This window comes from Jejuia spongiicola (assembly GCF_023502325.1).
Lineage (GTDB): Bacteria > Bacteroidota > Bacteroidia > Flavobacteriales > Flavobacteriaceae > Wocania_A > Wocania_A spongiicola.
Map to the genome: position 1 here is coordinate 1 of NZ_JAMFLZ010000011.1, position 57,671 is coordinate 57,671.

Consider the following 57,671-nt stretch of genomic DNA (forward strand, 5'->3'; position numbering starts at 1 on the left):
GTTTAAAGGGCTAGCAGACCCATTGTAGTTAGCAAAAATATAGGTTGCTGGTGTAGCAGTAGTAAGTCCTGTAATATCATTTAAAAGAGAAATACCAAAGGGGTTATTAACCGTACTGCTTGTTTTACTAGCTATAGGGGAGCACCAATAGTTGAATTCATGAACACCAACATTACCGTTTTGATAAACACTCAATTCGCCTATACCAGAATTTTTTGTAGCCGCTGTTTCTGTACCAGTTCCTTGTATTAGTTGTCCTTGGTTACGTAAATATATGGTGCTGGCAGCTTCGTTAAGATTCACATCGTTTTCAACAAAAACGATTTCATCATTTACAAATACATAAGCACTGTTTCTTACTGAAAGTTGGGCGTAAGATAGACTAGTTATTAATAATAAGGTAAAAGTAAATTTGGGGAACATAATAAATATATTAATATATCTAACTAGTAACAAATATATGTTTTTTCATTCAAATATTAATTAAATCGATTAAAAATGTAATTCAACGACTTCAAGTAATGTTAACTAATAAAGAGATTTTTACCTAAGGCTTTAATTTTTTTTAGCTTAATTTGTTAGATAATTTTAAGTAATTTTTTAAATGAAATATTTTAATTATATATTGATAGTTATAGGAGCTATTGTTGCATTATATTCTAAAGCAGGTACCGAGCAAAATCAATATGTTTTAATAGGAGGTATTGTTGTGTTAATGATTGGTATTTATAGAATTTCTAGAAATATTCCTAGTAAAAATGACGAAGATAACACGCAAGACACTAGTGAAGAAGAGTAATTATGGTTTTTAAGTTGGGAGATGCAGTATTAGTTTTGGACGAAGATTTATCTGGTACCGTTAAAAAGATAAATGGAAATTTAGTTTCAATTGAAACTGAAGATGGTTTTTTGCTAGATTTTAGAACGGATGAATTAATTAAAAGCAAATCTGATAAAACGATTAAGAATGAATTGTTTACTAATTTGAGTGTTAATAGTGTTATTTCTGAAAAAGAGCAGCCTAAAAAAAGAACAGCAAAGAAAACAAAATCAAAAGAACGTTATGAACCTACTTTAGAGGTTGATTTACACATCAATCAATTAGTGAAATCCTCAAAGGGGATGACAAACCACGATATGCTTACATTACAACTTGATACAGCTAGAAGGCAATTAGATTTTGCAATCAAAAAACGAATTCAAAAAATTGTTTTTATTCACGGTGTTGGAGAAGGTATTTTGAAAATGGAGCTAGATTATCTTTTTGGGCGCTATAATAATGTAAAATTCTATGATGCCAATTATCAAAAATACGGGCTAGGGGCAACCGAAGTTTATATTTATCAAAATGTAACTCCTATTAATTAAATGCTGGGGTTACAGTTCTTGTACCTGTAGTTTTACTATCAGAAAGTTTTCCAAAGTCAAGTATATCTTGCGATAAAATTTCTATATCAATTCCCGTAAGAGTTAAAGTAACTAGGTAAGTTTTGCTTATTGTATGTGCTCGATATGCTGTAGCGGTAACCGAAGTAGCGACATCTTTATTTAAGTAATCAGGGCCAACATCACTATTTGTAATATCGTTTGTTGGGTTTTGGTCCTGAGAATCGTTTTCTTCATCTCTCGTATCTATACCATCTCCATCATCATCCTTTTCTAAATAGTCTGGAGTTCCATTACCATCAGTATCTTGAGCATCACTTAAGTTGCCATCACCATTTGGGTCTGGGTTTTCATCTTTAGTTAAAACATTGTCACCATCATCATCTGCATCTAAATAATCAGGCAAACCATCTCCGTCAGTATCTGTTGGATTGGTAGCAGGATTGTTATCGCCATCCAAATTTTTATCTTCTAATTCAACAGGAATACCATCATTATCATCTTCGGTTAAAGTTGTACTAATTTCTGCTTGGCAACTACTACTATAGTCATTTATAATGTTTATATCTGAAGGCGGAATATCATTACAAAATAAATTTGAAGGTAATTGTGAATTACTATAAGTTCTATAATTTAATGTTCCAGATTTTGTTACAGAAAATGTATTATCATCTCCTACTGCTAAAAACTCATCAATGGTATAATTACTGATAATTACAGAGAGTGATTCAGAAGGATCATTTTTAGTATTATATAGCACTAAGTCTTGAACTCCTTCACAAGCACTAAATTCATTATCAAAGTCTAATTCAACATTTATAATATCACCATCACTACAAGAAATAAGGAAAGTAAAACTAAAAGTTAATAAACAAAAAAATAATTTACGCATGTGTTTGGGTTTTAAGGCAAAAATATAGAATTGTTATTTATAACGTATCATATTGATAATAATTTTATTTCAAGTATTTTTGAAGCTTCAAACTGCATATTTAAGCTATTAGTTAATAAATTTGGATTTTATGAAGACTGTCTATTTCGATAATGCTGCAACTACACAAATTCGTAGTGAAGTAATTAATAAAATGACTGAAGTCATGAGAAACGATTATGGAAATGCTTCATCTTCACATAGTTTTGGAAGATCATCTAAATCATTAATTGAAAATTCAAGAAAAGCAATTGCAAGTTATTTGAATGTATCTGCTGGAGAGATTGTGTTTACTTCTGGAGGAACAGAAGCCGATAATTTAGTTTTGCAAAGTGTAGTAAGAGATTTAAAAGTTAAACATATTATTACTTCTAAAATAGAGCACCATGCTATTTTGCATACTATTGAACAACTTGAAAAAGAGTATGATTTAGCTATTAGTTATGTAAATGTTGATAAAACTGGAACTATAGATTATGCACATTTAGAAGAATTACTTGATATCTCAAAAAAAACACTGGTTAGTTTAATGCATATTAATAATGAAATTGGAAATATTTTAGATATTAAAAGAGTAGCTGGTTTGTGTAAAGATAAAGACGCATTATTTCATAGTGACACAGTACAATCTGTAGGGCATTATGCATTGGATTTACAGGAAGTTCAATTAGATTTTTTGGCAGTTGCTGCACATAAATTCCATGGGCCAAAAGGTGTAGGTTTTGCTTTCATTAGGAAAAACTCTGGTCTTAAGCCTTTAATATTTGGAGGAGAGCAGGAAAGGGGCCTTAGAGCAGGAACCGAAAGTGTGCATAATATAGTTGGGATTGAAGAAGCTTTAAAACACGCCTATGATAATTTAGATAAGGAGTCTGCATATGTAAGGTCGCTAAAGCAATATTTTATTGAACAGTTAAAATTAAAAATTCCATTGATAAAGTTTAATGGTAACTCTGGAGATATGGATAAAGGAACTTATACTTTGGTAAATGTATGTTTGCCAGTATCTCCAGAAAAAGCAAGTATGTTGTTATTTCAATTAGATTTAAAAGGAATTGCCTGCTCTAAAGGTAGTGCTTGCCAAAGTGGAAGCTCAAAAGGGTCTCATGTTTTAGCCGAAATTTTAAGTGATGAAGACTTAAGCAAGCCATCCATTCGCTTTTCATTTAGTATCTATAATACAAAAGACGAAGTAGATTATGTTATTAATGTTTTAAATGAATTAATTACCTCTTCTTTAAATTAAATAATAGTTTTACTAAAAAAATAACTAAACAAATAAATTAAGAAGGAAAATACTGTGTTTTTTATCGGAAAAATTTGTTTTTTATTGAGTTTTTATTAAATTTGATAATAATAAAAGTCTCTCACAATAAAACCCAAATTATTATGAGATATATAAAAACCTCCTCCTTTTTTTATTTAAAAGCCACTTTTTTATTTGTATTAATATTTGTTTTACCAGCTAACGTTTTTTCACAGGTTGGCATTGGTACAACATCTCCTAATGCATCATCAATTTTAGATATATCATCTACAACACAAGGGCTTTTAGCTCCAAGAATGACTACTACGCAGCGTTTAGCAATTTCAACTCCAGCCGAAGGACTATTGGTTTTCGATATAAATTTAGATGCGTTCTATTACTATGATGTTGATAGTGTTGAATGGAAAAAAATGATTACAAGCACTAATTATAGAGATAATTATGTATTAGTAAAAAGTGAAGCAGATTTTCCTGCTGCATCTGGTGGTATTATAACTTTAGATGAAAATGTATTATACGAGATTAACGGTAATATTACAATGACTAACTCTATTGATCTTAATAATGCTACTATTATTGGTCATGATATTGGTGAGGACATACTTACTATGGCTACTGGAACATTATTTGTCGGCAATAAAGGTGGAGAATTAAAAAACATAACATTAACAGCTTCTGGTGGTTCTGTTTTTAATTTAGATAATTCAGCTCAAGATCAAGAATTAATTGTTATTACTATTAATATTTCTAATTCGGCAAACTTAGGAACAATTAAAGGATATCATTTAGTGTCTTTCTCAAATTGTGAATATAAAGGTAATGTTACAGGAATTACTTTTGATAGTATTAAGGACTTGGTACTGCTTAATCAAGAATGGTTGAACAGTAATAGTGGCATTTATGAAACCTTTACAGGAACATTTGACATTGTAGAAAAAGAAAGCGGTTTTTCTGATGTTGCAATTGGTGTAACAGCTATAGATGTTAGCTCAAACCCAATTCTAAATAGAGGAGAAATGTTAGGTGTTGTTTTTTCAGGTTCTGGTACATATGTTAACAAATATACAACTGTAGCCAGTCCATTTAGTTTTAGTAATGAATGGGAGATAGACTGTGCTGCGATACCAGTTGAGTCTGATATTGTTGCAGCTGGTTATTACCATATGACAGGAAATGCTACGGTTACACCGTTGACAACAAGTAATGTTCCTGTTAAAATTTTAGGGACTACTATAGCGGATAATTTGTTTAGGACAACATCGACAAGCAATAATTTAACATATGTTGGACACAAAGTTAGAGAGTTTGAAATTATATGTACAGGAACCTTAAATCATACAGTCAATAATGCAAGAAAATATGAATTTCATGTGTTTAAAAACGGTGTCGTAGTTCCTGCAATTTCTGCCGAACGAAGATTTTCTAAAAATGATTTAGGAAACTTTGCTATAGCTGGTGTTTTAACTTTAGAACCTAACGATTATATAGAAGTATGCGTATCTATTAACAATGTTTCTGGGGTTTCAGACTGTTTAGTAGAGCGTTTAAGTGTTCTTTTAAAATAATGATTTTAGTTAATAGGAAAATATTAATTATTTATGGGCTTTACCAAGCAGATAAAAAAGTACTTTTAATGTATTAAATTTTTATATATGTTACAAAGTAATAGTTCTATTGTTAATTAATCAGCAGTCAATTTACTTTGCCACCAGTCAGTATTTGGTTCAAAATCTTTGGATAAATATTTTAGTCTGTTTTGTTCCAGTTTAGGCATAAACTCATTCTTTAGATAATTTTGTCGTTGTTTTGCTAATGCTTCATCATAATCCAAATCTTTCGATGGCATATTAGCACCAACTTTTAGTAGCCAAGAATTGAGTTTGTTGCTAAGTTGTTCTGTTAATTTTAAATGCTCTGAAGCAACATTAACTTGCTCATTAATGTCTAGAGATAGATTATACAATTCATTTCTACCGTCCTCCCAATAATGTATTAGTTTCCAGCCGTCTTCTTGAATAATAGACGAAGGTTCACCGCCTTGATTACCGTAATGCGGGTAATGCCAAAATAAAGCTCGCTTTGCTAGAGTTTTTCCCTCTAAAAGTGGTTTTAAGCTAACCCCGTCGATATGTTGATTTGGTAGATTATCTACATCAATTAAGTCTAGTATAGTTGGGTAAAAATCAGTGCCAACTACCGGATAATCTGTACTAGTGCCATTAGATTTATACCATGGAACATTAATAAAAAATGGCTCTCTAATACCACCTTCCCATTGATACCCCTTGCCTCCTCTTAATGGTAAATTGGATGTAGAGTAATTATCGCCAGATGCAACACCACCATTATCGGATGTAAATATTACTATCGTATTTTTATCTAAGCCTAATTCTTTTAATGTATTTAAAACATGTCCAACTGCATCGTCCATAGCTTCAACTAAACCACCGTAAATGGGATTGTCTTGCACTTGTCTTATTGGTAAAACACGTTCCATTTTATAGCCTTTGCCTTTAATACCTTGTTTTTCTGCTTTTATTCTATATTTCTCCCATTTGTTCTGAGTTGTTTGAATAGGACCATGAACCGCATAAAATGACATGAATGCAAAAAAGCTTGTATCCTTATGCTTTTTTATAAACTTAGAAGTCTCTTTGGCAAGGCGCATAGATAAGTTTTCGCCTTGTGTTGTGTTTTCTAAAGAAGGATTTTTCCAAGGTGAAAAATATCCACCAATAGGACTGCCTTTATCCCAGCCTCCTTTATTAATATCAAAGCCATGATCTTCAGGGTATGATCCCTGCTTCCCTAAATGCCATTTTCCAGCAAAAAAAGTTTTGTATCCAGATGCTTTCATAGCCTCGGCAATAGTAATATCGTTCTTTGGTAAACTGTGTACATAATCGGCTGGAAGTAATTTGTCGTGCCTATTATGATCACGCCATGCTTTGCCTTGTTTTGCACCAATCCAATCTGTTATGCCGTGTCTAGCTGTAAATTTGCCAGTCATAATACTTGCTCGCGAAGGGCTACAAACACGACTAGCAGCATAACCTTTATTAAAAATCATACCTTCATTAGCAATTTTATCAATGTTTGGAGTTTCATAAAAAGTACTTCCTGTACAGCTTAAATCTTTATAACCTAAATCATCAACTAAAATGAAAAGAACATTGGGTTTCTTTTCCTTTTTTACATTGATGTTTTCATTCTTACATGAGTTTAGAATTAGAATAATAAGTAATGATGTAAATATTCTTTCCATGATTACTTGTTTTTAATCTCATTTAGTAAATCTCTAATTTCTTCAAGTAAGACATTAGTCTTTTCACTTGAAGAAGTAATTTGCGAGTTATTTTTTGGATTAGACTGAATAATTTCGCGTTGTTTTAAAACTAATTCTTTAAACTCTGAAGAGTTAAGAATACCCACAAGCTTCATGTCACTTCCTTTAGGATTACTTTGACCAGCAGTCTCAATTTTAAGAATACGTAAATCAAGAGCTTTAAGTAAAGGGTTTTCAATAAATGTTAGGTCTTGAATGTTTTCTAGGGGAATAGTTTTTTCAACTTTAAATAGTACCCCTTTTTTAAATTCTAAATGCTTGTTTGTTAATTGGCATTTTAAGTTTTCGTAAAACCTTTTGCTTATATATTGGCCTAAGCCTAAAAACCAAATTATTAAAATAGGAATACCAACTATAGAAATTAATAAGAAAAAGGAAACTACTAAAAGGATATAAGTTTTAATTTTAGGGTTAAACTCAGCCTTTTTAATAATGTTTGAATCTGTTGTCATTTTAATAGAATTAAAATTTCATAGTAGTTCGAACGTTAAATACTCGTGGTGTTAAATAGTTAGGAATTGCATATTGACGCTTGCTATATACATCTCTAACCCAAGTGTTAGTTATTGAGTTTTGAACATCAAACATATTGAAAATTTCAATGCCAAACGAGAGTTCTTTAAATGGTTTTTTCCAACCACTATTAAATTGTTTTTTTTCATCAACCAATACAAATTGAAAACCAACATCAGCTCTTTTGTACGATGGTAATCTGTTTTGATATTCGTACGGATCAGCATAACTAGGAGAGCCACCAGGTAACCCTGTGTTAAATACCAAATTCAAATACATTTTCATACTTGGTATATTAGGTACATAATCTTGAAACAATGCAGCAAATTTTAAGCGTTGGTCTGTTGGTCGCGCAATATAGCCTCTATTATTTATGTTTTCTTCAGTTTTTAAATACCCAAAACTAAACCAAGATTCGGTCCCAGGAACAAACTCACCATTTAATCGCATGTCTAATCCATAAGCATAGGCTTTTGCACTATTATTGGCACGATAACGAATGCGAACATTCTCTAATGTGTATGGATTTACATCACTTAAGCTTTTATAATATGCTTCGGTTGTTAGTTTAAAAGGTCTGTCCCACATTTTAAAACTATAATCGTTACCTAACACAATATGAAGCGATTTTTGTGCTTTTACGTTTGGTTGAACTACTCCATTGGCATCTCGCAACTCTCTATAAAAAGGAGGCTGATAATATAATCCTCCAGCTATTCTAAACAACATATCTTTTTCCCAATAGGGTTTTATAGCAAATTGTGCTCTCGGACTAAATACGGTTTGATTTGAAGACGAAATACCATCGCCATTAACTGACCAATTATGCGCTCTCACACCTGCATTGTACCAAACATCGCTTGTTCCTATGGTAGAGCGTTTACTCCATTGTGCATAGGCTTGTAATCTGTTTATTTGTGTGTTATTTGTGGAGCGAACGTTTTGAAATGCTTCAATAGGGCCTTGAAATGGAGTGTATGGTTGCTCGTTAAATGCATCAATATGTGGTGGTCTTATAGAAAACCCAGCAGAATCAATCACTTCCCATTCTATCAAACGGTCGCGTATATCTTCGTTAGTATACTTTACAGACCATTCTATGCGGTTGTCATCAATTCTTAAATCACCTTTAAGTTCTATGGTAGTTATTAGTGCATCTAAATCATTTCTCCCATGATTTAATTGACTCCCAATTCCTTCACTAAATTCAACCTCACCTAGGTTTTCATCACCAATGTTAGTATTTACCTCGCCTAATCTGTACTGCGCTAAAATATCGAAATACTCCTCTTCAGTAGTATGATAAGTAGAAGCTATGGCATGAAGTGTTAAATTATCATTAGCAAAATATGTGCCTTTAAAAGCACCAAATAGCGTTTGATATTGGTCTTTCTCTTGTCCTTCATAAAATACTAGTAATGCTAAAGGGTCAGCAAGTGTTCCAAAGTTGGTTTGCCGTGTTTGAGGTTCGTAATTATACTTATTTAGTGAAGCATTCCCTAAGAAACTTAATTGAAACTTATCTGTAAACTTATACATTAAGTATGCTTGTGCATCAGCAAAAGCTGCATCATAATTAGTTTCTGTTTCTTTGGCATTAACTAATAAACCATTATCGCGATAACGGAGACCAACTATACTAGAGAATTTAGAATCTTTACTAATGTTTTCAACAGAAAGACTACCACCAAGTAAACTTAAATCTGCATTAATTTCGAACTGGTATGGATTCTTATAAGTAATATCTAAAACAGATGATAGCTTATCACCATATTTAGCTTGAAAACCACCCGATGAAAAATCGACGTTCTGAACCAAATCTGTATTTACAAAACTTAAGCCTTCTTGTTGGCCAGAACGAATTAAAAACGGACGATACACTTCTATGCCATTTACATATACTAAGTTTTCGTCGTAATTTCCGCCACGAACGGAATACTGCGTACTTAGTTCATTATTATTACTAACACCGGGAAGCGTTAATAATAAGTTTTCAACACCAGAATTAGCCCCTGGTATTTTTCTAATGGTTTCGGGATTTATGGTTGTAACACCTTCAACATCTTTTCTTCGTTTTCCAGAAACTACTACAGTGGCAATTTGCTCAATTGTAGTATTCATTACCGGATTAAATTCATGAGTTTCACCATTTTTAAGATTAAAAGTGATGGTGATTTTTTTGTATACAAGATGTGAAAACTCTATGGTGATATCCTGATTTGCGGGAATTTTCAAGGTGTAAAAACCGTTTTCATTGGTTTCTGTCCCAATTAAATCAGCTTTTACGTTAACTTTAGAAACAGGTGTATTTTCGTTATTTAAGATAACCCCTTTGATTGTCGCTGATTGCGAATACCCTAAAGAAATAAGTAGTAAAAATAGAATTACTGTAAGTGAAAATTTTAAATTCAAAAGCGAGAAAATTTATTTCCTATAAAACATAGTTTCAAAAGTAGAATTATTTCCAACATTATCAGTAACAATTAGCTTTAAATTATTCTTAGTTGCGGTAATGCATCCGTCATTAAAATCGTGTGTTAGCGTTTTTGTTTTATAATCGTACTCCATTAAAATCCATTTTCCGTTTACGGTAGCTCTATAATTTGATACCCCTGAACCTTCATCATCAATTTTAAGTTTTAAATATCTAAAATTGCTTATCCATTGTCCCTTTTTGAAATTATGTGCTGTTATAGTAGGCTTAATAGTATCTGTTGCGAGTGCAAACTCACCTAATGTTTTTGTTCGAGTTGTAAGAATGTTACCTTTTCTTTTTGTTGACGAATACGCTGGGAATTTTTTATAACCCAACAGTTTTGCTATATATAGCTTACTCTTATCTTTATTTGAATAGGCACTAACATCGTAACTAATTGTGAAGCTTTTTTTAGCAGGAATAATATCTTTGTGTAATAGTAAAGTATCATTCTTTACATCAAAATCTATATAAAAGCTATCATAAAAAGTGTCTTTATAAAAATCAACAGACACTTTTCCTTTTTTTAAATTAGTAGTTTCGTTTGCATTAATGTAGTATGGAGTTGTTTTATTTGTTTTCACTTCCTCTGCATCAACTTTACTACCTTTTATAGTTATAGTGGCCCAAGTATTGTTATTTTTATAATCACCAACTTTTATTTTATAAACAGAATATGTACTATCTTTTATAGATAAAATACCATCATTTAAAACATCTTTATATAAACTTAAAGGATTGCTTTGATTGAATAGTTTTTGAATACGTTTCTTTTTGGTTTTATAATGCTCATAATCGATTAGTCTATTAATATGCTTTGTTTCGCTAAATGAAAAACGCTTAAAATCTAATTCAAAATTTTTATTACCATTAACAAAGGTTTGAATGTTATAAACCCCATTTTTATTTGCAGCTAAATTTTGCCTGTCTATGGTTTCAATTCCAAAACCAATTTTGCCATAGGCTTCAATGTTTTCAACAGTATAATCTCCATTTTTCAGAGGGATTAACCGTAGTTTCTTTTTTCTACTCGCTTTATTTATATATGAGTTTTTATCAATTGGATAGGCATAAATAGATGAAATTAATGGATTAATAGAGTCTTTGATATCAATACCAAAAAGCATTGGGTTTATTGGTCGTTCTGCTTTGTCACGAATTTCGAAATGCAAATGTGGTCCACCAGAACCACCAGTATTTCCGCTTAAAGCCACAACAGCACCTTTAACAATTTTTAAATCTTCGGCATTTGGAAATAATTCGATTTCAAAAGATTCCTTTTCATATTGATGTTTTTTTACATAGGCTTCAATTTCTGGCGAAAACTTATTTAAATGGGCATAAACCGTAGTATAGCCATTAGGGTGCGTAATATATAATGCTTTTCCATAGCCGAAATGCGAAACCTTAATTCTGCTAACAAAACCTTCTGCCGAAGCATAAACATTTAATCCTACTCGTTGCTGTGTTTTTATATCTAAACCAGAATGAAAATGATTAGAACGTAATTCAGCAAAAGTACCAGAGAGAATTAAAGTAACATCTAAAGGGCTTCTAAAATAATCTTGTGGATAATTATTTTGAGCTATAGAAAGTGTTGAGAGTGTTAAAAAAAAAATAAGGATTAATCGCATATTTAGGTATTACCAATTAAGTTTTAAAAAATTGCACGTATGGGTTATTCTTAATTTTGATTGGTATTAGGCTAAAATATCAATTTGATATGAATATGCAAAGCTAAAAACAAAAATCAAGCCAATTATTCTGCTTAATGGTATTAACATAGTATTTAAAATTTTATGAAAAAACAATTGTAATTTAAGCTAAGGTATGTTAACTTTGTGAGATAAGTATTGAAATTTGTAAATGAGTAATATTGAAGATATTGTAGATTCTTTAGAAAACAAAATTAGCAAAGTATTACACAAACTAGAGCTTTTAAAGCAAGCTAATTTGAAATTGAATAAAGAATTGGAGGCTTCAAAACAAGAACTTCAAAACCAAAAGTTGGAAATAACAACTTGGGAAGAAAAATATGAAGCACTTAAAATGGCAAACTCAATACTTGGTAGTGACGATAATAAAAGAGAAACAAAGCTTAAAATAAACGCATTAATTAGAGATATTGATCATTGTATTGCTCAACTTTCAGATTAATGTAACATAGATTAAATGTCAGAAAAGCTTAAAATAAAGCTATCTATAGCTAATAGAGTATATCCTTTAACTATTGAAGCAAATCAAGAAGAAGGATTGCGTAAAGCAGCTAAAAACATTGAGGCTATGATAAAGCAATTTGAACAAAGTTATTCTGTTAGAGATAAGCAAGATGTGTTAGCCATGTGTGCTTTGCAATTTGCATCTCAAGTAGAACAGAAAACTATTGATAAAGCAAATGTGAATGAACATGTAGAAGAAAAGTTAAAAGCTTTAAACGATTTGTTACATTCACATTTAGTCTCTTAAAACGTTCTTTAAAATAAACTAAAAGTTACTGCCTACATTGGTTATTTTTTTTGATAAACTCAACGTTAATTCTTTAAAAAGGGTGAGTTTAAGTTGTAAAAGCATGCTGCCTTAGTCGCAGATCCTTGATCAGCTTGTTAGCCCTAAACTTGTTTTTAAGGAGTTTATACAAAACTTTATACTGGTGTAGGCTTTTTTTATATATACTAACCAACAAACACAATGGATAATAACTCAATAATATTAACAGTAGGAGGCTTGCTATTAGGGCTTATAATAGGCTTTATTATAGCGAAAGTACTTGAGAAAAATAAAGCATCAAAGCTAATAAAAGACGCTAAAAGAAAAGCGGCTAACATATTAAAAGAATCTAATACTGAAGGAGAATCTATTAAAAAGGATAAAATTCTTCAAGCAAAAGAAAGGTTTATTGAGCTTAAGTCTGAGCATGAAAAAGTTATTTTGTCGAGAGACAAAAAAATGGCGGAAGCAGAAAAGCGTACTCGCGATAAAGAGTCTCAAATATCTAACGAGCTTTCAAAAAATAAAAAACTTAACGAAAGTGTTGAAAGTAAAATTAAAGATTATAATCATAGACTTGATGTTTTAGACAAGAAACAAGAGGAGTTAGATAGATTACATAAAAGTCAAGTACAACAACTTGAAGTTATATCTAGTTTATCTGCAGAAGAAGCAAAAGAACAGCTTGTTGAATCTTTAAAAGGGGAAGCTAAAAATGATGCTATGGCATTTGTTCAAAGTTCTCTGGAAGAAGCGAAATTAACTGCAGAACAAGACGCCAAAAAGATAATCATAAACACGATACAACGTATAGGAACCGAAGAGGCTGTAGATAATTGTGTATCTGTATTCAATATAGAATCAGATGATGTTAAGGGACGAATTATTGGTCGAGAAGGGCGAAATATACGTGCTATTGAAGCCGCTACTGGTGTAGAAATTATTGTTGATGATACGCCTGAAGCTATTATATTATCATGTTTTGATTCTGTACGTAGAGAGATTGCAAGATTATCATTGCATAAGTTAGTTACCGATGGTAGAATTCACCCAGCAAGAATTGAAGAAATCGTTAAGAAAACACAAAAACAGATTGAGCAAGAAATTATAGAAGTTGGTAAACGAACTGTTATCGATTTAGGAATTCACAATCTACATCCAGAACTTATAAAGATGGTTGGTAGAATGAAATACCGTTCGTCTTACGGACAAAACCTTTTACAGCACTCGCGTGAAGTTGCTAAACTTTGTGGTGTAATGGCTGCAGAATTAGGTTTAAACCCTAAGTTGGCTAAACGTGCTGGACTACTTCATGATATTGGTAAAGTGCCAGATGCAGAAGCAGACATGGAAACACCACACGCTATACTTGGTATGCAATGGGCAGAAAAGTATAACGAAAAAGATGATGTTTGTAACGCTATTGGGGCGCATCATGATGAAGTTGAAATGAAATCATTATTAGCACCAATTATACAAGTATGTGATGCTATTTCTGGCGCACGCCCTGGTGCACGACGCCAAGTTTTAGATAGTTATATTCAACGTTTAAAAGATTTAGAAGATATTGCATTTGGATTTAGCGGCGTTAAAAAAGCCTATGCTATTCAAGCAGGTAGAGAATTACGTGTTATTGTTGAAAGTGAAAAAGTAGACGACCAAAAAGCAGCAGATCTATCGTTTAGTATTTCTCAAAAAGTACAAACAGATATGACATACCCTGGTCAGGTTAAAGTAACTGTAATTCGTGAGACTAGAGCAGTAAATATTGCTAAATAAAATTCTAGCGAAAGCAGAAACCTTATAATAGAAACATATTTAATATTAAAATCCAGCGTTTGCTGGATTTTTTATTTTCTAGGGTGGTATTTTTCTACAACCTTAGTTAAGTGGCTTTTATCTAAATGAACATAGATTTCGGTTGTTGTAATGCTTTCGTGTCCTAACATAAGTTGAATAGAGCGTAAATCGGCATCATTTTGTAATAAATGAGTGGCAAACGAATGCCTAAAAGTATGTGGTGAAATATTTTTTTTTAACCCGATTTTCTCAGCAAGTTGTTTAATTATAGTAAAAATCATAGCTCTGGTTAGTTGTTTTCCTCGTCTGTTTAAAAATAAGGTATCCTCAAAGCCAGCTTGAATATTAATGTGATTTCGTACTTCTTTTCTATATATGTTAATATATTTTTGAGTTATAGGAACAATGGGGACAAAGCGTTGTTTGTCACCTTTCCCTGTAACCTTTATAAAACCTTCATCAAAAAATAAATCAGATAATTTTAGGTTAACCAATTCGCTAACACGCAATCCACAACCATATAATGTTTCCAAAATGGCTCTGTTGCGTTCTCCTTGTGGTTTACTTAAATCAATAGCGGTAATAAGTTTGTCAATTTCATCTTCAGTTAATGTATCGGGTAACTTTCTTCCAATTTTGGGAGATTCAATAAGTTCTAGAGGATTGGTTTTTCTATAATCTTCAAAAACTAAATAATTAAAGAAACTACGTAAACCAGAAATTAAACGAGATTGGGATCGTGCATTTACCTGCTTTGCGATTTCATAAATGAATTGTTGAATTATTTCAGTGGAAATAGAGATGGGAGATGAGTTTATAGTGTTTTCTTCTAAAAAAAGTATTAATTTTTGAATATCAAGTGAATAACTATCTATTGAATTTTGCGATAAGCCGCGCTCAATTTTTAAGTATAATTGGTAGTCTTTAAGTGCGTGTTTCCATTTCATTTATGTAAAAATAGGATAATTTTTCAGTATTTTTTTACCTCTTATTTTAATATCTTTACATTATGAAAAAATTAATCATCATTAATGGACCTAACCTTAATCTTTTAGGTAAGCGTGAGCCTAATATTTATGGTAGTTTAACCTTTACAGAATTTTTAGATAAAGTAAGGGTTAAATATTCTGATGTAGAAATTGATTACTATCAATCGAATATAGAAGGAGAAATAATTGACAAGCTGCACGAAGTTGGTTTTAACTGCAATGGTATTATTTTAAATGCGGCAGCTTATACACATACATCTGTTGGAATTGGAGATGCAGTAAAAGCTATTGAAACACCTGTTATTGAGGTTCATATTTCAAATACGTTTAATAGAGAAGAGTTTAGGCATCAATCTTTTATATCGCCTAACGCTAAAGGTGTTATACTTGGTTTTGGTTTGCAAAGTTATGAGTTGGCAATTCAGAGTTTTCTTTAGATTTTTAAAAATAGACTATAAATAAAAAAGTTCCAGAATCCCTGGAACTTTTTTTATATAATTATTTAACTATGGCTTTTAATAAATTAACTAGCCTTATAAATGAATAACTTCATCATAAGCATCAGCAACAGCTTCCATAACCGCTTCGCTCATAGTTGGATGCGGATGTACAGCTTTTAATACTTCGTGTCCAGTAGTTTCTAGTTTACGCCCTAAAACAGCTTCAGCTATCATATCAGTTACACCAGCACCAATCATGTGACAACCTAACCATTCACCATATTTAGCATCAAAAATAACTTTTACAAAACCATCTTTGTTTCCACCAGCACTTGCTTTACCAGATGCAGAGAATGGGAATTTACCAACTTTTATATCTATGCCTTTGTCTTTGGCTTGTTTTTCTGTTAAACCAACTGATGCAATTTCTGGTGAGCAATACGTACAACCAGGAATATTTCCATAGTCTAAAGCTTCAACATGTTGTCCAGCAATTTTCTCTACACATAAAATACCTTCTGCAGAAGCGACATGAGCTAAAGCTTGCCCTGGAGTTACATCTCCAATAGCGTAATAACCAGGAATATTGGTTTGGTAAAAATCGTTTACAATGATCTTATCTCTATCTACAACAATACCAACATCTTCTAATCCTATGTTTTCAATATTTGTTTTAATGCCAACAGCACTCAAAATAACATCAGCTTCTAAAACTTCTTCACCTTTACTAGTTTTAACAGTAGCTTTTACGCCTTTTCCAGCAGTATCAACACTTGTAACTTCGGCTGAAGTCATTATTTTAATACCACTTTTCTTGAAAGAACGTTCTAATTGTTTAGAGACGTCTATGTCTTCAACTGGAACAACATTTGGTAAATATTCTACAATAGTAACTTCGGTACCCATAGAGTTATAGAAATAGGCAAACTCAACACCAATTGCACCAGAACCCACAACAATCATTTTTTTAGGTTGGTTTGGTAAGGTCATTGCTTCTCTATAACCTATAACTTTTTTACCATCTTGTGGTAAACTAGGTAATTCGCGAGAACGTGCTCCAGTAGCAATAATAATATGGTCTGCACTGTACTCTTTTCCATCAACATCAATCTTTTTTCCAGCTTTTAGTGTTCCAAAACCTTCAATAACATCAATTTTGTTCTTCTTCATTAAAAACTGAACGCCTTTGCTCATTCCATCTGCAACACCACGACTACGTTTTACAACGGCATCAAAATCTTTGTCGTACTCTTTAACAGATAATCCGTAATCGCCAGCATGTTTAAGATATTCAAATACTTGAGCAGATTTAAGCAAGGCTTTAGTAGGAATACAGCCCCAATTTAAGCATACTCCACCTAGACTTTCTTTTTCAACAATAGCAGTTTTAAAACCTAATTGAGAGGCTCTAATAGCAGTTACATAACCCCCAGGACCACTTCCAAGAACAATAATATCGTATTTCATCTGTAAATTTTAAGTCGTTTTTTGAAGCGACAAATTTACGAAATCGAATTTGAATAAAGAATTTAGAACCTTATAAATTTGCATCTTTAATAGTACCTTTGTAAAGCAAGCGTTATTTTATGAATATACCTATTACAAGTTTTCCTAGAATTATTATTATTGGCGGCGGTTTTGCTGGTATTGCTTTAGCCAAAAAATTATCAAAACAAGAGGTGCAAGTTGTGTTATTGGATAAGAACAACTACCATAACTTTCAACCTTTATTATATCAAGTTTCTACTGGCGGATTAGAACCAGATTCTATTGCTTATCCTATAAGAAAGGTGTTAAAAGATTTTCCCAACTTCCATTTTAGACTAGCTGACGTTACTGAAGTAGATACTAAAAGTAATACAGTTATTACAGATATTGGCAACTTAAAATTTGACTATTTGGTGGTAGCTTCTGGTTCAAAAACTAATTACTTTGGTAATACAGATGTTGAAAAATATAGTATGGCAATGAAAACCATACCGCAATCTTTAAATTTAAGAAGTTTAATCCTTGAAAATTTTGAAGATGCTTTATTAACTTCTGACCTAAATGAACGTAACGCACTAATGAATTTTGTAATTGTTGGTGGCGGTCCAACTGGTGTTGAGTTAGCTGGAGCTTTAGCCGAAATTAAAAAAGGTATTCTTCCAAAAGATTATCCCGACTTAGATACGCGTTCAGTACAAATAAATGTAATACAATCTAGCGATTGTATCTTAAAAGGAATGAGCGCAAAAGCGTCGCAAAAAGCAGAAGACTTTTTAGAGAAATTAGGTGTTCATGTATGGAAAAATATAAGGGTTACTAATTATGATGGAAAAACTGTAACCACAAATACCGATTTAACATTTGAAGCTGCAACCGTAGTTTGGGCTGCAGGCGTAAAGGGCGCAATTATAAAAGGATTGGATGCAAAAGAATTTGTAACCAGAGGCAATCGCCTTTTAGTAAACGAATTTAATCAGGTAAAAGGTTATACTCATATTTTTGCCATAGGAGATATTGCATGTGTTGAAAATAATGATTTTCCAAATGGATTACCAATGATGGCTCAACCAGCTATTCAACAGGGTAAGCAACTAGGCAATAATATGTTGTTATTAATTGAAGGAAAACCAATGAAGCCATTTGTTTATAAAGACAAAGGAGCAATGGCAACAATTGGAAGAAATAAAGCAGTAGTAGATTTGCCTAAATTTAAATTCCAAGGTGCTTTTGCGTGGTATGTTTGGATGTTTGTCCACTTGTTTTTCCTTATAGGTTTTAGAAACAGGATGGTTGTTTTTATAAATTGGGTTTATAATTATGTGCGCTTTGATAGAGAAGCACGTTTAATTATAAGACCTTTTAAGAAAAAACGTAAAGTATAGTTTAATTCATTTTACACTAATTATAAAACTAAAAAAATGAGTAAGGTTATTAAATTGATAGTGTGTCTTTTAGTTATTATGGTGTTTTCATGTGGCTCAAAAGCTATAAAAACAAAACCAAATGTTATACTTATTATGGCAGATGATATGGGTTATGAATGCTTAAGTACTTACGGAAGCACATCATATAATACACCTATATTAGATAGTTTAGCGGCTAACGGAATGCAATTTAATAATTGTGTTTCACAACCACTTTGTACGCCTTCAAGAGTAAAAATAATGACAGGCTTATATAATTATAGAAATTATGATTATTTCGGACATTTAAAAACTGATGCATATACTTTTGGGAATTTAATGCAAGATGCTGATTATGAAACTTGTATTGCGGGTAAATGGCAATTGAATGGACTTGCATATAAAGATGAAATTAATGATTGGAATGATAATACAAAGCCAAACAGGTTGGGGTTTGATGAGTATTGTCTTTGGCAATTAACACATGAACGTAAAGACGGCGGGCGCTTTGCAAACCCTTTAATTGAACAAAACGGCAAACTGTTAGAGAGAAATGAAGATGCGTATGGACCAGATATTTTTTCTGATTATATAGTAAATTTTATTGAGCGTAAAAAAGATAAACCCTTCTTTGTTTATTACCCTATGGTATTAGTACATGATCCATTTGTTCCTACTCCAGATTCTGAAGACTGGAAATACAAAGAAAAGCGATACAAAAATGATACTATTTATTTTAAAGATATGGTCGCTTATACTGATAAAATTGTAGGTAAGATTACAAACAAATTAAAAGATTTAGAGATACAAGATAATACTATTGTAATTTTTGTAGCAGATAATGGAACACATTACAGCATTCACTCCAAAACAAAAGAAAGAAATATTCAAGGAGCTAAAGGAAATACTACAGATGGAGGTACACATGTTCCATTAATTGTGTCATGGCCCAAAACTATAAAAAAAGGAAGTGTGCATAATGATTTAATAGAGTTTAACGATTTTTTTTCTACCCTATCAGATATTACAAAACAGGAAGTAAAACATGATGGTAAAAGTTTTTATTCGTTATTAAAAGGAGATGCTTACACCCCAAGAAGTTCAGCTTTTGTACATTATGACCCTAGGTGGGGTAAGCGAGTAAGTCAATATAGAAATCAATTTGTACGAATTTTAAATTATAAATTATATCAAGATGGTAAGTTTTATAATTTAAATGAAGATATACTAGAAGAGCAGCCATTATCTAACGATTTTCTTACTGAAAAAGAAATGGAAATTAAGTTTTTTTTAGAAAAAGAGTTAAAGAAGCACCCTAAGTTTAAGTAAGATATATTTGATTACAGATTAATGTTGAAATAAATATCTAGCATCCTTTATAGATCGTCAGTAAAGTGCCGTATCTCTTTTTCTTTAGCAAACTTTCCTTGATTATATTTTGAAGAATCTCCCTTAGGAATAGATAAAGATTGCCATTGGTCGCCTTTGATAAGTTTGCCTAAAAACACCATTTGACCAATATGGTATGAGTAATGCGCTAACTGCCTATTAATAGCCTCAGTAACCGTATGTCCTTGGTTTCTAATATAAATAATACGTTCTAGATCTACATTTTGTAATGGTTTTATAGCATTAAATAAACAAGCCCAACCACTTTCCCATATAGCAATTAAATCTTCATTAGATTTAAACGAATCAATAAATTCATCATCGCGATGCCTCCATTCTTTTTCACCATCTTGAGTTAAAAAATTAGTCCATCTACTAAGCATATTACCAGCAATATGTTTTACCATTATGGCAATACTGTTTGAATCCTCATTACTTTGCCATTGTATGTTTTCAAACGTAAGTTGGCTTAAAGTTTTATCACCAAGACTTTTATAATACTCAAACTGTTTAATGATACTTGATAAGTATGATTTTTCCATATAGTAAAAGTAAATCAGAAAGTAATAACTACCAAAAGACTAATAATTTTAGCTTACCCATTTTTATACAATGATTTTTAAAAATTATTCTTTTTTAACAAACTTTAAAGCAACACCGTTTATACAATGTCTTTTGCCAGTAGTGTTTTTTGGACCATCATTAAAGACATGTCCTAAATGACCACCACAAGTAGCGCAATGCTCTTCAGTTCGAGCATATCCCAAATCGTAATCTGTAGAAAAACCTACATTGCCATCTATTTCTCTATCAAAACTAGGCCAACCTGTACCAGAGTCAAATTTATGTTTGCTTTTAAACAAAGGTGTGTTGCAGGCTGCACAATGGTATGTGCCTTCAGAATAATTTTTATTTAATGGGCTTGTAAATGGGCGTTCAGTTCCTGCTTTTCGTAAAACATAAAATTCTTTTTCAGATAACTCAGCCTTCCATTCGCTTTCAGTTTTAGTAACTTTAAACGTTTTAGATTCTTTCTTTTCCTTTTTTTGAGCTGTGCTGTTACAACTAATTAGCATGGCTGTAAAACAGAATAAGATTAATTTTTTCATATAAATTTTAATAATCAAGGTTTCAATTTTGGTCGTAAGTTATTGAAAAACTTGACAAAATAAGTTGCATTGCTTTTTTTAATAATAATGTGACTATTAAATAAATGTTGTGTCTAAAAATAAAGGTACAATTTTTGTATTTTTATAAAATATTAAAACCCTATAAAAATGAAACTAAAAAACACTTTTATAATATTTGGACTAATATTATTGGTTTCTTCGTGTGCTGAAAACCCGTTTACAGGAAAAAAAACGATGGCATTAGTACCAAACTCTCAATTATTCCCAACAGCTTTTGCTCAATATGATCAATTTTTAACTGAAAATAAAGTTGTAACAGGAACAAAGGATGCTGCAATGATTACTAGAGTAGGGCAGCGTATAGCTGTTGCTGCAGAGCGTTGGTTAAATGCTAATGGGCACCAAGGCTATTTAAAAGATTATAAATGGGAGTATAAATTAGTTGATGATAAAACTGTAAATGCTTGGTGTATGCCAGGAGGTAAAATAGTTTTTTATACAGGAATATTGCCAATTGCCAAAAGTGAAACAGGCGTAGCTGCTATAATGGGACATGAAGTTGCTCACGCATTAGCGAATCATGGACAACAACGTATGAGTGCTGCTTATTTACAGCAAGGTGTTGCACTAGCTGGAAATATTGCAATTAAGGATGAAAAGTCTAGAAACGCTTTTAACCAATATTATGGTATTGGATCTCAAGTAGGTGTTATGCTTCCTTTTAGTAGAAGTCATGAAACTGAAGCTGATAAAATTGGGCTGTATTTAATGGCCGTGGCTGGTTATAATCCAGATGAGGCTTCTGAATTATGGAAACGTATGAAAGCTAATAGTGGAGGAAAAGCACCACCAGAAATTTTAAGTACACATCCATCAAACGATTCTCGTATCGCAAATTTAAAGGCTTTAGCGCCTCAAGCAAAAGCGGAGGCAAAAAAGTTTGGTGTAACATCATTTAGAGAATAAATTTATCTTATTTAAAATATTTGATTACTTTAGGAGCTGCTCATAAAAGAGCAGCTTTTTTATGAAAACACTTAAAAAGGGGAGTCAAAAACTTCTTAACGCTTGGGCCTTTTACGATTGGGCAAACTCTGTTTATACGCTTACAATAGCATCATCTATCTTTCCCATATTTTACTCATCTCTATTCCTTTCTGAAATTAAAAATGTTCAGGCTTTTGGGATAGAGTTTAAGAGCACTGCATTAATCACTTTTGTAACAGCATTTACGTTTTTAGTAGTAGCTTTTACATCTCCAATATTATCTGGAATAGCGGATTATGTTGGTAATAAAAAGAATTTTTTAAAGTTCTTTTGTTATTTAGGGAGTGCAGGATGTATAGGTTTATATTGGTTTGATATATCTCCTGAGGGTATTCATTTAAGTTTGTTATTTTACTTTATGGGGCTTATTGGATATTGGGGAAGTTTAGTATTTTACAACTCGTATTTACCAGATATAGCTTTTGAAGAACAACAAGATGCTATTAGTGCCAAGGGGTTTTCTATGGGATATATTGGTAGTGTGCTTTTACTCATTGTAAATTTAGTTATGGTAATGGGACAAGATGAAGGTGCGGCTAAAATGCAAATGATGCGCTATTCATTTGTAACAGTTGGAATTTGGTGGGCCTTATTTAGTCAATACTCATTTTATTATTTGCCAAAAGGAACTTCATCTGGACATAAGGTAACTCGCGAAGTTGTTTTTAATGGATTAAAAGAATTAAGATTGGTTTGGAAACAACTTAAACAAGATTTAAGATTAAAGCGTTATTTATATGCTTTTTTTGTGTTTAGCATGGCGGTACAAACTATTATGCTTGTTGCTGTGTATTTTGGTGAAGAGGAAATTGCTTGGGGAAGTGATGATGCCAAAACTACAGGATTGATAGTTAGTATTTTGGTTATACAATTAGTAGCTGTAATTGGTGCTATATTAACTTCTCGGGCATCAAATAGGTTTGGAAATATTAAAACACTTATTGCTGTAAATTGTATTTGGATGTGTTTATGTTTTTATGCTTATTTTATGGAAACACCTATGCAGTTTTATATAGCTGCTTCGATAGTAGGTTTGGTGATGGGAGGTATTCAAGCATTGGCAAGATCGACCTACTCTAAGTTTTTACCAGAAACAGAAGATACTACCTCATTTTTTAGCTTTTATGATGTTGCCGAAAAAATTGGGATAGTTATTGGTATGGTTATTTTTGCGTTTATAGACCAGATAACAGGAAGTATGAGAAACGGAATCCTATTCTTGTTTGTTTTCTTTTTAGCCGGAATTATTTTATTGTTTAGAGTGCCGAAAAAAAGTATCTGAAAATTAATATAAATTGGTATGTTTGCCTAACATTAATTTATTTTAATTTATGAAGCGTATTAAACACTTTTTATTTAGCATTGTTTTGATATTTATATCTTCTGCAATATCATGTAATATAGAGCCTTATGGTGATGATGAATCAGAACAAGTAAATTTAGAAGCGGGAACTTTTCAAGTTGATTTTGATGGACAAACTTTTAAAGCAGATAATACAGTAGCTACGGTATTGAATGATGTTATTAATATTAGTGGAATTAAAACAAATACTGGAGAGGCAATTATTTTGACAGTTTTTGGTAACTCTATTGGAACATATAAGCTAGGTGTAACACAAAATCAAGTAGAGTTAAATAGTGCTTCTTTAGCTGAAAATGGTAATGTGTGGCCTTCTGTGACTGATTTTGTAACGTCACAAGGAGAGATTATAATTACTGAGCTTGATGAAGAAAATAAAACGATAACAGGTACTTTCTTTTTTACTGGACATAACCCCATAACAATGTCTTCCAAAGTGTTTGAAAATGGCAGTTTTACTAAAATACCTTATGAAGCTTCCTTAGGAACGAACAATGGAAACAATACTTTTTTTGCTAAAGTAGATGGTGATGAATTTGTTGAAGACTCTATAGGCGGAGCACTTCTTACATTACCAGGAACTCCTTCAACTATAACGATTACTGCAACAAAAAATAGTCTACAAACAATAAGTATTAGTGTTAATGCAAATATTACCTCTGGAGATTATACATTTTCTACTTTTGATTCTCCAATGGGGCAATATAATGTATCGTTGACTGAAGGAACTGTATCTGATGATGGTGGTGAATTAATTATTACTGAACATGACGTTGTAAATAAAAAAATAGTTGGGACTTTTAAATTTACTGCTAAACCTCTTTTTGGTAGCGGAAAGAGTTATGAAATTACTGAGGGGAGTTTTAGCGTTACTTATCTTTAGAGATAGGTATAAAATAAAAAAATCAAAAAGAGTCGATTTTAAAGTCGCTCTTTTTGATTTTTTTATTGCAGAGATTATTTAGTTTGTAATACTTCCAGAACCAGCAACCTTTGTATCCTCTTTTTCAGGGTTGCCTTTATATACAATATCTCCTGAACCAGCAACCCTTGCTTTTATACTTTGGTTACTTACAACTTTTGCATCGCCAGAACCGGCAACTGAAACTTCTGTGTTGTTAGCTTGTAGATTAAATCCATGAAAGTCTCCAGAGCCAGCAATTTTTGCTTTTAAATTGTTTGTGCTACCTTTTAAAGTTAAATCGCCCGAACCAGATATAGAACCTTTAACAGATGTAGCTTTAACATCTAAAATAACATCTCCAGAACCAGCTAGAGCTACATCTAAATTTGTTGCATTTATTACATCCTTGTTCCATAAATCTCCAGAACCAGAAAGAGAAACTCTGCTAATATCTTCAAACGGAATTGTGATTTTTATAGTTTTGTTTTTGCTAGACCTTAAGCTTTTACCTTTTTTTACTTTTACTTTTAAAACGTTGTCTTTTACTTCCGTAACTATATATTCCAATAGGTTTTCTTCTCCCTCAATTTTAATAGTGCCTTCAGTACCACTTACTAAAATAAAATCCATAGATCCAGCACATTTTATAGCATCATAGCTATCAGTCGTTCTTGTAACAGTGGTCATGTTTCCATTACCTTTAATAGATTTCCATTGTCCGTAAGATGTAGCAACAAAAAGTAAGCTTACTAAAACTAATACGGTTTGTTTTTTAATTAATGTTTTCATTTGTTCGTTTTTAATTATTGATTGTTTAATTTTTAGATAGAGATACACTACCGTAATCTGATTCTATTTTTATAGTATTACCAGAGTTAGCATTTCCATAATGACCTCTATAATATTTACCTGAACCACTTACTTTTTTTGTTGAAAACTCTAAACCATCACTACTCTTTAAAGAACCATAGTCTAAATTTACATCAAAATTAAAGTTATAGCTAGAGGCAAAGCCAATTTTAATACCTACATAATCAGATTTGATAGTTACGTTTCCAGCATTTTCGGTTATGTTGTTTATTTTAATAGCTCCATAATCTGCTTTAAGCGTTACGTTTTTATAAACATCTCCAATTATGGTGGTTAAATAGTCGCCATTCCCTGTTATATTATTAGCTTTATCTATTTTCATATTTCCATAATCGCAGTTATATGATATATCTTCAGCTGTTTCTATTTTAGAGTTGGTATAATCTGCATTTATGCCTATAGTATTTGCTTTTGAAATGGTAAACTCACTATAATCCGCATTAATCTTTCCACTCTTTATATACTCAAAATAACAACCTTTACTATAATCAAAATTTATTGAATTGTTATCTGCAAGAAGTTCTTTAGTAGTTATTTTACCATAATCGCAGTTTAAATTTGCTTGACCTTCTAGCTTATCAACATTTATGTTTCCGTAGTCGTTATTTAGAGAAACGCTATTGGTAATAGGGATTTTTACAATGTAATTTACTTTCATGCTTACTTTGTTTTTTCCTTTCCAATTCCACCACGATTTTGATTTATTATTGAATTTGGTTTTTGCTGATACATTGCTGGAAGAGGCTTCAAAATCTACTGTAATGTTGTCTAATCTTTCTTGTACCTTTTCTTCATCGTTACCCGTTGTAGTAATTGTTATTTCAAAAACGACTCTGTTCTCGTTCCAAGTTATAACATCAATGTTTCCATAACTATTATCAACATTTAATGCTGCGTTTGATGTTACTGAGTATTCTTTATTAATTGTTTTTTTCTTGGTGTACTTACCCTTGTCCGTTGCTGCCGTAACAAAAAGAGGCAGCATGAATAACACAATTAGTGTTTTAAATTGTAGTGCTAGTTTCATCATTTAAGTTTTTAAATTGTTTTATTGTATTTATTTGTTTTAATGCGTTTTTTAATAAATCTATTCTATTTTGAAAATTAGAAATCATGGCATAGATAACACGATTGTCATCACCGCTTACTGCTAAATCATTTTTTAACGATTCATATTCGGTCTCTAAGGCTTGCATTCTTTGCATGGTATCTTCAATTAATACTTTGGTTTCTGGCGAAGATTCTTTTTCAATTTTACTTAATTCTTCTGCTATAGTTACAGCAAAAAAATCTTGAGTTTCTGCCATTTTTGGAGATACGCTTGCTAAATCGTTAATTTCTTGGTTTTGTTGAGAGCCAATAAAAAATGTAATTAATAAAGCAAAAGAGGCGGCTACACCAATTAATGGTTTTAATAAACGACGCCTTTGTTTACCAACTTTAACTAGTTGTAGCGCGCCATTTTCATTCAATTTTTTTTGAAACCTTTTATCGTGATTTATTGATGGTTCTTCAACATCAAAATCATTTTCTAGTCTTTTAAATAATTGATCTATAGTAGTTTTGCTCATACTTTTTTATTTTTAATACTAAATTGCTACTAACAACTTTTGTCTTAAACTTTCTTTTGCTCTCGATATAGTGGTTCGACAGTTAGCATTAGAGATATTCATAATTTCACTTATTTCCTCGTAATCATAACCTTCAATTAGGTTTAGGGTTAAAGCTATTCTATAATTATCTTTTAATGTTTTCATGGTGTTTAGAATTTCTCGTGCTTTTATAGTTGCAAACTCATAAGAGCTATCTATACCATCATTACTATCTTCAACTTTGTACAAAATATCATCTAAAGGAACCTCTGGATTTTTGTTATTCTTTTTATAATGATAAATGCTATTATTTATAACAATTCGTTTTAACCATGCTCCAAATATTTTTACATCTTTAAGACTCTTAAGTTTTGTAAACGCCAACAAAAATGAGTCTTGCATAATATCTTCAGCTTCAAAACTGTTTTTTACAATTCTAAGTGAAGTGTTATACATAGCTTTGTAATAACGATTGTAAATTTCCAATTGCGCGGATTGGTTTCCAGATATACAAAGCTTAACAAGCTGTTCGATATTTAAATTAGTTGGCGTCAAAAAAACAAATTGTTATAGTATAGATGAAAGGAATTTTTGTTTGTTACAGTTTTAACAAAAAAAAATCCCACACTCATAAAAGTGTAGGATTTAAAGGTATTAAATAAATTTTGTGAAATTAAGATTCTGTTGGCTTTTCAGCTTTATCTATGCTAATCTTAAGTTCGTTTGATTTTTTATCTAAATCTATACTGATTTTATCACCTTCTTCTGCATTTGAGGAAATAATTTCTTCAGCTAACGCATCTTCAATATATTTTTGAATAGCTCTTTTAAGTGGTCTAGCACCATATTGTTTATCAAAACCTTTATCAGCTATATAATCTTTAGCACTCTTGCTTAGTTTTAAGGTATAGCCTAAATCTTTAATTCTAATTAAAAGCTTGTCTAGTTCAATATCAATAATTTTGTTGATGTCTTCTTTTTCTAAAGCATTGAAAACAACAACATCATCAATTCTATTTAAAAACTCTGGAGCAAATGATTTTTTTAATGCATTCTCAATAATCTTAACAGCATTTGCATCTTCTTGTGCTTTTTGAGAAGCTGTTCCAAAACCAATACCAGTACCAAAATCTTTCAATTTACGAGCACCGATGTTTGACGTCATAATAATGATTGTATTTCTAAAATCAATTTTTCTACCTAAGCTATCGGTTAAATACCCATCGTCAAGCACTTGTAGTAGCATATTAAATACATCTGGGTGTGCTTTTTCAATTTCATCTAAAAGAATAACAGCATAAGGCTTGCGTCTTACTTTTTCTGTTAATTGTCCACCTTCTTCATAACCAACATACCCAGGAGGAGCACCAATTAATCTAGAAATGGCGAATTTTTCCATGTATTCACTCATGTCTATTCTAACAAGAGACTCTTCGCTATCAAATAACTCTCTAGATAATACTTTTGCTAATTGTGTTTTACCAACTCCAGTTTGACCTAAAAATATAAATGACCCAATTGGCTTGTTAGGATCTTTAAGACCCGCACGGTTACGCTGAATAGCTTTTACAACCTTTGCAACTGCTTCGTCTTGACCAATTACTTTTCCTTTTATTAGGTTAGGTAATTCTGCCAGTTTATTAATTTCAGTTTGTGCAATTCTATTTACAGGTATACCTGTCATCATTGAAACAACATCAGCTACGTTCTCTTCTGTAACTATTTCACGATGTTGCTTGGTATCTTCTTCCCATTTTTCTTGCGCAACAGCTAATTCTTTTTCAATACGCTTTTCATCATCTCTAAGTTTAGCAGCTTCTTCATATTTCTGCTTTTTAACAACTGCGTTTTTGGTTTCCTTTATAACTTCTAGTTGTTTTTCTAGTTCTAAAATCTGTTTTGGAACATCAATGTTAGTAATATGAACTCGCGATCCTGCTTCGTCTAAAGCATCAATTGCTTTGTCTGGTAAAAAACGTTCTGTCATATATCTATTGGTTAACTTTACACAAGCTTCAATAGCTTCTGGTGTATAGTCAACATTATGGTGTTCTTCATATTTACCTTTAATGTTATTTAAGATTTCGATTGTTTCTAGAACTGTTGTTGGTTCAACAATAACCTTTTGGAAGCGACGTTCTAGCGCCCCATCTTTTTCAATATACTGCCTGTACTCATCAAGTGTTGTAGCTCCAATGCATTGAATTTCACCTCTAGCTAAAGCTGGTTTAAACATATTAGAAGCATCTAAACTTCCTGTAGCCCCACCGGCACCAACTATGGTATGAATTTCGTCAATAAATAAAATAACATCATCATTCTTTTCAAGCTCATTCATCACCGCTTTCATCCGTTCTTCAAATTGTCCACGATACTTAGTTCCAGCTACCAAACTTGCTAAATCTAAAGTAACCACGCGTTTGTTGAAAAGAATACGTGATACTTTACGCTTTACTATACGCAATGCTAAACCTTCAGCAATGGCAGATTTACCAACTCCAGGCTCTCCAATTAATAGTGGGTTATTTTTCTTTCTTCTACTTAATATTTGAGAGACACGTTGAATTTCTTTTTCGCGACCAACAACCGGATCTAATTTACCTTCATCAGCTAGAGCTGTTAAGTCACGTCCAAAATTATCTAAAACTGGTGTTTTAGATTTTTTATTAGCTTTTCCAGAGGGTGCATTAAAGATATTATCTTTTGATGCATCATCTTGTGAACCCGAATCATCATCTTGAAAAGATTCTGCTTTAGGCTCTATATAATCGTTATCGTTAGTTATCATAAGTTTAAATTGTTCTTTAACATTATCGTAATCGACTTTAAGCTTATTCAAAAGCTTGGTAGTTGGGTCATTTTCATTTCTTAATATACAAAGCAGTAAATGGGCTGTGTTTATTGAGGTGCTTTGAAATAATTTAGCTTCTAAAAACGTAGTTTTTAAAGCGCGTTCTGCTTGTCTTGTAAGATGTAAATTCTTTTTCTGATTAGAAGATACACTTATATTTGGGTTTGCAGGACTTAATATTTCTACTTTGCGTCTTAAATGATTTAAATCAATTTCTAAGGCATTTAGTATATTAATAGCCTTACCATCTCCATCACGCAAAAGCCCAAGCATCAAATGTTCGGTACCGATAAAATCGTGACCCAAACGCAATGCCTCCTCTTTGCTATAAGCAATTACATCTTTTACTCTTGGTGAAAAATTATCATCCATAACTTCTTCCTTTCTGCATTAAAAATAATAATAATAGTTTATTAAAGACAAAAACTGTTCCTTAAATTGCTAATTGACGAAAAAAACTTTATAAAATCAAAATTTTTAACAGCATACTTATTAACGAAAAAAGGGTGTAAAATTGTTAATAAAAAACATGAAAAAACACGACTTAAAAGCCTGCTATGACTAATGAAATAATTATATTAGCATGTTTTGAAAAAATCATAAAACTTAATTAAATTTATTTATGGCAGAAGGAGAAAAATTGATTCCTATTAATATAGAAGATGAGATGAAATCGGCTTACATTGATTATTCAATGTCGGTCATTGTGTCACGTGCTTTACCAGATGTAAGAGATGGCTTAAAACCTGTTCATAGACGTGTGCTTTATGGCATGCATGAGTTAGGTGTTAGAGCAAATTCAGCACATAAAAAATCAGCTAGAATAGTAGGTGAAGTTTTAGGTAAGTATCACCCACATGGAGATACTTCGGTTTATGATGCTATGGTGCGTATGGCCCAAGAATGGAGTTTGCGCTATATGCTTGTAGATGGGCAAGGGAATTTTGGTTCAATAGATGGTGACAGTCCTGCAGCAATGCGTTATACAGAAGCACGTATGCGTAAAATATCTGAAGATATGTTGGCAGATATTGAAAAGGAAACGGTTGATCATAAACTAAATTTTGACGATACGTTACAAGAACCAACTGTATTACCAACACGTATTCCTGGACTTTTAGTTAATGGAGCCTCAGGTATTGCAGTAGGTATGGCCACTAATATGCCACCGCACAATTTAACCGAAGTTGTTAATGGTACTATTGCATATATTGAAAATAACGATATAGAAATTGATGAGTTAATTACTCATGTTAAAGCCCCTGATTTTCCAACAGGAGGAACTATTTATGGATATGATGGTGTAAAAGAAGCTTTTCATACTGGAAGAGGGCGTATTGTAATGCGAGGTAAAGCCAATATTGAAGAAGTAAATGGACGTGAGTGTATTATAGTTGAGGAGATTCCTTACCAAGTGAATAAAGCAGATATGATTAAAAAGACTGCTGATTTGGTAAATGATAAAAAGTTAGAAGGTATTTCTACAATTCGAGATGAATCTGATAGAAATGGAATGCGAATTGTTTATGTTTTAAAACGTGATGCTATTCCAAATATCGTTCTTAATAAATTGTTTAAGTATACTGCTTTACAATCGTCTTTTAGTGTAAATAATATTGCATTAGTAAATGGTCGTCCGCAGCTGTTAAACTTAAAAGAACTAATTCATTATTTTGTAGAGCACAGGCATGAAGTTGTTGTAAGACGTACTACTTATGAATTACGCAAAGCAGAAGAGCGTGCTCATATATTAGAAGGATTAATTATTGCTTCAGATAATATTGATGAAGTTATTAAAATAATTAGAGCATCATCTAATGCAGATGAAGCTCGCGAAAGTTTAATAAAACGTTTCGAGCTTTCAGAAATACAGGCTAAAGCTATTGTTGAAATGCGTTTGCGTCAACTTACAGGTTTAGAGCAAGACAAATTGCGTTCTGAGTACGATGATTTAATGATTACCATAGAAGATTTAAAAGACATTCTTGATAAAAAAGAACGTCGTATGGATATTATTAAAGTCGAATTAGAAACGGTAAGAGATAAGTATGGGGATGAGCGTCGTTCAATTATTGAGTATGCTGGTGGTGATTTAAGTATAGAAGATATGATTCCTAATGAAAAAGTAGTTATTACTATTTCTCATGCAGGGTATATTAAACGTACATCACTTACAGAATATAAAACACAAAATAGAGGGGGAGTTGGTCAAAAAGCATCTACCACTCGAAATGAAGATTTCTTAGAACATTTATTTGTGGGTACTAACCACCAATATATGCTATTCTTCACTCAAAAAGGGAAGTGTTTCTGGATGCGTGTTTATGAAATTCCAGAAGGTAGTAAAACCTCTAAAGGAAGAGCTATACAAAACTTAATAAATATTGAGCAAGATGATAAAGTGATGGCTTTTATTTGTACTCAAGATTTAAAAGATGAAGAGTATATAAACAGTCATTATGTAATAATGGCTACAAAAAAGGGTCAAGTTAAAAAGACTTCTTTAGAACAATATTCTCGTCCTAGAACGAATGGTATTAATGCCATTACTATAAAAGAAGACGATGTTTTATTAGAAGCTAAGTTAACTACTGGGGAAAGTCAAGTTATGTTAGCACTAAAATCTGGTAAGGCTATTCGTTTTGAAGAGGCAAAGACAAGACCAATGGGTCGTGGAGCTTCTGGTGTACGCGGAATTCGTTTGCAAGATGAAAAAACAGATGAAGTTATTGGAATGATAGCTGTTGACGATATGGAAAGCAACATTCTTGTAGTATCAGAGAATGGATATGGTAAACGTTCTAGTCTTGAGGACTATAGGATTACCAACAGAGGAGGAAAGGGCGTAAAAACCATCTCTATTACAGAAAAAACGGGTAACTTAGTGTCTATTAAAAATGTAACTGATGATGATGATTTAATGATTATCAATAAATCTGGAATAGCAATCCGTATGGCAGTTCAAGATTTAAGAGTTATGGGTAGAGCTACTCAAGGAGTTAAGTTAATTAACTTAAAGGGAAGTGATTCTATTGCAGCGGTAGCCAAAGTTATGCATGATGAAGATGAGGTGGATGATGTGGATGCTTCTGAAACTACTGAAAACACTGGTGTTATTGAAGATGGCACAACTCTTGATAATAATTCAGAGGAAAACAATATTGACAATTAACTAAATATTATTAAAATGAAAAAACAATTAATTATAGCTTTAACTTTTTCAATATGTGCATTTTCATTTGCACAAAAAAAGGAATTGAAATCTGCAGAAAGAGCTATTAAAGGAAGTAACTTTGCTGAAGCTAAGGCAGCATTAAGTCAAGCTAAAGCTTTTATGTCTTCTATGGATGAAAAAAATAAAGCAAAGTATTATTATCTATTAGGAAAAGCATTATATGCTGGAGGAGCAGGCTCTAGCGAAGATATTGATAAAGCTTTGGAAAGTTTAGATAATGTTAAGGGAGCTTATGCATCTGAGATTACAGAAATGAAACAAAATATGACTAACAGTATTTTGACTAAGGGTAATAAAGCCTACGAAGATAAAGATTATTCAACTGCTTCAAAGCATTTTGAGCATGCATATAAAACTTCAAAATCAGATACTTTATTTCTTTACTATGCAGCTGCAACAGCAGTAAATGTGCAAGAATTTGACAGAGCTTTAAGACTATATGAAGAGTTAAAATCATTAGGTTATACAGGTATTCAAAAAGAGTATTTTGCAACAAATGCAGAAACTGGAAAAGAAGAAGTTATGGATAAAACAAATCGTGATCTTTATGTAAAAGCTAAAAGTCATATCAAGCCAGGTGAACGATTAACGGAATCAAAAAAACCTGAGATAGTTAAAAATATTGCTCTTATATATGTTAGTAATGGTGATAACGAAAAAGCTATAGCGGCAATGAAAGATGCTAGAGCTGAAAGTCCAGATGACATTAACTTATTACTTTCTGAAGCTAATGTTCACTTCAAAATGGGAAATAAGGATGAGTTTAAAAGGCTATTAGAAATTGCTACTCAAAAAGATCCTAAAAATCCTGAATTACAATATAATTTAGGAGTTATTGCTTCTGAGTCTGGAGATAATGAAGCTGCAAAAAAATATTATGACAAAGCTATAGAGTTAGATCCTGATTATATAAACGCTTACATAAATACGGCAGCTTTAATTTTAAATGGAGAACAAGCCCTTATAGAAGAAATGAATGGTCTAGGAAGTTCTGCTGCTGACGACAAACGTTATGATGAGTTAAGAGAAGAACGCCAAAATATTTACAGAAGTGCTATCCCTTATTTAGATAAAGCACTTAGTATTAATTCTGAAAATATCAATGCTGCTAAAACATTAATGAACATTTATAGTGTTTTAGGAGAAACAGATAAATTTAAAGCAATTAAAGAAAAAGTTGATGCTATTGAAGCTGGAAACTAATTTAAAGAGTTTGAATATAAAAAAAGCCGCGATTTGCGGCTTTTTTTATATTATTTTTTTAATAACTCTAAGTTTATGTGTATGCGTTTTTTTATCTACATTATAAATGCCAGAATGATCTAACCTATCAATTCTTACTTTACCGTGTGCATGTATGATATAATTATCTTTCATAATAATACCCACATGGATAATTGCGCCTTCGCTATTATCAAAAAAAGCTAGGTCTCCAGGTTCACTTTCTTCAATAAAACTTAAAGCTTCTCCTTGAGTTGCTTGTTGTGAAGCATCTCTAAGAAGCTTATACCCATTTAACTTATAAACCATTTGTGTAAAACCAGAACAGTCTATACCAAAAGGCGTTTTTCCTCCCCATAGATAAGGTGCATTTAAATATAAAAAAGCTGTTTTTATAAGATTGCTTTTCGTTAAAACACCCTCAATAGAATTGCCATCATAATGTTGATTTAAAATAGATAAACCATTAAGAGTAGATCCTAACGAAATTGAATATAATTGCTTGTTTTCATCTTGAACAAATTCAACTAAATCAGCCGAAAGTTTTTGCGTTTCATTATTTAATGATTTGTACTGGTCTACAGTAATTTCAAGATATTGTTTATTGTCAATCCAACCTTCATATTTGTCAAAAGCTAGTCGGATCTTACTCCAAGACTTTCTTTGTTCTAAAATTTTAAAATAATCGCCATACAGTACTTGAGAAACTAGTTCACTTTTATCAGATGGTTCAAATCTTAGGGGAACAATGCTTAAGTTACAAATTCCGTATAGCATTCAAAATTAATTACGTTCAATAACAACTGCAGATGCACCGCCACCTCCATTACATATAGCAGCCGCACCAATCTTTGCATTATTTTGTTCTAAAACATTTAATAAAGTAATAAGTATTCTAACTCCAGAGCACCCAAGAGGGTGACCAAGAGAAACTGCTCCTCCATTAACATTTACGTTACTATCATTCAGACCAAGAATTTTCATGTTTGCCAAGCCTACAATAGAGAAGGCTTCATTAAATTCAAAATAATCTACATCATCAATTGTAATATTAGCTCTATTTAAAGCTTTGGGTAAAGCTTTGGCTGGGGCTGTTGTAAACCATTCTGGTTCATGTGCAGCATCAGCATAACTCTTTATAGTTGCTAAGGGGTTTAAACCTAATTCTTCAGCTTTTTCTTTACTCATTAAAACCATTGCGCCTGCACCGTCATTTATCGTTGAAGCATTAGCTGCGGTTACAGTACCATCTTTAGTAAAAGCAGGTCTTAATTGGGGTATCTTTTCTATTTTAACATTAGTAAATTCTTCATCTTTACTAACTATTTTAGGCTCACCTCTTCGTTGAGGAACTTCAACGGGAACAACTTCATTATCAAATTTACCACTATCCCAAGCTGCAGCAGAACGTTTATAAGACTGTATTGCAAATGCATCTTGCTCCTCTCTAGAAAATTTATATTCTGTAGCACATGCATCAGCACAAACTCCCATAGCGTTTTGATCGTAAGCATCTACTAACCCGTCTTTTTGCATCCCGTCAATTAAAGTTGTCGGGCCAAACTTTGTACCTGTTCTAGCATATAAGTAATGAGGAATTAAACTCATATTCTCCATGCCACCAGCAACAATAATATTGGCATCGCCAAGTGCTATAGATTGAGCAGCTTGCATAACTGTTTTCATTCCAGAAGCACAAACTTTATTTATAGTAGTACAAGGCACTGTATTAGGTATACCTGCATAAATTGCTGCTTGCCTTGCAGGTGCTTGTCCTGTTCCAGCTTGAACTACATTACCCATTAATACTTCTTCAACCTGCTCCGGTTTTAAATTAATTTTTTCTAATGCACCTTTAATAGCTATTGCCCCTAATTTAGTAGCGGGAATTGTAGATAAAGCACCCAAAAAACTTCCTATTGGTGTTCTAGCTGCCGATACAATAACAACTTCTTTACTCATTTTTTAATTCTTAAATTTTAATGCAACGAAAATAATCAATTTTTAGTAGAACTTTACTATGATTAGTATATTATAAAAACATAAAAAGGCTTAGAAATTTATTACATTTGAAAACACTAAACTGTAAAATGAAAGATTTTATAAATAAACTTTACCGAAACCATTCTTTAATATATAAGGGACTATTATTTATATGTACTACGTTTTTAATTGTGTATTTATTTCCTAAAAGTGGAAAGTTTAAGTATAATTTTGAAAAAGGAAAGCCTTGGCAATCTGAAAATTTATATGCGCCGTTTAATTTTGCTATAAAGAAAACTGAGAATGAAATTAGCAAAGAGAAGCAAGCGATAGAAGATAACAAAATACTTTATTTTAATGTTGATAAAACAATTAGTGTTAAGATAAAAAGCGAGTTTGAAACTCAATTTAAAAATGTATTTGCAGATTCTATTACCAAATTCAATTTAGATGAATTATTAAAAACTGGAAATGTAATAATTAGCGAGTTATATCAGTTTGGTATTTTGAATGAAGATTATAGTTTTCCAGACAATAAGGTTGTAACTATTCTTGATAATCGTGTTGAAAAGGAAAAAGTATTGTTTTCAAACTTAATTAAGCAAGATGAAGTAGTATCAATTATTGAAAAAAACCTTTCCAATCAGAATTTATCAAGATTCAAAACCAACTTTGTTTCGTTGTTTTTTGATTTTGTTGAACCTAACCTGTTTTTTGACGAGTCGACAACAGAAAAAGCTTTACAAGATGAGTTTGATAAAATAGCTTACGCTAGAGGAAGTGTGGAGAAAGGCACTTTGATTATTTCGAAGGGAGAGGTTATTGAAGGAGACAAATACCAAAAATTAAAATCATTACAATCTGAGTATGAGTCACAAGTTTGGAGTAAATCAAATTATAACTGGATATTATTTGCATATACACTATTAGTAGCATTAGCTTTATTAATGTTGTTATTATTCTTAAGAAAATATAGGGCAGATGTGTTTGAAAACAATACTAAAGTTACTTTTATTTTCTTCAACATATTTTTAATGATACTAATTACAACGTTGGTTGTAAACTACAATTCTAAATATATCTATATTGTACCAATTTGTATTCTACCATTAGTTTTTAAGGCTTTTTTCGATGCACGATTAGGGTTGTTTGCCCACGTAATTACGGTTCTGCTATTAGGGTTCATAGTACCTAATAGTTACGAATACATGTTCCTTCAAATTATTGCAGGTATAGTCACAATTTTAACAGTTTCAGAGTTATATAAAAGGGCGAATTTATTTATTTCTGTAGGGCAGATTACATTAATTTATATTGTTGCTTATTTTGCATTTTTTGTAATTCATGAAGGTACAGTAGAAACTATTAGATGGGAAACATTTATATGGTTTATTCTTTGTGGACTTGCTACTTTGTTTGTACAACCATTAATATATATATATGAAAAACTTTTTGGATTAGTTTCTGATGTTTCGCTTCTAGAGTTATCCGATACTAACTCAAAACTATTAAAAGAACTTTCAAATATAGCACCAGGAACATTTCATCACTCTTTAAATGTTGCAAATTTAGCTGAAGCTTCAGCAAATGAAATAGGAGCAAATGCAATGCTAATTAGAGTAGGAGCATTGTACCATGATATTGGAAAAATGAAAAACCCAACATATTTTACCGAAAATCAATCTACTGGAATTAATCCGCATGATGAATTATCATCAAAAGAAAGTGCTAAAATTATAACCGATCATGTTATTAATGGTATTGAGATTGCCAGAAAAAATAATTTGCCAGATCGGGTTATAGATTTTATTAGAACACATCATGGTACAAGTGTTGTTTATTATTTTTATATGAAAGAAAAAGATCAGCAAAAAGAAGTTGATAAATTAGATTTTAGCTATCCAGGACCAAAACCTTTTAGTAAAGAAACAGCAATTTTAATGATGTGTGATAGTGTTGAAGCTGCATCTAAAAGTTTAAAAGATCCAACCTCAACAAAGATCGATGCATTTGTAGAAAATATTATTAATAAGCAAATTGAAGAGGGGCAATTCTTAAATGCAAATATTACATTTAAAGAAATTCAATCTATAAAAAAAGTGCTAAAGCACAAGCTAGCAAATATTTACCATTTGCGTATTGAATACCCAGAATAAAATTTATAAAAAAGTAAATAAAATAGTTGCGTTCTTTCAGATGAAATATTACATTTGCATCCGCAATTTTATTGCAATGTTCATTAAAAAGGAGAGGTGCCTGAGTGGCCGAAAGGAGCGGTTTGCTAAATCGTCGTACCCCAAAAGGGTACCCGGGGTTCGAATCCCCGTCTCTCCGCAATATTAGATAACCAATCGGGGTGTAGCGTAGCCCGGTTATCGCGCCGCGTTTGGGACGCGGAGGTCGCAGGTTCGAATCCTGCCACCCCGACAAATATTATATCAAATCAAAACCTTGTTAATCTTATGATTATCAAGGTTTTTTTGATTAGCGTAAGAATTCAATTAATATGATTTCACCTTTAATTTATCCCTTTGGGTGAGTGCCTTGTGAGCCATTAATAGTAATACTTTCGTGTTTGTGCGAATTAAAGTAAACGGAAAGAGAGGAATTATCAACTTAAAAAGAAAAGTGAAAATTCCCGAATGTGATTCCAGAAATGAAAAGGTTAGAAGCACCAAGCGATGATCACGACTACTCATTAGATTTTATACCAAGTTAAAAACAGAATTTTCGAAGCCATGACGAGTTGGTAAAGGAAAAGTCTTTGTATGTACCCAAAGTATTAAGGTATGACAACTAGTTTATCTTTATGTTAAATTAGTAAGCACAATTGCAAATGTGTTAAAAAAGCATTATTTTGTACTATCCTTAAGCTTCTAATCACATTTGTAGCAATTTACTAACGTAATATCTTCAACAAATGTCAAATACTATTAAGTCCAAAGAGGAACTAGGGAATTACTCAAAAGTTTATGGGAAACTTCGTATGATTGCCAATGGTGGCAATGAAGTAAATGCCATTCGATCCATCACAAATCAGTGTATTGCAACAAGTGAGACGGTCATAGATTCGTCTACATTTTCTAATATTACCAATTTGGTAGCGCAAAAAATATCCTTGGCTTCAGACCTAGATTTTGTCCAAGAGATACACGAAAAACCAAAAGGTAAAGCGAAGAAATCAGCTTTAAAAAAAGGAAGCCTTGATGAAGACCCGCCCACCCGGGTAGAAGCCAATATTTATATTGAATTAAGAGCGAGTAGCTCCTGGGCTGACGTGATTAAAGATTTAAAGAATTCGAATGATTCTAGTGTAATCAATCGTATTAAAAACATCAGACACTGTGGTAAAATTGTAAAAGCTAATGTCATTCTTGATGATCTTCAATTAATTTCTTCAAGCCCTAACATTGTAGGGATTGAAGGAACACAATCTGTGCTAACACCGCCATTAATTAATCTTGCTGTATCCAGTAGCCCTAAGCCAAAAGGGTTAAAACTGGATAATAATATACCAAATGTAAATAGCGGTAATGTAATTATAGGAATTATAGATGTAGGCGGCTTAGACTTTGCACACCAAGATTTTCTAAAAACAAACGGAGACACGAGGTTTTTGGCAATCTGGGATCAAGGAGGTAATCATAGACCAGAACCAAATAAGGTTTGGAATCAACATAAAGAGTTTAATGATTTCGATTACGGTAGTTTGCTTACACAAAAGAATATGAACGATGCCATTCAGGCAGCACCCAATATAGGAGCTCCAGTGCATGATATCGAGCCACAATCACAGCAATTTCCATCGTCACATGCAACACACGTGGCAAGTATTGCAGCAGGAAATACTGGGGTTTGCTCTAAAGCAGATATTGCAGGAGTATTAATATCTCTACCACAAGAAGATAATCATAGGACAAAATCATTTACCGATTCTTCAAGAATTTCAGACGCTGTAGACTTCTTGTTAGAACTAGCAAAAAAAGAAGGAAAACCAATTTCTATTAATATTAGCCTAGGCACCAACGGTCATGCACATGACGGAAGTGCTGCCGTTAACAGATGGGTAGATAGCCAATTAACACTCGATGGTAGATGTGTTTGTGTAGCTACCGGCAATGCAGGCCAAGAGAAAGGAGAAACACCAGATGATTTTGGATATATCATGGGGCGTATTCATACTTCGGGAAAGATCGAAAATAAAGGTCTTTCGGTAGACCTCGAATGGCATGTTATAGGTAACGGATTTGTTGATGTTTCCGAAAACGAACTCGAAATCTGGTACGAGCCTCAAGATCGCTTTTCTGTCATGATAAAACCTCCTGGATCTGATTGGATCGGCCCTATTAAACCGCAGGAGTTTATAGAAAATCAACAGTTAGATGATTTTTCATTTATAAGTGTGTATAATAAGATTTATCATGAAGCTAATGGTAATAATTATATAGGCATTTACTTAAGCCCTAATTTAAATACGAGTCAAATTGTTGGTGTTAAATCGGGTCTTTGGAAAGTTAGAATTATTGGTGATGAAATTCGTGATGGTAATTTTGATGCCTGGATTGAAAGAGATGATCCAGTTCGAAGAGTTCAAAACTTCTGGAATTTCCCATCCTTCTTTAGTGAAACAACTAATGTGGATAATAAATCTATAAACTCTTTAGCCTGTGGGCATAACGTAATAGCTGTCGGGAATTTTGATACCGATAATGATAAAATAAATATCACCAGTAGTCAAGGGCCTTCAAGAGATAACAGAAAAAAACCAGAAATCGTAGCCCCAGGAACTAATATAGTAGCGGCCAATGGTTTTAGTGGTCCAAATCAGCTCTGGACTGCTAAGACGGGCACAAGTATGGCAAGCCCATATGCTTGTGGAGTTGCTGGATTGCTACTGGCTAAGCATGAAAAACTAACATCTGTACAAATTGCGGGTATTATGAAGCGTACGTCAACACCAATTACTAATGAGAATTATGACTGGAAAAATGATACTGGCTTTGGTCTTATTAACGTCAATGCATGTCTAGAAGAAGCACAAAGACTCCTTGATTTTAAAGACATAACCGCGTAAAACATTAACTTAAATTATAATAAAATGAAACTCATTATATTTAGATCTTCCAAAGGAGATTCACTCTTAATCTCACACGCTAATGGCTCAGGAAAAAATAACCATATACTTATAGATGGCGGTATGAAAGGAAGCTTCAAAAAAGCTGTGGCTCCTTATCTTAACAAAGAAATAAAAGGCAACAATGAAGACATTGATTTATTATGTGTATCACATATAGACGATGACCATATAGTTGGTGTAATTGCTTTAATGGAGCTCCAAGCAAAGTGGAGGGTTTTTAATCATCATAAAAGCAATCCTAATTCTACAGCAAATGTGAGAAAACCAAAAGATGCAGAGCCTCCATTAATAAAATCTATATGGCATAATTCGTTTGCTGAAACATACGATTTGGGTGATTCTCTACCACAGGTGGCCAATGCTTTACAGAGTGTAGAACAAATGACTGCTGAACACTTAGACGATGAATTACTAGATAAGATCAATCATAAAGCAACCAGTATTAAAAAAGGCATCACGCTTTCACAACGTATCAGACCAGAGCAGTTAAACATAGATTTAAACCCAGAATACAATGGCAAATTGGTAAAATGCAACCAAAGTACCATCTCAAAAAATGAACACAAAATTGGTAATATAAACCTTTCTGTTATTGGACCTTTTCAGACAGATCTAACAGATCTTAAAGAAAAATGGATAAAATGGGAAGATGAACACCGTCAGGAGTTACAAGAGTTTTATGCTGATTTAAGCATAACAGCATTAAACCAACCATTAAGTAATGCTCAAATTTCACAATTCTTAATCAATAGTGGTTCTGTTACAGAATTAGGTATTCGCAAAGATGTGAGTATTCCAAACTTGGCATCAATAATGTTTCTTGCAGAAGCTGATGGTAAAACAATTCTTATGACTGGTGATGGACATTCAGATGATATTATAAAAGGACTTAAAAAAAATAAGAAATTAAATAATGATGGATGTCTCCATGTTAGTGTGCTCAAAATTCAACATCATGGAGCTGCTGCTAATATCGATGAAGATTTCTGTAAAAAAATAACAGCAGATCATTATGTGTTTTGTGGAAATGGTACACATACCAATCCAGAAGAAAAAGTACTTGAAGTTATTGTAAATTCTCGTAGAGGAACCGCTTCAGAGAAGAGTAAGAATGCTGAGGTAGACAATGCTTTTACATTTTGGTTTAGTGCCAACCCAAAGGATAAACTCACAGATCATCAAAAAGAACATATGGAAAAGGTCGAAAAGAAAGTAAAAAAGTACAAAGCAGATCACAATGGCTTTAATTTTAAATTTATGCCTACCAATAAAAATTTTCAAAACATAGAACTCTAACAAAACTATACTTCAATGTCTAATCAAGCCAAACTAGATACATTCGATAATGTCGTAGTATTAATGCTCGAAAATCGATCTTTCGATAACCTTTTAGGATACTTATACGAAGACGGAGTTCCAACAGGTAAGTCCTACGAGGGCTTACAAAACAAAACCTTTAAAATCCCTGTTCCCCCAAGAGCGAAAGATTACGATCAGCATAAATTTATTGAGCCATATCAAGCGGAAGATTACCATCAACCATTTCCTGATCCGGGAGAAGTGTATCAACATGTAAATACGCAACTTTTTAACCATGTCGATCCAGATAACCTAAAGGTCGAAGCATGTAAAATGAAAAGCCCTTATAACATACCAGAGTTCATGCCTTTACCACCAGATAAGATGCAAGGTTTTATCAATGATTATGTAAATACCTTGGATGCATTAACCGGTAAGAAAGGAAAAGATTATAATAACCCTGGCTATAATATGTATAACAAGATTATGGCCTGCTTTAAACCAGCACAAATACCTGTACTAACAACATTGGCAAAAGAGTTTGCCGTTTTTGATCATTGGTTTTGTTCTGTGCCAAGTCAAACCTGGTGTAATCGTGCTTTTTGGCATGCTGCAACTTCGGGAGGAGAGGTAGTTAATCCGACGGACGAATGTGGAATCATTGATAAATTCGAGGCTATGCTTAGGTGGCGACGAGAAGTTTGGCCTCAATCAACCATTTTTGAACGTATGGAAAACAAAGGTGTTTCGCATGCGGTTTACACAGAAGATATAGCATCACTTACAACCATGGTTAATGGACCATTTAAGCATCAACACACAGTACATACAGGAGATAAACTAATCAAGTTCAAAAAGCATATTAATGAAGGTAAATTACCGCAGTACACATTTTTAGAGCCTAAATTTTATGGGCAGCACAATGATCAACATCCATCATCGGCAGATTGGTCTCCAGTAGATAGCAGAACACATATAGGTACTGTTTTATTAGGAGAAAAACTAATTTGGGATGTGTACACATCATTATTTGTTAATCCAAAAAGTAAATACCGAGATAATACGGTGCTAATTATTACGTATGACGAGCATGGAGGTTGTTTTGATCACGTACCACCACCACCAGCTGTACCACCAAAAAAAGGAATGATTGGAGACAAAAACTTCGGGTTTGACAGATTGGGTGTTCGCGTACCTATGGTAATGGTATCGGCAAATATTCAAAAAAATACAATTATGAATGATGTATTCGATCATTCATCATTCATAAAAACTATGTGCACAAAATGGAAAATGGAAGGTCTGACAGATCGAGATAAAGCAGCTTCATCATTTGAAGAGGTTTTCTCACTAAATAAAAGAGATGATTTCCCGAGTATACCTGAACCAATAATTCCAGAAATCAATTCAGATTCTTACAATAAAGATCCTTTAAATGATTTACAAAAATCCATATTAATTGGCGCAAGTTTTATTGCTAAAAACAATACAGATAATGCCAATATTCCTATAGATTACACGCAGCTTAAAAATATAAATACGGTCGGAGAAGCTCATAACTTTATAGCACAAATTAGACATTTGTTGCCTTCAAAAGATTAGTAAAATTGTTACTAGAAGGGATAAAATAGTAGTATTTAAATTAAAACCTGTAAATTGAATGATTTATAGGCTTTTACTTCTTTTAGGTTATTGAATTAAACGGACAATAAGTACTCTTTTAAATCTGTATTCTCGTTTAAATTCATTTTCTTTTTTAATCTATACCTCGATGCTTGTACAGATCTAGGATCAATATGTAATAAATTTGCGATCTCTTTAGTTTGCATATGTAATTTTATGAAAATACAATGCCTTAATTCTACCTCAGATAGTGAAGGATGTAATTTAATAAGTTTATCAAAAAAACCAGAATGCACAGCATTAAAATGTTTTTTTAAATTTTCCCAACCTTCATCATGATCTAAGTTATAGTCTATCTGATTAACTATTCTTTTAATTCCTTTTTGCTCTAATGATGTTTTGTTTTTAATATTAAATTCTAATTCTCTTTTTAACTCTTTTAAGTATTGTTTATTATTCAGCGAGCTTAAAGAAAAATTCATCATTTCTCTATCCTTATTTTTATTGGCTTCTTTTAGGTCTAATATATTCTCTGTATATATTTTCTCTTTTTTTATAAAATTTCGAAACACATATAAAAAGGCCAAAATGCATAATAATAGAATACCACATATAATGAAAAGTGAAATTTTATAATTGTTTTTTGAATGCTCTATAAATTCTATTCTCAGCTCTTTTTTTTCAAGTTCTTGTTTATGATTAACCTCTTTTAGCTTGATGTCTAAACTTAAGTTTTTTATAGCTTGTTCCTTAAGTAATAAGGGAATAGATTCAGCACTATTATCTCCTATAATTTCTAAATTAAAAATACAATCTGAAGAAATTTTTCTTGCTTGATGTACTGAAGCACAAATTGTATTTAGCCCTTGATTAAGCAAATCTGGCGATAAAAGTTTTGTATGAGTAATTTTTTCAGTTGCATCAGTGAATATTAAATCAACAGCCGTTGTTTCGTTTGTTATTTCACCATCAGGCATGTTGTCTCTCATTACCTCATGCCCGTTAAGATATATTACAATGCCATCATCTCTTTGTACATTCAATTTATAAATTAAATAAGCATAAGGGTCATCAACTATAAATGTTTTTTTAAAATACTTGGTAATGTGTTTATTCTCGGAATCGCTACCATAACTAACTGTAGTTTTTATTAAACTGGAACCGTAGCCTAGAGGAGAAGCTCCTGTTTTCCAATTGTTAATTATGTTTTTTTGTTTTATCCAATCTTTTGGAGGTTCTATTCCATCATCATTAAACTCCCATTCGTCACCTGTTTTAATAATTTTTACTTGGCCATAGCCATTGTGAAAAACAAAAAAAGTAAACAGTAATATGGTTAGTGTTTTTAGAAGAGAGAAGCTTTTCATAAAAATAAATTTTATTAAAAGTAAAAATAATGATTTGTTTATCAATTCTGTAAATAATGATAGCATATAAGACAATGTAGTAGGTTTATCTATGATAAATTACAAACCATAGTAGGTTAATAGTAGCTTGAAAAGAATGTTTCAACACAATGCTGAATATTTTTGTAATACTAATCAAATAAATTTTTTATGAAAAACCAATTACACTTAATTACAGTACTGTTATTAATGTTTATAGTGCAATTTAGTTTTGCTCAAAACATGAAAATAACAGGGGTTGTATCTGATGGTTCTGGCCCATTACCAGGAGTAAATGTTATTATTAAGGGGACAAATCAAGGAACCCAAACAGATTTTGATGGTAATTACTCTATTCGAACTAGTACAGGAGATATTCTTGTTTTTAGCTTTGTAGGGATGGCTACAGCAGAAATGATTGTGGAAACATCAAATACAATTAATGTTACTTTAAAAGAAGACAGCTCTAAACTAGAAGAGGTAGTAGTAGTTGGTTATAGTAAGAAGGAAACGAAGAAACTAACATCAGCTATTGCAACTATTGATAAAAAGCAAATTGAGAATGTACCAATGGCTACATTTGATCAAATTTTGCAAGGTTCGGCACCGGGACTAACTATTCTTTCTGGAAGCGGACAACCCGGTGATGCTGCCAGTGTAAATATAAGAGGGTTTAGTTCCTTTGCTTTGTCCAATTCACCTCTTTTTATTTTAGATGGTCAAGCAATACGAAGATTAGACTTCTCGGGTATTAATCCTAATGATATAGAATCTGTAAGTGTATTGAAAGATGCAGCTGCTACTCAAATATATGGTTCCAGAGGATCAAATGGGGTTATTGTAATTACAACAAAATCTGGAAAACAAGGTAAAGCAACATTGGAATATAGAACATATACTGGTATTTCAATAGCTCCTAGATATAATGATGCTTTACGTCCATTAAGCTCAAGCCAACTTATTAGTCTTTCGCAAGAAATTGGTATTGGTGGGGTTATAAATGTAGGAGCTACGCCTGAAGAAATTGAGGAATTAGCAGCCTATAGCGAAGATTGGTTGGATGTATTAACTAGAGACGGTAAAACCAATTCTCATGAAATAAGTATGTCTGGAGGTAACGAAAACACTAAGTTTTTTATATCGGGATCATATTTTAGTCAAGAAGGTATAGCATTAAGGTCTAAATTAGATAGATATTCTTTACGTACCAAAATTGACTATTCTAAAAACAGATTTACACTAGGAGCTAATGTTTTTTTAAGTTATACCTCGGCAGAGGATAGTGAAAACGAAGGTGGCTTTAGTAGAAGTAATCCTTTTTACGCTAGTATTAGAACTCCTGCATATGATAGAGCTATAGACCCTATTACTGGCGATTATGCAGCTCCTTTGGATGCATCACAATCATCTGTACAAAATAATTTAGAACGAGTTAATACAAATGATGAGGACCGAAAAACAAAAACTGTTATGGTTAGTTTGAGCGGGCGCTATGATTTTAATTTTTTAGAAGGACTAAGTTTTAATACGAGTTTAAATATAAGAAATAACAGAAGAGACAACCGTACGTATGTTGACCCTAATTCAGTTGACGGTCGTCGAAGACAAGGAGGTCAAGGTTCTTTGAATTTAAGTACTTCAGAGAGAACATCATTTACTATAACAAATTCATTACAATATAAATTCAATATAAATGAAGATCATAAATTTAACGCAGGACTTTATCAAGAGTTTGTAAGTGATAATAGTGATGGATTTGATATAACCACTTATGGTTTAAATCAACTAACTGTAATAGATGGAGCCACAGAAGGTACAGAAACGAATGGTTTTATTCCTGATTTTGGAGGGTTTAATTCTGTATCAAACTTATCTTCATATTTTGCAACTTTAGATTATTCGTATCTAAATAAATATAATGTTACTGCAGGTATAAGACGAGACGGATCTTCTAGTTTTGGTTCAAACTTCGCATTTGGTAACTTTTATTCAATGGGTATTGGATGGTTAATTTCTGAAGAAAACTTTCTGTCATCTGTTAAAGCTATAAACCTATTAAAGCTTAGAGTTAGTTATGGTACTGTTGGTAATCAAAATATAAGTGATACAGCAGCACGACCCATTTTTACATCAACTTCTTATAATGGTTTAGCAGGAATTTCGTCTGGACTTTCTAATCCTGATTTAAAATGGGAAGAAACTGCAAAGACTAATATTGGGTTAGATGCATCATTATTCAAAAACCGCTTAAAAATCAATCTTGATGTTTATAGTGAAAAAACAACAGATTTACTTCAGAATGTACCCATTTCTAGAACAACAGGATTTAGTTCACAACTTAGAAACGTTGGAAGTTTAAAGAATGAAGGAATAGAATTGTCTTTTAGTACAATAAACATCGATTCTGAAAAATTTAGATGGGAATCATCTTTAAATATAGCTACAAATGAAACAACCATACTTAAATTAAATGATGGAGAAAGTTTCCGCTTAGGTCGTTTTTTAATAGAAGAAGGTGGATCTTATCCTGAGTTCAATTTGGTGAAACGGGCTGGGGTAAACTCGGCAAATGGTAGAACTTTATGGTATGATTTAGATGGAAACCTTACGGAAACCTACGATTTAAATAATAGAGTAAATGTAGGTAGGGCAGCTCCAAAGTATACAGGAGGTTTCTTAAATAGATTTACATCTGGTGGGTTTGAACTTAGTACTTTGTTTAGTTTTTCTCAAGGAAAAAACATATACAATGTAGCTCGTACATCTTTGGATAATCCTACCAAAATATCCCGAGGAAGTGTGTCAACCAATGCACTACGTTTTTGGAGACAACCAGGTGATGTTACAGATATTCCAGATCCCAGACAAATAAGCAACTATTTTACAGATTCTGGATGGTTAGAAGATGCTTCTTTTATTAAGTTAAGAAATGTGACACTCTCTTATAATTTACCTAACAGTGTTTTAGAGAAAATAAACCTTTCAGGGATGAGGCTTTATCTACAAGGACAAAATGTATATACATGGACCACCTTTTCTGGTCTCGATCCTGAAAACTCTAGTACTGATTATGTTGCAGACTATCCTTCATTATCAACTTACACCTTTGGGATTGACGTAAAATTTTAAATTCAAAAAAATTAAGATTATGAAAAAATATAAAAATATCATACTTGGTTTACCTCTTTTATTATTAGCGTCATGTGATGGTAAATTAGATGTTACACAACCAGACGTTATAAGTGCAGAAGTAGCACTTCGAAATTTAGATGACCTTGAAACGGCATTGTATGGAGCTTACGCAGAATTAAGAGGAAGCGGTCTGTACGGTGAAGCTACATTATGGCTACCAGACCTTTTAGCTGATAACTTAAGAATAGGAAACAGTAACGGTGGGGGTAACAGAAGAGAAGCCAACTGGCAATATACATCAGGAACGGACATAGGCACCTGGGGCGGTTCATATGAATTAATATTTGATGCCAATACAGTTATCAATAATTCAGATGCATTTGAAGATGGTAGGAAAAAGAATAGAATTGTTGGTCAAGCTTTGGCACTTAGAGCTCTAGGTCATTTTGAATTATTAAAATATTACGCAGAAGATTATGGTAGAAACTCTACAAAATTAGCTGTACCCATAGTTACTTTATTTGAAATAGGTAAGCCTGCACGTAATACAGTTGCAGAAGTATACGATCAGATATTTGATGATTTGCTTTTAGCAAAAAACCTTTTGAATAATGTAGATAAAGACCCTCAGGAAAATGGACCATTTTATTTTAATGCTCTTGCTGTTAATGCTTTATTGGCAAGAGTTTCTCTATATGCTGGAGAATGGCAAGATGCAGTAAATTATGCTACAATAGTTATTAACCAAAGTCAATTGGCCAACCCAGTAGATTATGCTTCTATGTGGGCAGAAGATACCGATGGAGAAGTACTTTTTGCTGTTGCTTTTGCTACAACTGGAGATGGTAGAATTGGATCAGATTTATTAGATAATTCTAATCCAAGTGCACCAAGATCAACTTTCACGCTTAGTAATGATATGGCTACTTTATATGATGAAGTAAATGATATACGCTTTAATTCATTTGTACTTATTAACCCATTAAACCCACCAGGAGCTAATGATCAAAACGATGATGTGTATTTACCATTTAAATACCCAGGTCGAGGAGGAGAGAGAGGTTTAAATAATGCTAAGGTATTGCGTGTAAGCGAAATGTATTTGATTAGAGCAGAAGCATATGCTAATATTTCTGGTCAAGATGCTTTAGGATCTGCAGACTTAAATACGCTTAGAGCGAGTAGAATTACTAATTATGTAAATGAAGACCTATCTGGTCAAGTATTGAAAGATGCTATTCAAGTAGAACGTAGAAAAGAATTGGTTGCAGAAGGACACAGATGGTTTGATTTAAAAAGAATAAATCAGGGTGTACAGCGAGGAACAGATTGCAGAGGTTTAACTATAAGTTGCACCCTTGAAGCTGGCAATTTTAGATTCGTATTTCCAATTCCGCAAAGCGAATTAGATGCAAATGAAAATATAATACAAAATCCAGGGTATTAATAAAATTTAATAACTATAAATATGAAACTATATAAATATATTTTAATTCTAATATTATTCATTTCATGTGAAACGGACAAAATAGGTCCTTTATTGGATGAAAATACGAATGTCATTTTTTTTAGTGATGCTCTTTTCTATGAAAGTCCTAACGAAGATATTTTTGACGAAACGGCTTCTACTGTTTCTGTAGGAGAACAAGTAACTAAAAGCATTACTGTTGAGATAGGAGCAGTACTAGCAACGGCTAAAAATACTCAAGTCACTATTGGAGGCACAGCTGTAGAAGGTGTAGATTATACTATTGATGGAAGCTTAAACTTTGATTTTCCTGCTGGTGCTTCAGTTCAAAGTATCTCTATTTCATTAATTGATAACAATAATTTTGATGACGACCATACCATTGTCTTATCATTGCCTTCAGGTGAAGGATATTCAGAAGACAACAGGCGAGAACTTATTATTAATATTATTAATAATGAGGTAAGTTCAGGAACCGTTATTTCATCCATAGAATCTGAAAGTGATGATGCCGAAGAAGGAATCAATGGAAACTCTCCTGGGAATATTGATTTGGAAAGCTCTGATATAGAATTTGGTGAAGTAGAAGGTAGCACTAGAGGAACTGAGATTATAGGTTTACGATTTAACAAAATATCCATTCCAAAAGGAGCTACTATTACTTCAGCAAGTATTCAATTTACTGTTGATGAAGATGTAGATAACCCTGCAGATGTTGTCATGACAATTTTCGGAGAAGCTGTAGATAACGCAACCACTTTTACTTCAACCGACTTCGATATATCTAATAGAATACTAACTACTGCTAGTGTAGATTGGAATATACCCGTTTGGGCTACAGTTGGAGAAGCAGGTGCTAGTCAAAAAACTACAGACATAAAGTCTGTGATTCAAGAAATAGTTAATAGATCGGGGTGGGAATACGATAATAGCCTAAACATTATTTTCTCACCTACAGCTGCAACACTTGCTAACCCTACTGAATCAGGAAGAGTAGCAGAAGCTGGACCCGGTAGCGATGCTGCAACTATAACTATAGAATGGGAATTATAACAATTTTATCATTTGGACAAACAAAACACAAATAAAACAATGAAAATTATGAAAACAATATTAAAAGTAATCACTAAAGGCGGTTCTTTTTATCTGGGATTGTTGGCATTTATTATAATAAATTCTTGTGATACAAATGATGATGCTAATAGAATTAATGTTACACCACAAGAAAGACCTACAATAATATCAATAGAGCCAACTCTTGGTAGGTTTGGAGATGAAGTAATCATTACAGGAACAAATTTCGATCCCCAAATTGTTGATAATTCGGTAAAGCTGAATGGTATAACAGCTTCAATTAAATCAGCAAACCCTACATCAATAGTTATAACTGTTCCGGATGGAGCTAGTACAGGAGCAATTGAGGTTTCTGTAATAAATTTTGATGTTTCTGGTCCAACTTTTACAGTTTTAGCTCCTTTACCAGTAATGTCAAATATCACTCCTTTAACGGGAGGAGTAAGTGAGACTGTTACAATAACTGGTGAAAATTTTGGAGGAAATATTACCGACAATACAGTAAGTTTTAATGGCACAACTGCAGTTATAACAAGTTCATCTACAACTTCTATAACCACAAGTGTACCAGATGGAGCAACAACAGGACCCATTAGTATAACTGCTCCTGGAGGAACGGTAACGAGTAACGAAGATTTTACAGTACTTACAATAACTACATTGTCGGTTCCTTTAACCAGTGATGACGACGATGTAGAAGAAGTAGCTGTTAGCTTTGGTGAACCTATTGGTACTATGGACTTAGGCAGTAGTGATTTAGAACTTGGAGAAATCAGTAGTGGTCAAGGTTTAATGAATATTGGCTTAAGATATAATAATGTAACCATTCCTCAAGGCGCAACAGTTACAGAAGCTTATGTGCAATTTAACGCAGACAATACAGGAGCAGATGCTGTCGAGCTAACTATTTATGGCGAAAATGTTGCAAACGCTGCGGCATATACAGGAACTTTAGGAGAATTATCAGCTAAGACATTAACTGTAGCTAATGTAGTTTGGTCTATTCCAGAATGGGTAAATAAAGGCGATAGAGGCGATGCACAAAAAACTGTTAATATAGCGAGTATCATTAATGAGATTGTAAATAGAACCGATTGGATGTCTGGTAATAGTATTAACATTATTATGAAACATACAGGTGTAAGTACAGGAGTTTCGAGTTCTTCTGGAGGACGAGAAGCAGAAAATTATTCATCATCAAAACCAGATGATGGAGCAGAATTAATTGTTGTATATCAATAAAATAAAATTGAGGGAAATATCATGTTTATTATGGTTGTTTATTGAGTTAGTTAAATAAAAGCAGTGCTAATTATTTAAAGGACTGCTTTTTTTCAGAATATGCTATTAATGGTTATCACTCTGAATAGAGTTATAATATCAAAAACGGTAATTAAACAGATATAATTGATTGCAAAAAATAAAATAAGTAAATGAAACCAAGGTTATTAAATTATTGCTTTTTTCTAATTCTATCTTTATTGATATGTAGTTGTTTTTCTAAAAAACAAAAGCATATAAATTCGAATAGAATATATACTAAGGCTTTAAACGAAATTGATGGGCCTTATATATATGGCAAAAATGATAGTTTGTCAATAATCACCGTTCAAAAGGACAAAGATTCATCATTTTATATTTTTAATACAACCTTAAAAAGAATAAGCGGTCAACAATTTACATGTAACGTAAACAATTCAGATAAAGATAGTTTTTCATTTTCACTAATTGATAGTTATAAATTTCCTAAAACGGTTTATAAATCTCCTGAAAAACTATTTGTTACTTCAGATATAGAAGGGAATTTCAATGCCTTTTATAGCTTATTGGTTAGCAATAATGTTATGGACGAAAATTATAACTGGGTATTCGGTAGAGGGCATCTAGTTATTTGTGGAGATATGGTAGATAGAGGTAACAATGCTTGGGCTTGTTTATGGCTATTATATAAGCTAGAACAAGATGCAAAAAAAGCAGGTGGTATGGTGCATTATATTTTGGGAAATCATGATGTTATGAACATGCACGCTAACTTAAAATATGTAAAAAGGAGATACATAGAACTAGCAAAAATATTATCTGGAAAGGAAGATGAAAAAGAAGCATATAGAGACCTGCTTTCTGATACTAATGAATTAGCAAAATGGATTGCTTCAAAAAACTGTGTTGAAAAAATTGGAAACTCATTATATCTGCATGGAGGCATTAGTGAAGATGTAGTAGATGCTAATTTATCGTTAGATAGAATTAATGGAATTGTTAGAAAAAACATTAGGGTCAATTTAACAAGTAATCCGGGTGAAAACGAACTAGATAATTTAGTGTTTAGTAGGATGGGCCCCTTATGGTATCGAGGACTTGTTACTGATTATAATAGTGCGAGAGGGGAATACAGTAAAATAAATCAAAATAGCTTAGATGAAATTTTAAAATTTTTTAGTGTAGATCGGCTAGTAATAGGTCACACCATTGTTGATGATAAGATTACCAGCGATTTTAATGGTAAAGTGATAAGGGTAGATATTAAACACTCAAATGAAAAATTTACAGGTAAATCTGAGGCATTATTTATTGAACAGGGTAATTATTTTAGAGTTAATGATAGTGGAGAAAAATTTAAATTATCAATAGAGTAAAATTATGAATATTATAAAAAAAATAAAGAACAATCACTTTGTGTTAATTATAATACTTTTTGTGATTTTTTTGACAAATTGCTCAAAATCTGGCACTAATAGTGAACAAGAAAAAGTTGAAATACCTAAACCTAGTATAACCTCTATAAACCCTACAAAAGGAATAGAAGGTACTGCGGTAACAATTACTGGAGCTAATTTTAGTTCAGATATCTCAACAATTAGTGTAAAATTCAATAATAAGGTTGCTAATGAGATAACATTTGCATCAAAAAATCAAATTTCTACAAAAGTACCGTTTGGAGCAAAAACAGGACCTGTATCTGTCTCTATAGGCGCAGAAACAAGCACTAATTCTGTTAACTTTATAGTAGAAGAAGCACCGCTTCCACCTAGCATAACAGCATTAAGTTCAGTGTCAGAGTTAACAGAGGCTATCATTACAATTACGGGTACCAATTTTGGCAATAATATTTCAGGTATTTCTGTAAGCTTTAATGATATACAGGCTAACGATATAATATCGGTTTCAGAAACAGAAATAGTAGTAAAAGTTCCTGTTGGGGCTTCTAATGGACCAGTTAGTGTAACAAAAGGTCTTAATACCGCTATTGGACTAGATTTTACTGTTAAAACTCCTATAAATTTCAAAATTGCTTTCTTAGCCGATTCAGATATTGGCGTAAATGCAGATGCTGTTTTAAACCTTATAAAAAACGAAGGCTCACAGGTTGTTATTCATCCAGGAGATCTTAACTATTCAGAAATTCCACAAGATTTTGAAAATAATATTAATGGTATTTTGGGAGCTGAATTCCCATATTTTTATGGTGTTGGTAACCATGATGATACGGTTTGGAATGGCACTAATGGTTACCAATCATTTTTAGAAGCAAGGTTTCAAAGACTTGGTATTCCTTGGAAAGGTCAGTTGGGAGTATTATCCTCCTTTACTTATCAAGGTATTACATTTGTTAGCTCTGCTCCTGATGAATTTGGAATTACCACAACAGTAGCGGGTAATTATATTCGTGATGAGTTTGATGGTGTTAATGCTATATGGAGAATTGCCTTTTGGCATAAAAACCAACGACTTATGCAAATCGGAGGAAAAGGAAATGAAGCAGGTTGGAATGTTTATGAAGAATCTCGGAAGGCTGGAGCTATTATTGCTACAGGACATGAACATTCTTATAGTAGAACCCATGAAATGAGTAGTTTTCAAAATCAAACAATTTCAAGTACCGACAATACGGTTAACTTAATTGTTGATGACCCTTTAACTAGTATTGATGAAGGGCGATCATTTGCTTTTGTTTCTGGAATTGGAGGTAAAAGCCTTCGAGATGCCGAAAGTGGCTTAGAAAATAACCCTTGGTGGGCAAGTGTGTCTCATACAGGAAATGGTTCACAACATGGAGCTCTTTTTGGAGAATTCAATTATAATGGAGATACAACTTTAGCTCACTTTTATTTTAAGGATATAGATGGGAAAATTGTTGATGATTTTTTTGTTAGATCAAATGATTAACTTTTAAGAGATAAAAGAGCTAGCTTATTGAAAAAAACACAAAAATAGATTAACAAGAAATGGTTACTTAGACAATCAAAAACGACATATATGAATTAATTATATTAATTAATTCATATTATTTTAATTAATTTGCGAACGTTTAAGCAATTCTTTTTGTTGAAAAATAGCAAATTAAATATAACATCCTCATTAGTCTCTCTTCTAAAAAATGGGGATAGAAATGCCTATAAAACTATTTTTGATGCATACTATAAACGATTATATGTTTTTGCTTTAAAATATGTTGAAGATTCATATATGGCTGAAGAAATAGTTGAAAATGTACTATTTATTCTTTGGCAAAAACGTCATAAAATGGGAGATATAGATAATCTAAAATCTTATCTATATGCCATGGTTCGCAATACATCTTTAGATTATCTTAAAAATCAAAAGAAGTTTGAACGTTATGATAAAGAAAAGCATGACTCTATCCATTTTATGGAACAATTTATTATTGAAGAAGAAACACATGCCATTTTGTTTCAAGCCTTAGAAAGCTTACCAAGTAAATGCCGAAAGGTATTTGAGTTATCTTGTATAGAAGGAGTAAAATATGCAGATATTGCTGAGGATCTTCAAATTAGTTTAAATACAGTAAAATCTCAAAGAGCAAGAGCGATTGAGTTGTTAAGAATACATTTAAAAAACTACCCTCTTTTTCAGATCCTTTTAGCCAGTTTATAATTTTTTTTAAAATTTTCCACCCGAAAAGTATTTTTTATAGTCTTAGTAATAGAGCTTTATTAAAAAGCGTATTATTAGTTCTTTAAGATTGTTATTAAAGAGGCTAATTTTCAAAACTTATACGTACAATTTTTTATATCTATAATTACCAATAAATGCAACACGATTCTACAAAATACTACATATCAAGATTAATTTATAAATCAATTTCAAAGATTATAACTCCAGAAGAAGAAATAATTCTAGATAACTGGTTAAAAGTTGACGAAAATAACAAGCTATATAATAAGATAATTGATAAAAAACAGGTTCAAAAAAAAATATCTATTTACAATGAGATTGATACTGATTTGATTTTTGAGAGATTGGAAAAAAGAATAGATGAGGATGTAAAACCTATTTCAAAAGTTAAATATATTAACTCGGTTTCAAGAGCCTTTAAATATGCAGCAGTGGCTGTTATATTTTTAAGTTTAGGATATTTCTACCAACAAGGATATTTCTCAAGTAAACCAGAATTTGTTATACCATCAGAGCATATTACCTTAGAATTAGAAAATGGAAATATTCAAATTATAAATGAAGACGGTTCAACTAAAGTTGTTGATGTTAAAGGCAACGTTGTTGGTACCCAAAGCGGGACTCAATTAGTGTATAGCAATGATATTATAAAAGAAAAATTGGTTTATAATACGTTAACAGTACCTTATGGTAAACGGTTTGAAATACAACTGTCTGATGGTACAAACGTTCATTTAAATGCAGGTACATCATTAAAATACCCAGTTAAATTTATTAATGGAAAAAACAGACAAGTATTTTTAAATGGAGAGGCGTTTTTTGATGTAACTTCAGATAAAAAACATCCATTTATAGTAAATGCTGAAGCATTGAACGTTGAAGTGTTTGGAACCGAATTTAATGTTTCAGCCTATCCTGAAGATGCAACAACAGATGTTGTTTTGGTCGAAGGATCTGTTGCCCTTTACAATGAAGAAGAGACTTTAAAAGAAGGCGTTACAATTGTGCCAGGAACAAAAGGGTCTCATGATAAAAATGAGAATAACATTTCTACAGAAAAAGTTAATATTGAAATTTACACCCAATGGATGAAAGGAGGCTTGGTTTTTAGAAATAGCAGTTTTGAAAATATTTCTAAAAAACTTGAGCGTCATTATAATGTAAAAATAATAAATACAAACGAGCAGTTAAATAAAGAAGTTTTTAATGCAAGCTTTAAAGAAGAACCAATTGATATTATATTAAGCTATTTTAAAAATAGTTTTGATATCGAATATAGAATAGAAGAGAATACAATTTATATTAATTAACCAAATTTAAAAACGAAGACTATATGAAATAAAACAACCAAACTATTTAAGAAGTATATTAAAAATCACTTTATTTAATCTGAAAAGAGAAAATAAAAAACCGAAAAATGCTGTAACATTTTCCGGTATTTATAAGTGATCAACCAAAATTAGTTATTCACTATTAAAACATTCAAAAATATGAAAAAACTTCATGATAAGAAAGGTATGCCTCTACC

At 32.2% G+C, this 57,671-nt stretch carries 45 protein-coding genes, 2 tRNA genes, 1 other RNA gene and 1 pseudogene (1 of these 49 running past the window's edge); 31 read left to right on the forward strand and 18 right to left on the reverse strand.

Annotated elements, in window-relative coordinates:
- Nucleotides 1-423 (reverse strand): annotated as a pseudogene (locus M3P09_RS16755) (T9SS type A sorting domain-containing protein); the annotation flags it as partial.
- 181 nt (nucleotides 424-604) lie between these two features.
- Here M3P09_RS16755 and M3P09_RS16760 point away from each other — a divergent pair.
- Together M3P09_RS16760 and M3P09_RS16765 are read left to right on the forward strand one after the other, a co-directional pair.
- A complete protein-coding gene (locus M3P09_RS16760; RefSeq protein WP_099563637.1) occupies nucleotides 605-799 on the forward strand; it encodes a hypothetical protein in 195 nt (64 codons plus the stop codon).
- Nucleotides 800-801: 2 nt separating this feature from the next.
- Entirely contained in the window at nucleotides 802-1,368 is a 567-nt protein-coding gene (locus M3P09_RS16765; RefSeq protein WP_249973996.1) for a Smr/MutS family protein, read from the forward strand.
- Here the strand turns inward: M3P09_RS16765 and M3P09_RS16770 are convergent.
- Nucleotides 1,361-2,278, reverse strand: a complete 918-nt coding sequence (locus M3P09_RS16770) for a hypothetical protein (protein WP_249973997.1) — start codon at nucleotides 2,276-2,278, stop codon at nucleotides 1,361-1,363. The genes M3P09_RS16765 and M3P09_RS16770 overlap by 8 nt on opposite strands.
- A 130-nt stretch (nucleotides 2,279-2,408) precedes the next feature.
- Here M3P09_RS16770 and M3P09_RS16775 point away from each other — a divergent pair, with 130 nt between their 5' ends.
- Entirely contained in the window at nucleotides 2,409-3,563 is a 1,155-nt protein-coding gene (locus tag M3P09_RS16775) for a cysteine desulfurase family protein (RefSeq protein ID WP_249973998.1), read from the forward strand.
- Between the two features lie 143 nt (nucleotides 3,564-3,706).
- Nucleotides 3,707-5,149, forward strand: a complete 1,443-nt coding sequence (locus M3P09_RS16780) for a hypothetical protein (protein WP_249973999.1) — start codon at nucleotides 3,707-3,709, stop codon at nucleotides 5,147-5,149.
- Nucleotides 5,150-5,265: 116 nt separating this feature from the next.
- Here M3P09_RS16780 and M3P09_RS16785 read toward each other — a convergent pair whose 3' ends face one another.
- The 4 genes from M3P09_RS16785 to M3P09_RS16800 are packed head-to-tail and all read right to left on the reverse strand — an operon-like array spanning nucleotide 5,266 to nucleotide 11,553.
- Nucleotides 5,266-6,849 (reverse strand): sulfatase, encoded by a 1,584-nt coding sequence (locus M3P09_RS16785; protein WP_249974000.1) that lies wholly within the window; start codon nucleotides 6,847-6,849, stop codon nucleotides 5,266-5,268.
- 2 nt (nucleotides 6,850-6,851) lie between these two features.
- On the reverse strand, nucleotides 6,852-7,382 hold the full coding sequence (locus tag M3P09_RS16790) for a PH domain-containing protein (protein WP_249974001.1): 531 nt from the start codon (nucleotides 7,380-7,382) through the stop codon (nucleotides 6,852-6,854).
- A 10-nt stretch (nucleotides 7,383-7,392) separates the two neighbouring features.
- On the reverse strand, nucleotides 7,393-9,855 hold the full coding sequence (locus M3P09_RS16795) for a TonB-dependent receptor (RefSeq protein ID WP_249974002.1): 2,463 nt from the start codon (nucleotides 9,853-9,855) through the stop codon (nucleotides 7,393-7,395).
- Between the two features lie 12 nt (nucleotides 9,856-9,867).
- A complete protein-coding gene (locus tag M3P09_RS16800; RefSeq protein WP_249974003.1) occupies nucleotides 9,868-11,553 on the reverse strand; it encodes a M23 family metallopeptidase in 1,686 nt (561 codons plus the stop codon).
- Nucleotides 11,554-11,785: 232 nt separating this feature from the next.
- Between M3P09_RS16800 and M3P09_RS16805 the strand changes: the two genes are divergently transcribed.
- From M3P09_RS16805 to rny, 4 genes are all read left to right on the forward strand, one after another.
- Entirely contained in the window at nucleotides 11,786-12,076 is a 291-nt protein-coding gene (locus M3P09_RS16805; RefSeq protein WP_099563646.1) for a hypothetical protein, read from the forward strand.
- A 15-nt stretch (nucleotides 12,077-12,091) separates the two neighbouring features.
- Nucleotides 12,092-12,385 carry a cell division protein ZapA gene (locus tag M3P09_RS16810; protein ID WP_099563647.1) on the forward strand — a complete coding sequence of 98 codons (294 nt, stop codon included), beginning with the start codon at nucleotides 12,092-12,094 and terminating at the stop codon, nucleotides 12,383-12,385.
- A 57-nt stretch (nucleotides 12,386-12,442) separates the two neighbouring features.
- A non-coding RNA gene (gene ssrS, locus M3P09_RS16815) (6S RNA) lies at nucleotides 12,443-12,551 on the forward strand.
- A gap of 56 nt (nucleotides 12,552-12,607) precedes the next feature.
- On the forward strand, nucleotides 12,608-14,185 hold the full coding sequence (rny, locus tag M3P09_RS16820; RefSeq protein WP_099563648.1) for a ribonuclease Y: 1,578 nt from the start codon (nucleotides 12,608-12,610) through the stop codon (nucleotides 14,183-14,185).
- A gap of 71 nt (nucleotides 14,186-14,256) precedes the next feature.
- Here the strand turns inward: rny and xerD are convergent, their stop codons facing one another.
- Nucleotides 14,257-15,153: a site-specific tyrosine recombinase XerD gene (gene xerD, locus M3P09_RS16825; RefSeq protein ID WP_249974004.1), complete on the reverse strand. Its 897-nt coding sequence runs from the start codon at nucleotides 15,151-15,153 to the stop codon at nucleotides 14,257-14,259.
- 62 nt (nucleotides 15,154-15,215) lie between these two features.
- Between xerD and aroQ the strand changes: the two genes are divergently transcribed.
- Complete coding sequence (gene aroQ, locus M3P09_RS16830) at nucleotides 15,216-15,632, forward strand: type II 3-dehydroquinate dehydratase (RefSeq protein ID WP_099563650.1); 417 nt, start codon at nucleotides 15,216-15,218, stop codon at nucleotides 15,630-15,632.
- A gap of 96 nt (nucleotides 15,633-15,728) precedes the next feature.
- On the opposite strand, the gene lpdA is transcribed toward aroQ, so the two are convergent.
- Complete coding sequence (gene lpdA, locus M3P09_RS16835) at nucleotides 15,729-17,102, reverse strand: dihydrolipoyl dehydrogenase (protein WP_249974005.1); 1,374 nt, start codon at nucleotides 17,100-17,102, stop codon at nucleotides 15,729-15,731.
- 119 nt (nucleotides 17,103-17,221) lie between these two features.
- On the opposite strand from lpdA, the gene M3P09_RS16840 reads away from it, so the two are divergent.
- Nucleotides 17,222-18,505, forward strand: a complete 1,284-nt coding sequence (locus M3P09_RS16840; protein ID WP_249974006.1) for an NAD(P)/FAD-dependent oxidoreductase — start codon at nucleotides 17,222-17,224, stop codon at nucleotides 18,503-18,505.
- 36 nt (nucleotides 18,506-18,541) lie between these two features.
- Entirely contained in the window at nucleotides 18,542-19,855 is a 1,314-nt protein-coding gene (locus tag M3P09_RS16845; RefSeq protein WP_249974007.1) for a sulfatase family protein, read from the forward strand.
- A gap of 47 nt (nucleotides 19,856-19,902) precedes the next feature.
- On the opposite strand, the gene M3P09_RS16850 is transcribed toward M3P09_RS16845, so the two are convergent.
- A complete protein-coding gene (locus tag M3P09_RS16850; protein ID WP_249974008.1) occupies nucleotides 19,903-20,457 on the reverse strand; it encodes a DUF1572 family protein in 555 nt (184 codons plus the stop codon).
- Nucleotides 20,458-20,541: 84 nt separating this feature from the next.
- The gene (gene msrB, locus M3P09_RS16855) at nucleotides 20,542-21,024 is read right to left on the reverse strand and encodes a peptide-methionine (R)-S-oxide reductase MsrB (protein WP_099563655.1); all 483 of its coding nucleotides are present in this window, start codon (nucleotides 21,022-21,024) and stop codon (nucleotides 20,542-20,544) included.
- 168 nt (nucleotides 21,025-21,192) lie between these two features.
- Here msrB and M3P09_RS16860 point away from each other — a divergent pair, with 168 nt between their 5' ends.
- The 3 genes from M3P09_RS16860 (at nucleotide 21,193) to M3P09_RS16870 (ending at nucleotide 24,335) form a co-directional block, all read left to right on the forward strand.
- On the forward strand, nucleotides 21,193-22,011 hold the full coding sequence (locus tag M3P09_RS16860; RefSeq protein WP_099563656.1) for a M48 family metallopeptidase: 819 nt from the start codon (nucleotides 21,193-21,195) through the stop codon (nucleotides 22,009-22,011).
- A 61-nt stretch (nucleotides 22,012-22,072) separates the two neighbouring features.
- Nucleotides 22,073-23,374 carry an MFS transporter gene (locus M3P09_RS16865; protein WP_249974009.1) on the forward strand — a complete coding sequence of 434 codons (1,302 nt, stop codon included), beginning with the start codon at nucleotides 22,073-22,075 and terminating at the stop codon, nucleotides 23,372-23,374.
- Between the two features lie 49 nt (nucleotides 23,375-23,423).
- A complete protein-coding gene (locus M3P09_RS16870) occupies nucleotides 23,424-24,335 on the forward strand; it encodes a DUF6252 domain-containing protein (RefSeq protein WP_249974010.1) in 912 nt (303 codons plus the stop codon).
- Between the two features lie 78 nt (nucleotides 24,336-24,413).
- On the opposite strand, the gene M3P09_RS16875 is transcribed toward M3P09_RS16870, so the two are convergent.
- From M3P09_RS16875 to M3P09_RS16895, 5 genes are all read right to left on the reverse strand, one after another.
- Entirely contained in the window at nucleotides 24,414-25,145 is a 732-nt protein-coding gene (locus M3P09_RS16875; RefSeq protein WP_249974011.1) for a head GIN domain-containing protein, read from the reverse strand.
- Nucleotides 25,146-25,170: 25 nt separating this feature from the next.
- Nucleotides 25,171-26,256 (reverse strand): DUF4097 family beta strand repeat-containing protein, encoded by a 1,086-nt coding sequence (locus M3P09_RS16880; protein WP_347709818.1) that lies wholly within the window; start codon nucleotides 26,254-26,256, stop codon nucleotides 25,171-25,173.
- Nucleotides 26,231-26,797, reverse strand: a complete 567-nt coding sequence (locus M3P09_RS16885) for a hypothetical protein (RefSeq protein WP_099563659.1) — start codon at nucleotides 26,795-26,797, stop codon at nucleotides 26,231-26,233. The genes M3P09_RS16880 and M3P09_RS16885 overlap by 26 nt, the downstream gene beginning before the upstream one ends.
- Before the next feature lie 18 nt (nucleotides 26,798-26,815).
- The gene (locus M3P09_RS16890; RefSeq protein ID WP_249974012.1) at nucleotides 26,816-27,373 is read right to left on the reverse strand and encodes an RNA polymerase sigma factor; all 558 of its coding nucleotides are present in this window, start codon (nucleotides 27,371-27,373) and stop codon (nucleotides 26,816-26,818) included.
- Between the two features lie 118 nt (nucleotides 27,374-27,491).
- Nucleotides 27,492-30,041 carry an ATP-dependent Clp protease ATP-binding subunit gene (locus tag M3P09_RS16895; RefSeq protein ID WP_099563661.1) on the reverse strand — a complete coding sequence of 850 codons (2,550 nt, stop codon included), beginning with the start codon at nucleotides 30,039-30,041 and terminating at the stop codon, nucleotides 27,492-27,494.
- 250 nt (nucleotides 30,042-30,291) lie between these two features.
- On the opposite strand from M3P09_RS16895, the gene gyrA reads away from it, so the two are divergent.
- Both gyrA and M3P09_RS16905 read left to right on the forward strand, forming a co-directional pair.
- A complete protein-coding gene (gyrA, locus tag M3P09_RS16900; RefSeq protein WP_249974013.1) occupies nucleotides 30,292-32,841 on the forward strand; it encodes a DNA gyrase subunit A in 2,550 nt (849 codons plus the stop codon).
- Nucleotides 32,842-32,856: 15 nt separating this feature from the next.
- Nucleotides 32,857-34,107 carry a tetratricopeptide repeat protein gene (locus M3P09_RS16905; protein WP_099563663.1) on the forward strand — a complete coding sequence of 417 codons (1,251 nt, stop codon included), beginning with the start codon at nucleotides 32,857-32,859 and terminating at the stop codon, nucleotides 34,105-34,107.
- 45 nt (nucleotides 34,108-34,152) lie between these two features.
- On the opposite strand, the gene M3P09_RS16910 is transcribed toward M3P09_RS16905, so the two are convergent.
- Entirely contained in the window at nucleotides 34,153-34,902 is a 750-nt protein-coding gene (locus tag M3P09_RS16910) for a C40 family peptidase (protein WP_249974014.1), read from the reverse strand.
- A 6-nt stretch (nucleotides 34,903-34,908) separates the two neighbouring features.
- Nucleotides 34,909-36,087 (reverse strand): acetyl-CoA C-acyltransferase, encoded by a 1,179-nt coding sequence (locus M3P09_RS16915; RefSeq protein WP_099563665.1) that lies wholly within the window; start codon nucleotides 36,085-36,087, stop codon nucleotides 34,909-34,911.
- A 128-nt stretch (nucleotides 36,088-36,215) separates the two neighbouring features.
- Here M3P09_RS16915 and M3P09_RS16920 point away from each other — a divergent pair, with 128 nt between their 5' ends.
- The 6 genes from M3P09_RS16920 to M3P09_RS16945 all read left to right on the forward strand — a co-directional run bounded on the left by M3P09_RS16920 (nucleotide 36,216) and on the right by M3P09_RS16945 (nucleotide 44,146).
- Nucleotides 36,216-38,264, forward strand: coding sequence for an HD family phosphohydrolase (locus M3P09_RS16920; RefSeq protein WP_249974015.1), 2,049 nt, complete (start codon nucleotides 36,216-36,218; stop codon nucleotides 38,262-38,264).
- A 90-nt stretch (nucleotides 38,265-38,354) separates the two neighbouring features.
- Nucleotides 38,355-38,442: transfer RNA gene (locus M3P09_RS16925), tRNA-Ser, on the forward strand.
- An 18-nt stretch (nucleotides 38,443-38,460) separates the two neighbouring features.
- A tRNA-Pro gene (locus M3P09_RS16930) sits at nucleotides 38,461-38,535 on the forward strand.
- 493 nt (nucleotides 38,536-39,028) lie between these two features.
- Nucleotides 39,029-41,182, forward strand: a complete 2,154-nt coding sequence (locus M3P09_RS16935; RefSeq protein ID WP_249974016.1) for a S8 family serine peptidase — start codon at nucleotides 39,029-39,031, stop codon at nucleotides 41,180-41,182.
- Nucleotides 41,183-41,206: 24 nt separating this feature from the next.
- A complete protein-coding gene (locus M3P09_RS16940; protein ID WP_249974017.1) occupies nucleotides 41,207-42,541 on the forward strand; it encodes an MBL fold metallo-hydrolase in 1,335 nt (444 codons plus the stop codon).
- A 15-nt stretch (nucleotides 42,542-42,556) separates the two neighbouring features.
- A complete protein-coding gene (locus tag M3P09_RS16945; RefSeq protein ID WP_249974018.1) occupies nucleotides 42,557-44,146 on the forward strand; it encodes an alkaline phosphatase family protein in 1,590 nt (529 codons plus the stop codon).
- 95 nt (nucleotides 44,147-44,241) lie between these two features.
- Here the strand turns inward: M3P09_RS16945 and M3P09_RS16950 are convergent, their stop codons facing one another.
- Complete coding sequence (locus M3P09_RS16950; RefSeq protein WP_249974019.1) at nucleotides 44,242-45,534, reverse strand: helix-turn-helix transcriptional regulator; 1,293 nt, start codon at nucleotides 45,532-45,534, stop codon at nucleotides 44,242-44,244.
- A 189-nt stretch (nucleotides 45,535-45,723) separates the two neighbouring features.
- On the opposite strand from M3P09_RS16950, the gene M3P09_RS16955 reads away from it, so the two are divergent.
- The 9 genes from M3P09_RS16955 to M3P09_RS16995 form a co-directional block, all read left to right on the forward strand.
- Nucleotides 45,724-48,681 carry a SusC/RagA family TonB-linked outer membrane protein gene (locus M3P09_RS16955; RefSeq protein ID WP_249974020.1) on the forward strand — a complete coding sequence of 986 codons (2,958 nt, stop codon included), beginning with the start codon at nucleotides 45,724-45,726 and terminating at the stop codon, nucleotides 48,679-48,681.
- 19 nt (nucleotides 48,682-48,700) lie between these two features.
- Nucleotides 48,701-50,131, forward strand: a complete 1,431-nt coding sequence (locus M3P09_RS16960) for a RagB/SusD family nutrient uptake outer membrane protein (RefSeq protein WP_249974021.1) — start codon at nucleotides 48,701-48,703, stop codon at nucleotides 50,129-50,131.
- Nucleotides 50,132-50,152: 21 nt separating this feature from the next.
- Nucleotides 50,153-51,205 carry a hypothetical protein gene (locus M3P09_RS16965; RefSeq protein WP_099563673.1) on the forward strand — a complete coding sequence of 351 codons (1,053 nt, stop codon included), beginning with the start codon at nucleotides 50,153-50,155 and terminating at the stop codon, nucleotides 51,203-51,205.
- A gap of 48 nt (nucleotides 51,206-51,253) precedes the next feature.
- Nucleotides 51,254-52,468 carry an IPT/TIG domain-containing protein gene (locus M3P09_RS16970; protein ID WP_249974022.1) on the forward strand — a complete coding sequence of 405 codons (1,215 nt, stop codon included), beginning with the start codon at nucleotides 51,254-51,256 and terminating at the stop codon, nucleotides 52,466-52,468.
- A gap of 191 nt (nucleotides 52,469-52,659) precedes the next feature.
- The gene (locus tag M3P09_RS16975) at nucleotides 52,660-53,862 is read left to right on the forward strand and encodes a metallophosphoesterase (protein ID WP_249974023.1); all 1,203 of its coding nucleotides are present in this window, start codon (nucleotides 52,660-52,662) and stop codon (nucleotides 53,860-53,862) included.
- A 61-nt stretch (nucleotides 53,863-53,923) separates the two neighbouring features.
- Nucleotides 53,924-55,393: an IPT/TIG domain-containing protein gene (locus tag M3P09_RS16980; RefSeq protein WP_249974024.1), complete on the forward strand. Its 1,470-nt coding sequence runs from the start codon at nucleotides 53,924-53,926 to the stop codon at nucleotides 55,391-55,393.
- A gap of 159 nt (nucleotides 55,394-55,552) precedes the next feature.
- Nucleotides 55,553-56,122 (forward strand): RNA polymerase sigma-70 factor, encoded by a 570-nt coding sequence (locus tag M3P09_RS16985; protein ID WP_249974025.1) that lies wholly within the window; start codon nucleotides 55,553-55,555, stop codon nucleotides 56,120-56,122.
- A 155-nt stretch (nucleotides 56,123-56,277) separates the two neighbouring features.
- On the forward strand, nucleotides 56,278-57,453 hold the full coding sequence (locus M3P09_RS16990) for a FecR family protein (RefSeq protein WP_249974026.1): 1,176 nt from the start codon (nucleotides 56,278-56,280) through the stop codon (nucleotides 57,451-57,453).
- 180 nt (nucleotides 57,454-57,633) lie between these two features.
- Nucleotides 57,634-57,671: the 5' portion of a TonB-dependent receptor gene (locus M3P09_RS16995; RefSeq protein WP_249974027.1), read on the forward strand. 3,295 nt of this gene lie beyond the right edge of the window; the window shows 38 of its 3,333 coding nt (coding positions 1-38); it begins with the start codon at nucleotides 57,634-57,636; its stop codon lies beyond the right edge, outside the window.

What these genes read in the sequence shown, in the direction of transcription:
- M3P09_RS16760 (WP_099563637.1), top strand. Translation starts at nt 605, where the DNA reads ATGAAATATTTTAATTATATATTGATAGTTATAGGAGCTATTGTTGCA.
- M3P09_RS16765 (WP_249973996.1), top strand. Translation starts at nt 802, where the DNA reads ATGGTTTTTAAGTTGGGAGATGCAGTATTAGTTTTGGACGAAGATTTA.
- M3P09_RS16770 (WP_249973997.1), bottom strand. Translation starts at nt 2,278, where the DNA reads ATGCGTAAATTATTTTTTTGTTTATTAACTTTTAGTTTTACTTTCCTT.
- M3P09_RS16775 (WP_249973998.1), top strand. Translation starts at nt 2,409, where the DNA reads ATGAAGACTGTCTATTTCGATAATGCTGCAACTACACAAATTCGTAGT.
- M3P09_RS16780 (WP_249973999.1), top strand. Translation starts at nt 3,707, where the DNA reads ATGAGATATATAAAAACCTCCTCCTTTTTTTATTTAAAAGCCACTTTT.
- M3P09_RS16785 (WP_249974000.1), bottom strand. Translation starts at nt 6,849, where the DNA reads ATGGAAAGAATATTTACATCATTACTTATTATTCTAATTCTAAACTCA.
- M3P09_RS16790 (WP_249974001.1), bottom strand. Translation starts at nt 7,382, where the DNA reads ATGACAACAGATTCAAACATTATTAAAAAGGCTGAGTTTAACCCTAAA.
- M3P09_RS16800 (WP_249974003.1), bottom strand. Translation starts at nt 11,553, where the DNA reads ATGCGATTAATCCTTATTTTTTTTTTAACACTCTCAACACTTTCTATA.
- M3P09_RS16805 (WP_099563646.1), top strand. Translation starts at nt 11,786, where the DNA reads ATGAGTAATATTGAAGATATTGTAGATTCTTTAGAAAACAAAATTAGC.
- M3P09_RS16810 (WP_099563647.1), top strand. Translation starts at nt 12,092, where the DNA reads ATGTCAGAAAAGCTTAAAATAAAGCTATCTATAGCTAATAGAGTATAT.
- rny (WP_099563648.1), top strand. Translation starts at nt 12,608, where the DNA reads ATGGATAATAACTCAATAATATTAACAGTAGGAGGCTTGCTATTAGGG.
- xerD (WP_249974004.1), bottom strand. Translation starts at nt 15,153, where the DNA reads ATGAAATGGAAACACGCACTTAAAGACTACCAATTATACTTAAAAATT.
- aroQ (WP_099563650.1), top strand. Translation starts at nt 15,216, where the DNA reads ATGAAAAAATTAATCATCATTAATGGACCTAACCTTAATCTTTTAGGT.
- lpdA (WP_249974005.1), bottom strand. Translation starts at nt 17,102, where the DNA reads ATGAAATACGATATTATTGTTCTTGGAAGTGGTCCTGGGGGTTATGTA.
- M3P09_RS16840 (WP_249974006.1), top strand. Translation starts at nt 17,222, where the DNA reads ATGAATATACCTATTACAAGTTTTCCTAGAATTATTATTATTGGCGGC.
- M3P09_RS16845 (WP_249974007.1), top strand. Translation starts at nt 18,542, where the DNA reads ATGAGTAAGGTTATTAAATTGATAGTGTGTCTTTTAGTTATTATGGTG.
- M3P09_RS16850 (WP_249974008.1), bottom strand. Translation starts at nt 20,457, where the DNA reads ATGGAAAAATCATACTTATCAAGTATCATTAAACAGTTTGAGTATTAT.
- msrB (WP_099563655.1), bottom strand. Translation starts at nt 21,024, where the DNA reads ATGAAAAAATTAATCTTATTCTGTTTTACAGCCATGCTAATTAGTTGT.
- M3P09_RS16860 (WP_099563656.1), top strand. Translation starts at nt 21,193, where the DNA reads ATGAAACTAAAAAACACTTTTATAATATTTGGACTAATATTATTGGTT.
- M3P09_RS16865 (WP_249974009.1), top strand. Translation starts at nt 22,073, where the DNA reads ATGAAAACACTTAAAAAGGGGAGTCAAAAACTTCTTAACGCTTGGGCC.
- M3P09_RS16870 (WP_249974010.1), top strand. Translation starts at nt 23,424, where the DNA reads ATGAAGCGTATTAAACACTTTTTATTTAGCATTGTTTTGATATTTATA.
- M3P09_RS16875 (WP_249974011.1), bottom strand. Translation starts at nt 25,145, where the DNA reads ATGAAAACATTAATTAAAAAACAAACCGTATTAGTTTTAGTAAGCTTA.
- M3P09_RS16880 (WP_347709818.1), bottom strand. Translation starts at nt 26,256, where the DNA reads ATGATGAAACTAGCACTACAATTTAAAACACTAATTGTGTTATTCATG.
- M3P09_RS16885 (WP_099563659.1), bottom strand. Translation starts at nt 26,797, where the DNA reads ATGAGCAAAACTACTATAGATCAATTATTTAAAAGACTAGAAAATGAT.
- M3P09_RS16895 (WP_099563661.1), bottom strand. Translation starts at nt 30,041, where the DNA reads ATGGATGATAATTTTTCACCAAGAGTAAAAGATGTAATTGCTTATAGC.
- gyrA (WP_249974013.1), top strand. Translation starts at nt 30,292, where the DNA reads ATGGCAGAAGGAGAAAAATTGATTCCTATTAATATAGAAGATGAGATG.
- M3P09_RS16905 (WP_099563663.1), top strand. Translation starts at nt 32,857, where the DNA reads ATGAAAAAACAATTAATTATAGCTTTAACTTTTTCAATATGTGCATTT.
- M3P09_RS16910 (WP_249974014.1), bottom strand. Translation starts at nt 34,902, where the DNA reads ATGCTATACGGAATTTGTAACTTAAGCATTGTTCCCCTAAGATTTGAA.
- M3P09_RS16915 (WP_099563665.1), bottom strand. Translation starts at nt 36,087, where the DNA reads ATGAGTAAAGAAGTTGTTATTGTATCGGCAGCTAGAACACCAATAGGA.
- M3P09_RS16920 (WP_249974015.1), top strand. Translation starts at nt 36,216, where the DNA reads ATGAAAGATTTTATAAATAAACTTTACCGAAACCATTCTTTAATATAT.
- M3P09_RS16935 (WP_249974016.1), top strand. Translation starts at nt 39,029, where the DNA reads ATGTCAAATACTATTAAGTCCAAAGAGGAACTAGGGAATTACTCAAAA.
- M3P09_RS16940 (WP_249974017.1), top strand. Translation starts at nt 41,207, where the DNA reads ATGAAACTCATTATATTTAGATCTTCCAAAGGAGATTCACTCTTAATC.
- M3P09_RS16945 (WP_249974018.1), top strand. Translation starts at nt 42,557, where the DNA reads ATGTCTAATCAAGCCAAACTAGATACATTCGATAATGTCGTAGTATTA.
- M3P09_RS16950 (WP_249974019.1), bottom strand. Translation starts at nt 45,534, where the DNA reads ATGAAAAGCTTCTCTCTTCTAAAAACACTAACCATATTACTGTTTACT.
- M3P09_RS16955 (WP_249974020.1), top strand. Translation starts at nt 45,724, where the DNA reads ATGAAAAACCAATTACACTTAATTACAGTACTGTTATTAATGTTTATA.
- M3P09_RS16960 (WP_249974021.1), top strand. Translation starts at nt 48,701, where the DNA reads ATGAAAAAATATAAAAATATCATACTTGGTTTACCTCTTTTATTATTA.
- M3P09_RS16965 (WP_099563673.1), top strand. Translation starts at nt 50,153, where the DNA reads ATGAAACTATATAAATATATTTTAATTCTAATATTATTCATTTCATGT.
- M3P09_RS16970 (WP_249974022.1), top strand. Translation starts at nt 51,254, where the DNA reads ATGAAAACAATATTAAAAGTAATCACTAAAGGCGGTTCTTTTTATCTG.
- M3P09_RS16975 (WP_249974023.1), top strand. Translation starts at nt 52,660, where the DNA reads ATGAAACCAAGGTTATTAAATTATTGCTTTTTTCTAATTCTATCTTTA.
- M3P09_RS16990 (WP_249974026.1), top strand. Translation starts at nt 56,278, where the DNA reads ATGCAACACGATTCTACAAAATACTACATATCAAGATTAATTTATAAA.